The sequence below is a fragment of the Solwaraspora sp. WMMD792 genome (genome assembly GCF_029626105.1).
Classification (GTDB): domain Bacteria; phylum Actinomycetota; class Actinomycetes; order Mycobacteriales; family Micromonosporaceae; genus Micromonospora_E.
Genome location: NZ_JARUBH010000009.1, coordinates 6,614,566 through 6,671,675 on the forward strand (window position 1 = coordinate 6,614,566; position 57,110 = coordinate 6,671,675).

General features: G+C 72.5%; 51 protein-coding genes and 1 pseudogene (3 of these 52 cut by a window edge). 32 read left to right on the plus strand and 20 right to left on the minus strand.

Annotated features, from left to right (window positions below; genetic code table 11):
• On the plus strand, positions 1–7 hold the end of the coding sequence (gene thiO, locus O7629_RS30835; protein ID WP_278173719.1) for a glycine oxidase ThiO. It extends 1,157 nt beyond the left edge of the window; the window shows 7 of its 1,164 coding nt (coding positions 1,158–1,164); its start codon lies off the left edge, out of view; its stop codon occupies positions 5–7.
• On the plus strand, positions 1–198 hold the 3' portion of the coding sequence (thiS, locus tag O7629_RS30840; RefSeq protein WP_278173720.1) for a sulfur carrier protein ThiS. It extends 3 nt beyond the left edge of the window; the window shows 198 of its 201 coding nt (coding positions 4–201); its start codon lies off the left edge, out of view; the stop codon is at positions 196–198. The genes thiO and thiS overlap by 10 nt, the downstream gene beginning before the upstream one ends.
• A gap of 5 nt (positions 199–203) precedes the next feature.
• Positions 204–974 (plus strand): thiazole synthase, encoded by a 771-nt coding sequence (locus O7629_RS30845; protein WP_278173721.1) that lies wholly within the window; start codon positions 204–206, stop codon positions 972–974.
• Between the two features lie 8 nt (positions 975–982).
• Entirely contained in the window at positions 983–1,567 is a 585-nt protein-coding gene (locus O7629_RS30850) for a thiamine phosphate synthase (protein WP_278174746.1), read from the plus strand.
• On the plus strand, positions 1,567–2,451 hold the full coding sequence (thiD, locus tag O7629_RS30855; protein ID WP_278173722.1) for a bifunctional hydroxymethylpyrimidine kinase/phosphomethylpyrimidine kinase: 885 nt from the start codon (positions 1,567–1,569) through the stop codon (positions 2,449–2,451). Before O7629_RS30850 ends, thiD begins: the two co-directional genes overlap by 1 nt.
• A gap of 71 nt (positions 2,452–2,522) precedes the next feature.
• Positions 2,523–4,115: a phosphomethylpyrimidine synthase ThiC gene (gene thiC / locus O7629_RS30860; protein ID WP_278173723.1), complete on the plus strand. Its 1,593-nt coding sequence runs from the start codon at positions 2,523–2,525 to the stop codon at positions 4,113–4,115.
• Here the strand turns inward: thiC and O7629_RS30865 are convergent.
• The 3 genes from O7629_RS30865 to O7629_RS30875 form a co-directional block, all read right to left on the minus strand.
• Positions 4,097–5,791: a hypothetical protein gene (locus O7629_RS30865; protein WP_278173724.1), complete on the minus strand. Its 1,695-nt coding sequence runs from the start codon at positions 5,789–5,791 to the stop codon at positions 4,097–4,099. The two genes, thiC and O7629_RS30865, sit on opposite strands and share 19 nt — an antisense overlap.
• 69 nt (positions 5,792–5,860) lie before the next feature.
• Positions 5,861–6,802, minus strand: coding sequence for an LLM class F420-dependent oxidoreductase (locus O7629_RS30870; protein ID WP_278173726.1), 942 nt, complete (start codon positions 6,800–6,802; stop codon positions 5,861–5,863).
• A 2-nt stretch (positions 6,803–6,804) separates the two neighbouring features.
• The gene (locus tag O7629_RS30875; protein ID WP_278173727.1) at positions 6,805–7,590 is read right to left on the minus strand and encodes an ABC transporter ATP-binding protein; all 786 of its coding nucleotides are present in this window, start codon (positions 7,588–7,590) and stop codon (positions 6,805–6,807) included.
• A gap of 304 nt (positions 7,591–7,894) precedes the next feature.
• On the opposite strand from O7629_RS30875, the gene O7629_RS30880 reads away from it, so the two are divergent.
• Both O7629_RS30880 and O7629_RS30885 read left to right on the plus strand, forming a co-directional pair.
• Positions 7,895–8,929, plus strand: a complete 1,035-nt coding sequence (locus tag O7629_RS30880) for an ABC transporter substrate-binding protein (RefSeq protein ID WP_278173729.1) — start codon at positions 7,895–7,897, stop codon at positions 8,927–8,929.
• Between the two features lie 433 nt (positions 8,930–9,362).
• Positions 9,363–10,202 carry an ABC transporter permease gene (locus O7629_RS30885; protein ID WP_278173731.1) on the plus strand — a complete coding sequence of 280 codons (840 nt, stop codon included), beginning with the start codon at positions 9,363–9,365 and terminating at the stop codon, positions 10,200–10,202.
• Between the two features lie 88 nt (positions 10,203–10,290).
• Here the strand turns inward: O7629_RS30885 and O7629_RS30890 are convergent, their stop codons facing one another.
• A complete protein-coding gene (locus tag O7629_RS30890; RefSeq protein WP_278173732.1) occupies positions 10,291–11,490 on the minus strand; it encodes an ABC transporter substrate-binding protein in 1,200 nt (399 codons plus the stop codon).
• A 465-nt stretch (positions 11,491–11,955) separates the two neighbouring features.
• On the opposite strand from O7629_RS30890, the gene O7629_RS30895 reads away from it, so the two are divergent.
• From O7629_RS30895 to O7629_RS30910, 4 genes are all read left to right on the plus strand, one after another.
• Positions 11,956–15,213: a nitrate- and nitrite sensing domain-containing protein gene (locus O7629_RS30895; protein ID WP_278173733.1), complete on the plus strand. Its 3,258-nt coding sequence runs from the start codon at positions 11,956–11,958 to the stop codon at positions 15,211–15,213.
• Positions 15,210–15,623: a roadblock/LC7 domain-containing protein gene (locus tag O7629_RS30900; protein WP_278173735.1), complete on the plus strand. Its 414-nt coding sequence runs from the start codon at positions 15,210–15,212 to the stop codon at positions 15,621–15,623. The genes O7629_RS30895 and O7629_RS30900 overlap by 4 nt, the downstream gene beginning before the upstream one ends.
• Before the next feature lie 80 nt (positions 15,624–15,703).
• Entirely contained in the window at positions 15,704–16,075 is a 372-nt protein-coding gene (locus O7629_RS30905) for a DUF742 domain-containing protein (protein ID WP_123606102.1), read from the plus strand.
• A complete protein-coding gene (locus O7629_RS30910; RefSeq protein ID WP_123606101.1) occupies positions 16,056–16,679 on the plus strand; it encodes an ATP/GTP-binding protein in 624 nt (207 codons plus the stop codon). Before O7629_RS30905 ends, O7629_RS30910 begins: the two co-directional genes overlap by 20 nt.
• A 117-nt stretch (positions 16,680–16,796) precedes the next feature.
• Here the strand turns inward: O7629_RS30910 and O7629_RS30915 are convergent, their stop codons facing one another.
• Genes O7629_RS30915 through O7629_RS30935 form a run of 5 tightly spaced genes read right to left on the minus strand, consistent with a single transcriptional unit; the run spans position 16,797 to position 24,421 of the window.
• Positions 16,797–17,885 (minus strand): uroporphyrinogen-III synthase, encoded by a 1,089-nt coding sequence (locus tag O7629_RS30915; protein ID WP_278173737.1) that lies wholly within the window; start codon positions 17,883–17,885, stop codon positions 16,797–16,799.
• A complete protein-coding gene (gene nirD, locus O7629_RS30920) occupies positions 17,885–18,241 on the minus strand; it encodes a nitrite reductase small subunit NirD (RefSeq protein ID WP_278174747.1) in 357 nt (118 codons plus the stop codon). The genes O7629_RS30915 and nirD overlap by 1 nt, the downstream gene beginning before the upstream one ends.
• A 2-nt stretch (positions 18,242–18,243) precedes the next feature.
• Positions 18,244–20,823, minus strand: coding sequence for a nitrite reductase large subunit NirB (nirB, locus tag O7629_RS30925; protein WP_278173739.1), 2,580 nt, complete (start codon positions 20,821–20,823; stop codon positions 18,244–18,246).
• A complete protein-coding gene (locus O7629_RS30930; protein ID WP_278173740.1) occupies positions 20,820–22,277 on the minus strand; it encodes an FAD-dependent oxidoreductase in 1,458 nt (485 codons plus the stop codon). Before O7629_RS30930 ends, nirB begins: the two co-directional genes overlap by 4 nt.
• Positions 22,274–24,421 carry a molybdopterin oxidoreductase family protein gene (locus tag O7629_RS30935; protein ID WP_278173741.1) on the minus strand — a complete coding sequence of 716 codons (2,148 nt, stop codon included), beginning with the start codon at positions 24,419–24,421 and terminating at the stop codon, positions 22,274–22,276. The genes O7629_RS30930 and O7629_RS30935 overlap by 4 nt, the downstream gene beginning before the upstream one ends.
• Before the next feature lie 420 nt (positions 24,422–24,841).
• Between O7629_RS30935 and rplM the strand changes: the two genes are divergently transcribed.
• From rplM to glmM, 3 genes are all read left to right on the plus strand, one after another.
• The gene (gene rplM / locus O7629_RS30940; protein ID WP_123606095.1) at positions 24,842–25,285 is read left to right on the plus strand and encodes a 50S ribosomal protein L13; all 444 of its coding nucleotides are present in this window, start codon (positions 24,842–24,844) and stop codon (positions 25,283–25,285) included.
• A 20-nt stretch (positions 25,286–25,305) separates the two neighbouring features.
• On the plus strand, positions 25,306–25,788 hold the full coding sequence (rpsI, locus tag O7629_RS30945; RefSeq protein ID WP_278173744.1) for a 30S ribosomal protein S9: 483 nt from the start codon (positions 25,306–25,308) through the stop codon (positions 25,786–25,788).
• A 210-nt stretch (positions 25,789–25,998) separates the two neighbouring features.
• The gene (gene glmM, locus O7629_RS30950; protein WP_278173746.1) at positions 25,999–27,363 is read left to right on the plus strand and encodes a phosphoglucosamine mutase; all 1,365 of its coding nucleotides are present in this window, start codon (positions 25,999–26,001) and stop codon (positions 27,361–27,363) included.
• A gap of 45 nt (positions 27,364–27,408) precedes the next feature.
• Here glmM and O7629_RS30955 read toward each other — a convergent pair whose 3' ends face one another.
• Entirely contained in the window at positions 27,409–28,617 is a 1,209-nt protein-coding gene (locus tag O7629_RS30955) for a pyridoxal phosphate-dependent aminotransferase (protein ID WP_278173748.1), read from the minus strand.
• 150 nt (positions 28,618–28,767) lie between these two features.
• Here O7629_RS30955 and glmS point away from each other — a divergent pair, with 150 nt between their 5' ends.
• Entirely contained in the window at positions 28,768–30,708 is a 1,941-nt protein-coding gene (glmS, locus tag O7629_RS30960) for a glutamine--fructose-6-phosphate transaminase (isomerizing) (RefSeq protein ID WP_278173749.1), read from the plus strand.
• On the opposite strand, the gene O7629_RS30965 is transcribed toward glmS, so the two are convergent.
• Positions 30,695–32,299: an alpha/beta hydrolase gene (locus O7629_RS30965; protein WP_278173751.1), complete on the minus strand. Its 1,605-nt coding sequence runs from the start codon at positions 32,297–32,299 to the stop codon at positions 30,695–30,697. The two genes, glmS and O7629_RS30965, sit on opposite strands and share 14 nt — an antisense overlap.
• Positions 32,296–32,616: a hypothetical protein gene (locus tag O7629_RS30970; RefSeq protein WP_278173752.1), complete on the minus strand. Its 321-nt coding sequence runs from the start codon at positions 32,614–32,616 to the stop codon at positions 32,296–32,298. The genes O7629_RS30965 and O7629_RS30970 overlap by 4 nt, the downstream gene beginning before the upstream one ends.
• Before the next feature lie 185 nt (positions 32,617–32,801).
• Here O7629_RS30970 and O7629_RS30975 point away from each other — a divergent pair, with 185 nt between their 5' ends.
• From O7629_RS30975 to ung, 5 genes are all read left to right on the plus strand, one after another.
• Positions 32,802–34,352 carry an NAD(P)H-hydrate dehydratase gene (locus O7629_RS30975; protein WP_278173753.1) on the plus strand — a complete coding sequence of 517 codons (1,551 nt, stop codon included), beginning with the start codon at positions 32,802–32,804 and terminating at the stop codon, positions 34,350–34,352.
• 101 nt (positions 34,353–34,453) lie between these two features.
• A complete protein-coding gene (gene alr / locus O7629_RS30980; RefSeq protein WP_278173754.1) occupies positions 34,454–35,572 on the plus strand; it encodes an alanine racemase in 1,119 nt (372 codons plus the stop codon).
• Positions 35,569–36,657 (plus strand): alpha/beta hydrolase, encoded by a 1,089-nt coding sequence (locus tag O7629_RS30985; protein WP_278173756.1) that lies wholly within the window; start codon positions 35,569–35,571, stop codon positions 36,655–36,657. Before alr ends, O7629_RS30985 begins: the two co-directional genes overlap by 4 nt.
• Complete coding sequence (gene tsaE / locus O7629_RS30990; protein WP_278173758.1) at positions 36,654–37,160, plus strand: tRNA (adenosine(37)-N6)-threonylcarbamoyltransferase complex ATPase subunit type 1 TsaE; 507 nt, start codon at positions 36,654–36,656, stop codon at positions 37,158–37,160. The genes O7629_RS30985 and tsaE overlap by 4 nt, the downstream gene beginning before the upstream one ends.
• 93 nt (positions 37,161–37,253) lie before the next feature.
• Positions 37,254–37,958 carry a uracil-DNA glycosylase gene (gene ung / locus O7629_RS30995; protein ID WP_278173760.1) on the plus strand — a complete coding sequence of 235 codons (705 nt, stop codon included), beginning with the start codon at positions 37,254–37,256 and terminating at the stop codon, positions 37,956–37,958.
• Between the two features lie 4 nt (positions 37,959–37,962).
• Here the strand turns inward: ung and O7629_RS31000 are convergent, their stop codons facing one another.
• Complete coding sequence (locus O7629_RS31000; protein WP_278173761.1) at positions 37,963–38,685, minus strand: helix-turn-helix transcriptional regulator; 723 nt, start codon at positions 38,683–38,685, stop codon at positions 37,963–37,965.
• Between the two features lie 374 nt (positions 38,686–39,059).
• Here O7629_RS31000 and tsaB point away from each other — a divergent pair, with 374 nt between their 5' ends.
• From tsaB to O7629_RS31030, 6 genes are all read left to right on the plus strand, one after another.
• Positions 39,060–39,788: a tRNA (adenosine(37)-N6)-threonylcarbamoyltransferase complex dimerization subunit type 1 TsaB gene (tsaB, locus tag O7629_RS31005; RefSeq protein WP_278173763.1), complete on the plus strand. Its 729-nt coding sequence runs from the start codon at positions 39,060–39,062 to the stop codon at positions 39,786–39,788.
• Positions 39,789–39,805: 17 nt separating this feature from the next.
• Positions 39,806–40,258, plus strand: a complete 453-nt coding sequence (gene rimI, locus O7629_RS31010) for a ribosomal protein S18-alanine N-acetyltransferase (RefSeq protein ID WP_278174749.1) — start codon at positions 39,806–39,808, stop codon at positions 40,256–40,258.
• Positions 40,251–41,297 (plus strand): tRNA (adenosine(37)-N6)-threonylcarbamoyltransferase complex transferase subunit TsaD, encoded by a 1,047-nt coding sequence (tsaD, locus tag O7629_RS31015; protein WP_278173765.1) that lies wholly within the window; start codon positions 40,251–40,253, stop codon positions 41,295–41,297. Before rimI ends, tsaD begins: the two co-directional genes overlap by 8 nt.
• Positions 41,298–41,308: 11 nt before the next feature.
• Positions 41,309–41,563 carry a hypothetical protein gene (locus O7629_RS31020; protein ID WP_278174751.1) on the plus strand — a complete coding sequence of 85 codons (255 nt, stop codon included), beginning with the start codon at positions 41,309–41,311 and terminating at the stop codon, positions 41,561–41,563.
• Between the two features lie 77 nt (positions 41,564–41,640).
• Entirely contained in the window at positions 41,641–43,404 is a 1,764-nt protein-coding gene (locus O7629_RS31025) for an ABC transporter ATP-binding protein (RefSeq protein ID WP_278173766.1), read from the plus strand.
• Positions 43,401–45,179: an ABC transporter ATP-binding protein gene (locus O7629_RS31030; protein WP_278173768.1), complete on the plus strand. Its 1,779-nt coding sequence runs from the start codon at positions 43,401–43,403 to the stop codon at positions 45,177–45,179. The genes O7629_RS31025 and O7629_RS31030 overlap by 4 nt, the downstream gene beginning before the upstream one ends.
• A gap of 6 nt (positions 45,180–45,185) precedes the next feature.
• Here O7629_RS31030 and O7629_RS31035 read toward each other — a convergent pair whose 3' ends face one another.
• From O7629_RS31035 to O7629_RS31060, 6 genes are all read right to left on the minus strand, one after another.
• A complete protein-coding gene (locus tag O7629_RS31035; RefSeq protein WP_278173770.1) occupies positions 45,186–46,376 on the minus strand; it encodes an ROK family transcriptional regulator in 1,191 nt (396 codons plus the stop codon).
• Between the two features lie 19 nt (positions 46,377–46,395).
• On the minus strand, positions 46,396–47,652 hold the full coding sequence (locus O7629_RS31040) for an ABC transporter permease (RefSeq protein ID WP_278173772.1): 1,257 nt from the start codon (positions 47,650–47,652) through the stop codon (positions 46,396–46,398).
• Positions 47,649–48,455 carry an ATP-binding cassette domain-containing protein gene (locus O7629_RS31045; protein ID WP_278173773.1) on the minus strand — a complete coding sequence of 269 codons (807 nt, stop codon included), beginning with the start codon at positions 48,453–48,455 and terminating at the stop codon, positions 47,649–47,651. Before O7629_RS31045 ends, O7629_RS31040 begins: the two co-directional genes overlap by 4 nt.
• A 122-nt stretch (positions 48,456–48,577) precedes the next feature.
• Positions 48,578–49,669, minus strand: a complete 1,092-nt coding sequence (locus O7629_RS31050) for a substrate-binding domain-containing protein (protein ID WP_278173775.1) — start codon at positions 49,667–49,669, stop codon at positions 48,578–48,580.
• Between the two features lie 278 nt (positions 49,670–49,947).
• Positions 49,948–50,427, minus strand: coding sequence for a Cys-tRNA(Pro) deacylase (gene ybaK, locus O7629_RS31055; protein WP_278173777.1), 480 nt, complete (start codon positions 50,425–50,427; stop codon positions 49,948–49,950).
• Positions 50,428–50,490: 63 nt separating this feature from the next.
• A complete protein-coding gene (locus O7629_RS31060) occupies positions 50,491–51,711 on the minus strand; it encodes a class I SAM-dependent methyltransferase (RefSeq protein ID WP_278174753.1) in 1,221 nt (406 codons plus the stop codon).
• Positions 51,712–51,936: 225 nt separating this feature from the next.
• Here O7629_RS31060 and groES point away from each other — a divergent pair, with 225 nt between their 5' ends.
• The 3 genes from groES to O7629_RS31075 all read left to right on the plus strand — a co-directional run bounded on the left by groES (position 51,937) and on the right by O7629_RS31075 (position 55,822).
• The gene (groES, locus tag O7629_RS31065) at positions 51,937–52,251 is read left to right on the plus strand and encodes a co-chaperone GroES (protein ID WP_123606067.1); all 315 of its coding nucleotides are present in this window, start codon (positions 51,937–51,939) and stop codon (positions 52,249–52,251) included.
• A gap of 117 nt (positions 52,252–52,368) precedes the next feature.
• Positions 52,369–54,012, plus strand: coding sequence for a chaperonin GroEL (gene groL / locus O7629_RS31070; protein WP_278173779.1), 1,644 nt, complete (start codon positions 52,369–52,371; stop codon positions 54,010–54,012).
• A gap of 244 nt (positions 54,013–54,256) precedes the next feature.
• Positions 54,257–55,822 carry a molybdopterin-dependent oxidoreductase gene (locus O7629_RS31075; RefSeq protein WP_278174755.1) on the plus strand — a complete coding sequence of 522 codons (1,566 nt, stop codon included), beginning with the start codon at positions 54,257–54,259 and terminating at the stop codon, positions 55,820–55,822.
• A gap of 36 nt (positions 55,823–55,858) precedes the next feature.
• Here O7629_RS31075 and O7629_RS31080 read toward each other — a convergent pair whose 3' ends face one another.
• Complete coding sequence (locus O7629_RS31080) at positions 55,859–56,287, minus strand: WhiB family transcriptional regulator (RefSeq protein WP_278173781.1); 429 nt, start codon at positions 56,285–56,287, stop codon at positions 55,859–55,861.
• 280 nt (positions 56,288–56,567) lie between these two features.
• Here O7629_RS31080 and O7629_RS33675 point away from each other — a divergent pair.
• Both O7629_RS33675 and O7629_RS31085 read left to right on the plus strand, forming a co-directional pair.
• Positions 56,568–56,936, plus strand: a pseudogene (locus tag O7629_RS33675) (helix-turn-helix transcriptional regulator); the annotation flags it as partial.
• Positions 56,910–57,110, plus strand: partial view of a helix-turn-helix transcriptional regulator gene (locus tag O7629_RS31085; protein WP_347403742.1) — the 5' portion only. The gene runs 513 nt beyond the window's last position; the window shows 201 of its 714 coding nt (coding positions 1–201); its start codon is at positions 56,910–56,912; its stop codon lies beyond the right edge, outside the window. The pseudogene O7629_RS33675 and the gene O7629_RS31085, both read left to right, overlap by 27 nt.

Sequence of the window (57,110 nt, forward strand, 5' to 3'; positions counted from 1 at the left end):
GAGTTGATCGTCAACGGGGCACCGATGACCGCGCCGACCGGGACTTTGCTGGTCGACGTCGTCCGGGCGGTCACCGACCGGGCACGCGGCGTCGCTGTCGCCGTCAACGGTGAAGTGGTGCCGCGCAGCGGCTGGTCGGCCGAGCAGCTGTGCGACGGCGACCGGGTCGAGGTGCTGATCGCGGCGCAGGGCGGGTGAGTCGGATGCCGTTCACCGTTGCCGGGCACAGTTTCGACTCCCGGCTGATCCTCGGCACCGGCGGTGCCGCCAACCTGCACATCCTGGAGCAGGCGATCACGGCCAGTGGCACCGGGCTGGTCACCGTCGCGCTGCGCCGGGTGGACAGCGCCGCCACCATGCACGGCGGCCTGCTCGACCTGCTGGAGCGCTGCGGCGTACGGCTGCTGCCGAACACCGCCGGCTGCTACACCGCCACCGAGGCGGTCAAGGTGGCCCACCTGGCACGCGAGGCGTTCGACACCGACTGGGTGAAGCTGGAGGTCATCGGCGACGAACGCACCCTGCTGCCGGACGGCGCCGAGCTGCTGCGCGCCGCCGAGCAGCTGGTCGACGACGGTTTCACCGTGCTGCCGTACACCACCGACGATCCGGTGCTGGCCCGCCGGCTGGCCGACGCCGGCTGCGCGGCGGTGATGCCGGCCGGCGCGCCGATCGGCTCCGGGCTGGGCATCCTCAACCCGCACCACATTCGACTGATCCGTCAGTCGGTGGACATCCCGGTGGTGCTGGACGCCGGGGTCGGCACCGCCTCCGACGCCGCGCTCGCGATGGAACTCGGCTGCGACGCGGTGCTGCTGGCCAGCGCGGTCACCCGGGCCGCCGACCCGGTCGCGATGGCAACCGCCATGCGGTACGCCATCGAGGCGGGTCGGTTGGCCGGCCGGGCCGGGCGGATCCCGAAGCGTTTCCACGCCCTGGCATCCACTCCGGACGAAGGGCGGCCCGAACTGTGAACGGGATCATGCTGCTCACCGATCGCCGGCAGACGGCCCGGTCGCTGCCGGAGGTGGTCGCGGCGGCGGTGGCCGGCGGACTCCGGCAGGTGGTGCTGCGGGAACGCGACCTGCCCCGGGCCGAACGCGCCGCGTTGGCCGACCGGCTGCGCGGCATCCTCGCCCCGGTCGGCGGGACGTTGATCGTCGCCGGCCCCGACCCGTTGGGCGGCGACGCGGTGCACCTGAGCGCCGCCGGGCCGTACCCGCCACCGGCGTTGGGGCTGGTCGGCCGCTCCTGCCACGACGAGGCCGAGCTCAGCCGACTGACCACGGAGGACTACCTGACGGTGTCGCCGGTCTTCGCGACCGCGTCCAAGCCCGGGTACGGGCCGCCGCTGGGTCCGGCCGGGCTGGCCCGTCTGGTCCGAGTGGCCGCCGACCGGCCGGTGGTCGCCCTCGCCGGGGTGACCACGGCGGAGCAGGTCGCCACCTGCCGGGCGGCCGGTGCCGCCGGGGTGGCGGTGATGGGCGCGGTGATGCGCGCCGCCGACCCGGCGGCCATCGTGGCGGAGTTGGTCGCGGCTGCGTCACCGGCCGAGGTGAGCAGCTGATGGCCGGCGACCGAGGTGGGCAGCTGATGGCCGGCGAGCAGGCCACTCCGGTGGTGGCGATGACGATCGCCGGCTCCGATTCCGGCGGCGGCGCCGGCATCCAGGCGGACCTGAAGGTCTTCGCCGCGCTCGGCGTCTACGGCACCAGCGCGATCACCGCGGTGACCGCGCAGAACACCACCGGCGTCACCAGCGTCCATCAGCTGCCGGCAGCGCAGGTGCTCGCCCAGATCGAGGCGGTCCGCGCCGACCTGCCGGTGCGCGCGGTGAAGACCGGCATGCTCGGTACGGCCCGGATCGCCGGGGCGGTCGCCGCGCTGGCCCGAGCCGGGGAGCTGCCGAACCTGGTGGTCGATCCGGTGCTGGTCTCGACCAGCGGGCACCGGCTCGGCGTGGTCGGCGCGGTCGAGCGGCTGCTGCCGTACGCCCTGGTCGCGACACCGAACCGGGCGGAGGCCTCGGCGTTGGTCGGCTGGCCGGTGCGGACCGTCGACGAAATGGCGCGGGCCGCCGCCGAGCTGGCCGCCGGCGGACCGAGGTTCGTGGTGGTCACCGGTGGCGACCCGGACGGTACGTCGACCGACCCGGCCTCGGCCGACGTGGTCGCGACGGCGGACCCGGCGGTCGACGTCGTCGGCACCGCCGACGGCGGCTGGCGGCTGGCCGGCGGGCGGCTGGACACCGGCAACACGCACGGCACCGGGTGCAGTTTCGCGGCGGCGGTGGCCGCCCGGCTGGCGCTCGGCGACGACGTACCGGCTGCGTTGATCTACGCCAAGGAGTACGTCGCGCGGGCGCTCGACGGCGCCCGGAACTGGCGGTTGGGCTCCGGTCACGGACCAATAGACCACTTCGGATGGTCGAATCAGCTGGCGGCCACCTGACCGTAGGCAACCACCTGAGAGAGAGCCGGCAACCGCCGGACAGTCGGCAACTACCTGAAGGAGGCCCGCTGATGCAGGCTCGGCGCAAGGTGTACGTGCAAGGATCGCGACCGGACATCCAGGTGCCGTTCGCCGAGGTGACCCTCACCGGCGACAACCCGCCGGTGCGGCTCTACGACACGTCCGGCCCGGGGTCGGACCCGCAAATCGGGCTGGCCGCGCTGCGCGGGCGGTGGATCGCCGAGCGCGGCGACGTCGCCCCGGTGCGCGGTGCCGGCACCCCGCTGGCCGGGGCGGACGGGCGTCGGCCCACCCAGTTGGCGTACGCCCGGGCCGGGACCGTCACCCCGGAGATGGAGTTCGTCGCGCTGCGGGAAAACCTTCCGGCCGAGGTGGTACGGGAGGAGATCGCCGCCGGACGTGCGGTGCTGCCGGCCAACGTCAACCACCCGGAGTCCGAGCCGATGATCATTGGTGGTCGGTTCCTGGTGAAGGTGAACGCCAACATCGGTACCTCGGCGGTCTCGTCGTCGGTGGCCGAGGAGGTGGAGAAGCTGACCTGGGCCACCCGGTGGGGTGCGGACACGGTGATGGACCTGTCCACCGGCAAGCGGATCCACGAGACCCGCGAGGCGATCGTGCGCAACTCGGCGGTGCCGATCGGTACGGTGCCGATCTACCAGGCGTTGGAGAAGGTTGGTGGGGATCCGGTCAAGCTGAGCTGGGACGTGTTCCGGGAAACCGTGATCGAGCAGGCCGAGCAGGGCGTCGACTACATGACGGTGCATGCCGGGGTGCTGCTGCCGTACGTGCCGTTGGCGGTCGACCGGGTCACCGGGATCGTCTCCCGGGGCGGGTCGATCATGGCCGCCTGGTGCCTGGCGCACCATCAGGAGAATTTCCTCTACACCAACTTCGCCGAGCTGTGCGAGATCCTGGCCCGCTACGACGTGACCTTCTCGTTGGGTGACGGGCTGCGGCCGGGGTCGATCGCCGACGCCAACGACGCCGCGCAGTTCGCCGAGCTGCGGACGTTGGGCGAGCTGACCTCTGTGGCGTGGGAGCACGACGTGCAGGTGATGATCGAAGGCCCCGGCCACGTGCCGATGCACAAGATCAAGGAGAACGTGGACCTGCAGCAGGAGCTGTGCCACCAGGCGCCGTTCTACACGCTCGGCCCGCTGACCACCGACATCGCCCCGGCGTACGACCACATCACGTCGGCGATCGGGGCGGCGATGATCGGCATGTTCGGTACCGCGATGCTTTGCTACGTCACGCCGAAGGAGCACCTGGGGCTGCCGGATCGCGACGACGTCAAGGCCGGAGTGATCGCGTACAAGATCGCGGCGCACGCGGCCGACCTGGCCAAGGGACACCCGGGAGCGCAGGCCTGGGACGACGCGTTGTCCAAGGCGCGGTTCGAGTTCCGCTGGGAGGACCAGTTCAACCTGTCGCTGGACCCGGAGACCGCCCGGTCCTACCACGACGCGACGCTGCCGGCCGAGCCGGCGAAGTCGGCCCACTTCTGCTCGATGTGCGGCCCGAAGTTCTGCTCGATGAAAATCACGCAGGATCTGAAGGAGTACGCCCAGCAGGGCATGAAGGACAAGTCGGATGAATTCGTCGCATCCGGTGGCCGGGTCTACCTGCCGTTGGCCTGATCGTCGGCGCCGCTACGGCTCCGGCTGTCGGCACCGTTACGGTTCCGGTCCTCCGCACCGTTACGGTTCCGGCCGTCCGCGCGGCGGGGCTGCCGGCGCAACTCGCTGACCCAGTCCACGTGTTCGGCGTCCTCGTCGGTCAACGCCGGTGGAGGCGCCGGCCGCCGCTGGCGCATGAACCGTGGCCGGGGAATCCGGCCGGCCGCAGGTGCGGTGGGCGGTGCGGCGACCGGTTGCGGTGCGACCGGTGGTGGTGCGACCGGCTTTGGCGTCGGCCGGTCGACGCCATCGGTCACCGGAGTCGGTGTCGGTGTCGGCGGCCCGTCCGGCGCGATCGGGGTCGGGTCGACACGGGGGGTGACCGCCGCGGGTACCGGCGGCGGACGGTCGCCCGGATGCGACTGCGCGGCGACCGGCACCGGTGACGCTGCGGTCGGGCCTGATCGGACTGGGCCTGATCGGACTGGGCCTGATCGGACTGGGCCTGATCGGACCGGGCCTGATCGGACCGGGTCCGGTGAGGTCAGGCTCGGTGTGGGCGGGTCCGCTGCAGGCGGGTGTGACGCCAGCGGGTCGGGCGTGGGCCGGCCCGGCGTCGGCGGGTCCGGCACAGGCGGCGCTGCCGGACCGGGTGACACCCGCCCGACGAATGCCGAATCGGCGGGAATCTTTTCAGATAGGGCAATTTCCCCTACCGATTCTCGGCTCTCGGACGAGCTATCGGCGGGTCCGACGGTCGCTCCGACAGCGGGCGCGGGCGTCCCACTCGCGGGCACGGGTGCGGGCGTTCCGGTTGCGGTGCTGGCCCGTCGGCCGGGCCGGCGCACGGCAGCCACGGTGATCGAACCGACGACTCCGGCGGCCACCGCCAGCAGCGCCGCCCAGTAGGGGTCGTCCTGGTAAGGCCCGGCGCGGCCGGCCCCGGCGGCCAGGTACGCGGCGTCGAGGACCGCCGGTCCGGCCATTCCGGACACCGCGGTGGCCACCGTCGGCGCCGTCCGCCATCGGGCCAGCCCGCTCACCGCCGCACCGAGCACCAGCGCCAGCGCCGGCAGCAGCACGAACAGCTGCCAACCGGAGTCACCCGGGTCGAGCATGACCGGTTCGAGGACCCCGGGTCGGACCTCGGCGACGGGGTCACCCGCCCACAGATCCGGGGCAACTGACCCGACCGCCAGCAGCCAGAGCGCGCCGCTGAACACCAGCATGTTCCAGCGCATCGCCGGATGGGTCAACGCGGCCAGCGCCGCCGGCAGACCCACCACCGCCCCGATCCCGCCGATCAGGGCGGTAACCGTCACCGGATCGTCGACCCCGGTCGACGCCTGCGCCGGCAGCACCGACAACCCGACCACGGCGAGCGCCGCACCGATTGCGGCGACCAGCGCCAAGACGACCCGGCGGACCGCTGTACGGACCGCCGACACCCGCCGGGGCCGGGCCGGACGCTGCTCGGCGACCCGTTGCGCCACGCACGCGCCGACGACGGCAGCGACGATCGCGAACCAGGCGAGCCAGGACAGCTGGGTCGGCCAGAAGTCTGCGGTCGGCCCGACGAAGTCGCGACGCAGGCGTACCAGTTGGAGACCGTAACCGGCACCGAGCTGGACAGCGCCGACGAACGCCGCCACACCGAATGCCGTGGTGATCGCTCTGAGCCAGGTCCGCAAGGCCATGCCGGGAGGTTACGGCCGGCCGCCCGCACTGTCGACCTGGACCGGGGCGACCGCCGCCGGGCCGGTGGGTCAGCCCAGCTGGGGCAGCACCTCGGCGGCGACCAGCTCCAGGTGGTCCAGATCGGCGAGGTCGATGAACCGCAGGTGTACCCGGCTGGTACCGATCGCCGCGAACTCCCCTATCCGGTCCACCAGCTGGGCCGGCGAACCGATCACCGGGTCCTCCGGCGGCAGGGCGCTCTTCTCGTGCAGCGGCGCGGCGCGACGCTGCGCCTCGGCGTCGGTACGCCCGATCGCGATGACGATGCCGGCCGACATGGTCAGCGGCGGTCGGCCCTGCTCGGTGCGCCCGGACCGGTGACAGGCCTCGGTCACCCGCTCGTAAGCCGCCGCGGTCTCGGCGACCGACTTGAACGGCATGTTGAACTCGTCGGCGAACTGGGCAGCGAGCTCCGGGGTCCGCTTCGGCCCCCGTCCGCCGATGATGATCGGCGGGCCGGCCGGCTGCGCCGGCTTCGGTAGCGCCGGAGCGTCGACCAGCTGGTAGTGGTCGCCGTGGAAGCTGAACTTGTCACCGACCGGGGTACGCCACAGCCCGGTGATCACCTCGAGCTGCTCGGCCAACCGGTCGAAGCGTTCCCCGACGGACGGGAACGGCAGCCCGTACGCGGTGTGTTCCCGGGCGTACCAGCCGGCGCCGATGCCGAGGTCGACCCGGCCACCGCTCATCTGGTCGACCTGGGCGACCATCACGGCGAGCGGTCCGGGCAGCCGGAAGGTCGCCGAGGTGACCAGCGTGCCGAGCCGGATCCGGGAGGTCTCCCGGGCCAGCGCGGCCAGGGTCAGCCAGGCGTCGGTCGGCCCCGGCAGCGCCAGCTCCTCGCCCATCGACTGGTAGTGGTCGGCCCGCAGGTAACCCTCGAACCCGGACTCCTCAGCGAGCCGGGCCAGCCGGAGCTGGTCGTCGTAGCTGGCGCCGCGGTGCGGCTCGGTGAACACGCTGACCCGCATGGTCAGTACCCTCCGATCCCGGCCGTCGCCGGTGCGTCGCGTTCCATCAGCACCTCGTGCAGCTCCGCACTGCACCGGGCCACGTCCTCGGTGTGCGCGTTGCGCCCCAGGCTGCGGGGGCGGGGGATGTCGATCGGCACGATCTTGCGGATCCGCCCTGGTCGAGGGCTCAGCACCACGACCCGGTCGGCGAGCAGGACGGCTTCGTCGATCGAGTGGGTGACGAAGACGATGGTCGCCGCGCGCTCCATGTGGATCCGTTGCAGCTCGACGGAGAGTTCCTCCCGGGTCAGCGCGTCCAGCGCCGAGAACGGCTCGTCCATCAGCAGCACCTGTGGTTCGGCGAGCAACGAGCGGCACAGCGACACCCGCTGCTGCATGCCGCCGGACAGCTCGTGCGGCAGCCGCTTGTCGAAGCCGGCCAGCCCGACCATCTCCAGCAGTTCCATGGCCTTCGCCCGGTGCTGTCTGCGGCGCAACCCGAAGATCTCCGCCGGCAGCAGAACATTGTCCAGCACTGATCGCCAGGGCAGCAGGGCCGGACGTTGAAAGAGCATCGCGATGTCCCGGCGTGGTTTGACCACTTGCTGACCACCGACGGTGATCTCGCCGGCTGTCGTCGGAAGCAGCCCGGCGATGAGTCTGAGCAGGGTGGACTTGCCGCAACCGGATCGACCTACGACCGCGACGAACTCACCGGCAGTCACCGAAAGGTCGATGCCGCGCAGTGCCTCCACTGTGCCGGAGCGACCGGCGAACGTCCGTCCGACTCCGCTGAGCTGGATCATGGGGCCGGCAGCTCCCTCGTCCTGAGTCGATCAACAAGCGGGGGACAGAGTATCCGGATCGTGCCGGCCATGCACCACCCGCACGGTAAACACTTTTGATTGCGATCCAGGGTTCGCGATGCCCGGCTGTCGCATTGGTGAGGTTTCCCTCGTACTCTGTTGCCCGCGAAGTTTCCCAACGCGACCGCGGCACCGGTGCGGCCCCCACCGACCGGCTGCCGCGCCGGACCAACTACCCCCTCCGGTCGGCTCGACGACCTGCGGGTTTGTCGAGGGGCCGTCGGGTTGGAAAGGACACACGTTCATGACAAGGCTCACCCGTACGATCGCCGCCACGGCCCTCGCGGCGGCGCTCGCGGTCACTGCCGGCTGCAGCGCGGACGACGGTGACGAGGCGAATGCCGGTGGCACCGAGGAATTGAAGAAAGTGACGTACCTCACTTCCTTCGGTAACTTCGGTCGGGACTCCTACGCCTGGGTCGCCAAGGACAAGGGCTTCTTCGAGGAGGCCGGTTTCGACGTCGAGGTCAAGGCAGGAGCCGGCACCGGCGACAACATCAAGACCGTCGTCGCAGGACAGGCCCACTTCACGCCGATCGACATGACCGGCGGACTGCTGCAGTACGGCAACGGCGAGGCGAAGGACTTCGTCGTGGTCGCCGGCATCCAGCAGCGCACCATGGCCGCGATCATCGCGCTCGACGGCAGCGGCATCACCACCCCCAAGGACCTGGAGGGCAAGACGCTCGCCGACGCCCCCGGCTCGGTGGTGCGCAACCTGTTCCCGACCTACGCCTCGCTGGCCGGCATCGACGAGACCAAGGTCGAGTGGGTCAACGGCGCCCCGCAGACCCTGATGGGCACCCTGGCCTCCGGTTCGGTGGACGGCATCGGCCAGTTCGTGGTCGGTAAGCCCACCGTGGAGACCGTCGCGCAGGGCAAGACCGCCGTGGTGCTGCCGTACAGCGACATCATGACCGACCTGTACGGCAACGTGCTGATCACCTCGACGGCGATCGCCGAGGAGGACCCGGAGATGGTGAAGCGCTTCAGCGCGGCACTGCTCAAGGGCCTGGAGTACAGCATCACCAACCCGGAGGAGGCCGGCGAGATCCTGGCCAAGAACGTGGAGGAGGCCAACCCGGCCGCCGCCGCCGCCGAACTGGAGCTGATGGCCGCCTTCGTGAAGTCGACCAGCTCCGGTGTGCCGGTCGGTGCGCTGGACAGCCAGCGGATCGCCCGCAGCATCGCGATCCTGCAGGGCGCCGGGGCGATCCCGCCGGGCCTGGAGCCGGAGCAGGTCGTCAACTTCGACCTGGCCCCGAACGCCGAATCCTGACCGACCCGGGTGTGGGCGGGTGGGCCACCGGTGGGTGGCCCACCCGCCCACACCCGGCGGCTCGGCGAGCCTGAGGAGTGTCGTTGACATCTCCCCCTGCTGAAGCAAGGAGATTCGACCCTCACGGGTCGAGCTTTCTGCTTCGCCGACCACTGCCGACCCGAATCAACGGCGAGGGACGGAGTACCGCCCATCGGTCTTACACGGTCTCCACAGACGTCACTTCCCACCAGCCCGGCGGTAGGCCCGACCGGCCTGGCTGTCACCGGAAGGGCAAGGCCACGTTAGCACACCTGTTCGCACGCCGGATCTCTCGGTGTGTGAGTAGTGGACGTCGATCCGCCTCGGCGGCGAGTCGACTTTCCCTGCCGTGCTCCGCAGGTGTCCGTTTCCTCCCCGGCCGGAAGGCCGGAGTATCCACGGAAGGCATCTGATGACCGTACTCAAACCGGCGCAGGCGCCACCGGTACGCGCCGCGACCACCGCTCCGGTCCGCCGCCCCGCCGGCGGCCGGATCGCCGCCGTTGGACTACCGCTGCTCGGCGTGGCGGTGACGGTGACCGTGTGGTGGCTCGTGACCAGCGTGTTCGACCTGGTGCACTCGGTGGTGCTGCCACCCCCGCAGGACGTGTACGCGGCGTTCTCCCTGCGGGTGCCGCGACTGCTGGAACACACCCTGGCGACCACCACCTCGACCGTCGCCGGGTTCGCGATCTCCACCGTGGTCGGGGTGCTGATCGGACTGGCGCTGGCCGGCTCCCAGGTGGCCGAGCGGATGTTCTCCCCGCTGCTGGTGGCGCTCAACGCCGTACCGAAGATCGTGCTCGCCCCGCTGCTCGTGGTCACTCTCGGCTGGGGCCAGCAGTCGATCCTCACCATGGTCTTCCTGCTCTGCTTCTTCCCGATCGTGCTCTCCACTGTGACCGGCCTGACCTCGACCCCGGCCGATCTGGCCGAGCTGGCCCGGTCGCTGGACGCGTCCCGCTGGCAGACCTTCCGCAAGATCCGGTTTCCGGCGGCGTTGCCGCAGATCTTCGTCGGCCTGAAGGTCGCGATGCCGCTGGCGGCGATCGGCGCGGTCATCGGTGAGTTCCAGGCCGGTGAGGAAGGGCTGGGCTACATGACCCTGCAGTTCAGCGGGATGGGCGAGAACTCCGCCGCCTGGGCGGCGATCGTGTTGATCGGGCTGATGAGCATCCTGCTCTACTTCGCGCTGGTCGGCTTCGAACGGTTGCTGCTGCCGTGGGTGCGGGAGACGACGTCGGCCCGCTGACGTCGCCACCATGTCGCGCCCGCCCCGGACGTCGTGCGCCCGCCAGGAGATCCTGGCGGGCGCACGAGGCCGGGCCGTACCGGGGTCGTCAGCTGGCCAGCCGCCAGCGGCCACCCCGGGAGACCAGCATGGTCAGTGCCTGGGGCATCAGTCCGGAGTGGTTGTCCGGGGTCATCCGGATTGGCCCGGAGAGCCCGTCGAACTGGGTGGTCTCCAGCACCTCACGGATGGCCTCCCGGTTGATCGAGCCGTCGCCGGTCGACGTGGCCACCGCGTCGGCGATCAGCTGGACGGCGTCGGCCGCGAACGAGGAGAACCCGTAGTAGCTGCCGAACCTGGCCGTGTAGTCGCGGAACCACTGCTTGCGGGCTGCCTTCGCCGGGGTGTTGGCGATCACGTCGTCGATCACCATGGTCTGGGTGAAGACCAGGTTGACGCCCTTGGTGCCGTTGGCCGAACCACCGGACAGGAACAGGTCCCCGGCGGCGGCGGCGTCGAAGAACAGGGGCCCCGGGTAGTCGGCCTGCGCCGCGCTGTCCGCCGCCAGCGCCGCCTGCTCGGCCGAGGTCCAGACCAGCAGCGCGCCCGGATTCTCGCCGGTCAACGGCTGCGCCAGGGTGGCGACGGCCTGGCTCACGTCGGTGTCGGTGGTACGCACCTGTTCGGTGCCGACCAGGTTGATGTCGAGCTTGTCCAGTTCGGCGGTGATCACCCGCAGGCCGTCCCGGCCGTACTCGTCGTCGGTGTGCAACAGGCTGGCCCGCCCGATGTTGCGGCGGCGCAGCTCGTTGGCGACCGCGGCGGCGCTGTCCGCCGCGTTGGGGCCGAGCTTGAACAGATAGCGACGCTCGGTGACCGGGGTGGCGACCGCGGTGGCCGGGGCCAGCGAGATGGTCGGCACCCGTTTGTCGTTGATCGTCCGGGCGGCGCCGACCGCACAGTCACTGCAACTGCCCATGATGATCGCGGTCACCGCGGAGTCGCCGGTGAAGTCGCCGATGTTGCGCAGCGACTCGCTCGGGTCGGAACGATTGTCCCGGACGTCCAGCCGGATCGTCCGGTCGCCCAGCAGACCCGATTCGTTGATCTGCTCGACCTTCAGTTCGAGGGCTCGCTGGTAGCCCTTGCCGACGGTTGCGGCGGCACCGGACAGTTCCAGGTCGGCGGCGATGACGATCTCGCCGCCGTCCCCGCCGGCCGAGTCGCTGGCGAACTGGCAGCCGGTGAGCGAAGAGGCCAGCAATGTGGATGCGAGCGCCATGAGTAGGGCGGAACGGGTGGGCCTCAAGTCAGTCCTCCAGGTACGCGGCGGATGCGCACCCGGTCGGTGGGCGGCGGCGCGGCTGAGCACGTCCTCAGTAGAAGTCGCGCCGGCGGCATGCCGTACGGTGTGCGCGGAGCCTGCAAACTTGGGAAACCATGCCAATGGGCGGCGTTCTGGTCAAGCGCGCCGGTCGGGGCGTTTCCGGGACTGTCGTCCCACATGTTGGCAACGAGTACATGTTGCGAGCGTTGACTTTGGCGGGACAACTGACGGTGGAAGTTCTATCCGCGCTGATCAGGGCGGTGTGATGAAGATACTCTCCGGTAACACTAGGGTGATTACGGGTCGTCCGACCGATTCCTGCCCCACTGAGGCTTCCCAAGCGGGTCCGCTTCTGGTGAAATCGCGGCCGTGCCGCATGCGGCGCTCACCGCTGCAGCAGGCATCGGTCGGCAGTCCGCGTGTGGAGATAGCGACGGAGGCGATGTCGTGAGGACCGGACCGACGACCCTGCCCGACAACGGCCCGCGGAAGCGCCGCGCGCCATTGCGTTGGGTGCCGCGACTGAGGGATGCGCGGATCAGGTCCAAACTGGCCCTGATCCTGGTCGTTCCGCTGGCCGCGGTCGCCGCTCTGGCCACGGTACGGCTGGTCGACGTAGGACAGGGCGCAATCGACGCGCGAATGGTGCGCTCGATGGCCGAACTCTCCGTCGACGTCTCAGCCCTGGCTCAGGACGTCCACAAGGAGCGGATGGCGGCGGTGACCTTCCTGGCCGCCCGTGACGCCGACGCCGAGGCCTACAACATCCGGGTGCGCAGCACCGACGAGCGGATCGCTGCGTACGCCGCCGAACGCGACCGGGTCGGTAACGTGCCGGAGGCGGTCGAGCGGCAGCTGGTCGCCATCGACGACCACCTGGACACCTTGAACGCCACCCGCCAGGAGGTGCTCGACCGGCGGCAGATGCCAGTGCCGGAAGCGGTGCTGCGGTACGGCGTCATCCTGTCCGACCTGGCTTCCTACGGTGAGGTGCTCGGCCAGGTCTCCGGTGACGGCGAGGTGCCGGACAGTCTGCGTGCCGTCTCCGCCTTCGCCCGGGCCAAGCTGGCCACGGCCGAGGAGGAGGCGATCATCTTCGCCGCGCTGTCCACCGGCCGGCTGGACGAGGAGCAGTTCTCGTCGTACCTGGCCACGCTGACCAGCCAGCAGGAGGCGCTGCTGTCGTTCTCGCTGGCCGCGTCGCCGTGGGAGCAGGAGCTGGTCGACAGCAGCGTCACCGGTGACGCCGTCTTCCTGGCCGACCGGGTCGCCACCGAGATCACCCGTTCGGTGGGCCAGCGGGCTCCGATGAGCGCCGCACAGGCGGCCCGGGCCGTGGGCGCGGTCAACGACCTGATGCGGTGGGCCGAGATCCAGCTGGAGAACCGGCTGCTCGACCGGGCCACCGAGGTGAGCACCAACGTCACCCGGCAGGCGATCATCGAGTCGATCGCGGTGCTGATCGTCCTGGTGCTGGCGATCGCCCTCGCGGTGGTCCTGGCCCGCTCGTTGAACGACTCGCTGCGGCGGCTGCGGGAAGGCGCCATGTCGGTGGCCAGCCGGGACCTGCCGGAGGCGGTGGCCAAGCTCCGCGACGTCAACGACCTCAACGACCGGGGCCCGGAGGAGATCGTCCGCAACCTACGTGACCCGATCCGCCTGCCCAACCGCGACGAGGTCGGCCAGGTCGGCCAGGCGTTCAACGTGGTGCACCGGGAGGCGGTCCGGATCGCCGCCGAGCAGGCCGCGCTGCGGGCGAGCGTGTCGGCGATGTTCCTCTCCCTGGCCCGCCGAAGCCAGACGCTGGTCGACCGGATGATCGGCGAGCTCGACGCGATCGAGCGTGGCGAGGAGGACCCGAAGCGGCTCGCCCAGCTGTTCCAGCTCGACCACCTCGCCACCCGGATGCGCCGCAACGACGAGAACCTGCTGGTCCTGGCCGGTGCCGACTCGACGGCGCCACGCCGGGAGGACGCGCTGCTGGTCGACGCGCTGCGGGCCGCGCAGTCCGAGGTCGAGCTCTACAACCGGATCGAGTTCGGCACCGTCGACACCGACATCCTGATCTCCGCGCACGCGGTCAACGACGTGGTACGTCTCGTCGCCGAGCTGCTCGACAACGCCACCCGGTTCTCCCCGCCGACCACCACGGTCGTCGCCGACGCCCGGCGGCTGCGCGACTACGTACTGGTCCAGGTGGAGGACCGCGGCCTGGGGCTGTCCGAGGAGCAGTTGGACAATCTCAACCGGAGGCTCGCCGAGCCCTCCACGGTCGACGTCTCGGCGTTCCGACTGATGGGTCTCGCCGTGGTCAGCCGGCTGGCCGGCCGGTACGGCATCCGGGTCGAGCTGCGGCCCAACCCGGAGGGTGGCACTATCGCCCAGGCCACGCTGCCGAGCAGCATCCTGGTACTGCCGCAGCGCACCCGGGAGCCGGTGATGACGCGGGGACGCCCGGCCATGGCGGCCGAGCCGATCTCCGCCGCGCCCACGTCAGGCGGGACCTGGTCGCCGATCTCGAGTCCGCCGGCGGCGGCACCCGGCCGTACGGCGACCCTCACCGACCAGTGGCAGAACGCCCGGTCGTCACAGTGGAACGCGGTGGCCGGTGCACCTACCGCCGCCTTCCCGGTGACCACCGGCGGGCAGTCGACGCCGGTGTCCGCCGCCCCGATCTCCGCGTCGCCGATGTCCGGCTCGCCGATGTCCGGGCCGCCCATGTCGGCCCCCCCGATGTCCGGCGCTCCCATGTCCGGGGCACCGGCCGCCGGCCCGGCCGCGCCGACGTACAACCCGGGGCTGCCGGCGTACCGTCCGGCGGCATCCGCCGCCCCGCCTGCGGCGGCACCGCCGGTGGCCAACGTCGGTACGCCGACCGTGGCCTACCCGACGGTGCGACCGACCGGTACCAGCGGCTACCCGGACCAGTCGGTCATCCCGGCCACCATGCACCCGCTGGCCCCGGCGGTACGCACCGGCGGCCAGTTGCCGCACGGCCCGATGGCCGGCGGCTCCACCGGCGGCGGTGCGCCCGCAGCGCCCGCCAACCCCGCAGCGCCCGCCAACCCCGGTGCCCGGCCCGAGGACGCCGCCGAGATGCCCATCTTCCGGGAGATGGAGGCGGTCTGGTTCCGGTCACACGGCTCGGCCGAGACCACCGTCCTGCCGCTGCCGACCGCCGGTCGTCCGCCTGCTGCCGGTGCGCCCGCACCGGCGTACTCGCCGGCACCCGCTCCGACCAGGACACCGCTGCCGGCCCGCAACCCGGGACAGTCGACTCCACAGCCGGCGGCGTACTCTGCTCCGGTGCAGCCGAACGCCGCACCACCACCCCCGGCCGCGCCACCGGCGCCCGCACCGTCCACTCCGGCCGGCGCGGCAACGTCGGCGCTGGGTGCCATCCCCCGGCAACGGACCGGCGACTCCGGCAGTTGGCGTACCGCCGCTGACGAGGGCTGGGCCCGGGCCAGTAAGGCAGCGGAGCCGGCGACCGCCGGCACCACCCGCTCTGGTCTGCCAAAGCGCCAGCCCCAGGCACAGCTGGTGCCGGGTGGCGTGGAGGCCAAGCAGGGCCGCGAGCCGACCCGGCGGACCCCGGACGAGGTCCGCGGCCTGTTGTCGGCATATCACCGTGGCGTGCAACGCGGCCGGACCGTCGGCAGCGAGCAGTACCGCGCCAACTCAACCAAGGAGACCAGCGAATGAACAGGCCAGCAGCTATTCAGGACATGGGTTGGCTGCTCAGCAACTTTGCCGACAGCGTGGCGGGGATCGCCCACGTCGTGGCTGTCTCGGCAGACGGACTGCTGCTCGCCTCCTCGCGTGACCTGCCGGCGGACCGGGCCGACCAGTTGGCGGCGATCACCTCCGGCGTGGTCAGCCTCACCGACGGGGCGTCGCGGATGTTCAGCGCGGGTGGCGTGCTGCAGACGGTGATCGAGATGGACAGCGGGTACCTGTTCCTGATGTCCATCAGCGATGGATCGTCGATGGCGGTGCTCGCCGCCCGTAGTTGCGACGTCGGTCAGGTCGGGTACGAGATGGCATTGCTGGTCGAGCGGGTCGGTGCCGCGCTGGTCCCGGCGCCACGGGAGACCGTGGGCGGCCGACCCTGATCCGAGGCTGAAGTTCCGCAGCGACACAAGGGACCGTCACCGATGACGTGCCAGCAGACCCACGAGGAGGTGACCGCTCAATGGGCCAACCACGACAGGACCCGCGCGGAGCGCTGGTCCGCCCCTATGCGGTCACCCGCGGGCGTACCGAGCCACGGCAGCACATCGCACTGGAGGCGGTGCTGGTGGCCTCGGCGGCAGCGGTCACCGAGTCTCGTTTCGCCGGGCACGACAAGCATCGAATCGCCACGATCTGCGACAACCGTGCCCAGTCACTGGCGGAGATCGCCGCGTACACCCGGCTCCCGCTGGGCGTCGCACGGGTCCTCGTCGCCGACATGGTCGCCGACGGCCTGCTGGCGTTGCACAGCACCGCTCCGACTGAGACAGAGGGCTACGAGGAGCGGATGGAACTTCTTGAGAGGGTGCTAAGTGGACTTCGCAGGCTATGACCGTCCCGGCGTCCGCCGGGACAAGGGAATCACCTCGGCGAAGATCGTCATCGCCGGTGGATTCGGGGTGGGCAAGACCACCATGGTCGGCGCGGTCTCCGAGATCACGCCGCTGACCACCGAGGCGCTGATGACCTCGGCCGGTGTCGGCATCGACGATCCGTCAAAGGTCCCCGGCAAGGAGACCACCACGGTGGCGATGGACTTCGGCCGGATCACCATGGCCGACGACCTGATTCTCTATCTGTTCGGCACGCCCGGACAGACCCGGTTCTGGTTCATGTGGGACGAGATCATCCGCGGCGCGGTCGGTGCCGCGGTGCTGGTGGACACCCGCCGGATCACCGACGCCTTCGCCCCGCTCGACTACTTCGAGAACCGGCAGCTGCCGTACCTCGTGGCGTTGAACTGCTTCGACGGCGCGCCACAGTACGAGCCGGAGGAGGTGCGGGAGGCGCTGGCCATCGCGCCGCACGTGCCGCTGGTGATGTGCGACGCCCGCAGCCGGGACTCGACGAAGAGTGTGCTGGTCAATGTCGTCGAGCACGCCATGGCGACGCTGCGCGCCGAGCACGGCCGGGGGTATCCGACCCCGGTCGGCTGACCGTACGGCAACACAGCCGGCGGCGCGCAGCGCGCCGCCGGCTGGCGCGGGCTCAGCCGGCCGTGTGGGCTCAGCCGGCCCGGCCGGACCGGCTCAGCCCGCCGGGCGCGGCCTGCCTCAGTCGATCGGCAGCCGGTAGCCGCGTTTGACCACGGTCTGGATCACCCCGGGCGTACCCAGCCCGGCCCGGAGCCGGGCCACCGCCATCTCGACGGCGTGCTCGTCGGCGCCTCGGGGCAGGGTGCGCAGCAGCGCGGCCCGGGACAGCACCCGTCCCGGGGTCTGCGCCAGCGCGCGCAGCACCGCCATCGGTGCCGGTGCCAACGGGCGCAGCTCACCGTCGATCACCGCGGCGTGTCCGCGCAGGGTGAGCAGGTGTCCGCCGACCTTCAAGTTGACCGCCCGGCGGGGCAGTTCGTCGACGATGGTCCGGACCAGCGCCCCGAGTCGGGCGCGAGCCGGTGCGGTCACCGGCACTCCGTGCCGGCGCAGCGGCGCCGCGGTGACCGGCCCGACGCAGGCGGCCAGTACGTCGGTCCGCATCGCCTCGAGCACCGCGTCGGCGTTGGGCCCGGCGGCGCGCAGCAGCGCTCCGACCGCCGGCGCGGAGGTGAAGGTGACCGCGTCGACGAGCCGGCCGGCGACCAGGTCGACCAGCCGGTGCAGTGGTGCCGGGTCGGTCGGTGGCGCCCACCGGTACACCGGCACCTCGATCACGGTGGCGCCGGCCGCCTCGAGCGCCGCCGAACACTCCGGTTGCCGTTCCCCGTGCAGCTGCATCGCGATCACCTGGCCGGCCACGCCGCGGGCCCGTAGATAGTCGGTGACCTCGTCACAGCTCTCCGACGCGGGTGACCACTGGTCGTGCAGGCCGGCTGCCCGGATCGCGCCCCGGGCCTTGGGACCGCGGGCCACGATGTAGGCGCCGCCGAGCACCGCCCGCAGCGGCTCGGCCAAGCCCCACCCCTCCGCGGCCTCCAGCCAGCCACGCATGCCGATGCCGGTGTTGGCGATCAGCACGTCCGGCGGATTGTCCAGACAGGCCCGGGTCGACGCCCGTAGTTCGGTGTCGTCGGCCAGCGGCACGATCCGCAGCGCCGGGGCGAGCACCACCCGGGCACCCCGCCGTTCCAGCAGCGCGGCCAGCTCGTCGCGCCGCCGGTCGGCGGTGACCCCGATGGTGAATCCGGACAGCTCGTCGGACATCACTGGTCCTGCCGCCGACCGAGCACCTCGATCAGCCCGTCCCGACAGCGCACCCGGTAGGTCGGCACAGCGACGCCCGGCAGATCCAGACATTCGCCGGTACGCAGGTCGTAGACCTGCTTGTGCAGTGGTGACGCCACGGTCGGGATGTCCCCCCGGGTACCGACGATGCCCCGGGACATGACGTGGGCGCCGGCCACCGGGTCCTGGTTGCCGATCGCGTACAACGTCCCGTCGTAGGTCCGGAAGACCGCCACCTGCTCGCCGTCGACCAGTGCGGCCACGCCCCGCTCCGGCTCCACCCGGGAGTACGGGCACACCGGTGTCCACCGGGCGGTGACGTTGACTGTCTGCACACTCATCGGCGTACCTCCAGGGTTGTCGGGAGACCGAGCGCGACGGGCCGGCGCTCGCCCAGGGCCGGCACCGGCTGGCCCCGCTCGACCTCGAAGGTGATCGACGGGTCCGGGGTGTCGGGTGCGTTGACGAAGGAGGCGAAGCGGCGTAGCCGCTCCGGGTCGTCGATCGTGTCCCGCCACTCGTCCGAGTAGGACTCGACGTGCCGGGCCATCGCCTCGTCCAGCTCGGCCGCCAGCCCGAGCGAGTCGTCGACGATCACCGATCGCAGGTGGTCCAGGCCGCCGTCCATGGCCTCGATCCAGGCCGCGGTGCGTTGCAGCCGATCGGCGGTGCGGATGTAGAACATCAGGAACCGGTCGATGGTACGGACGAGCTCCTCGGTGGACAGGTCGCTGGCGAACAGGTCGGCGTGCCGGGGCCGGAAGCCGCCGTTGCCGCCGACGTAGAGGTTCCAGCCGACGTCGGTGGCGATGATGCCGAAGTCCTTGCTGCGAGCTTCGGCGCACTCCCGGGCGCAGCCGGATACCGCAGACTTGATCTTGTGCGGGGCGCGCAGCCCCCGGTAGCGCAGCTCCAGGGCGACCGCCAGGCCGACCGAGTCCTGCACCCCGTAGCGGCACCAGGTGGAGCCGACGCAGGACTTCACCGTCCGCAGCGCCTTGCCGTAGGCGTGACCGGACTCGAAGCCGGCGTCGACCAGCCGCCGCCAGATCTTCGGCAACTGCTCCACCCGGGCACCGAACAGGTCGATCCGCTGCCCACCGGTGATCTTCGTGTAGAGGTTGAAGTCCCGGGCCACCTCGCCGATCACGATCAGCTTCTCCGGGGTGATCTCCCCACCGGGTATCCGCGGCACCACCGAGTAGGTGCCGTCGCGCTGGATGTTGGCCAGGAAGTGGTCGTTGGTGTCCTGCAGGGTGGCCTGCTCGCCGTCGAGCACGTAGCCGTTGCCCAGCGAGGCGAGGATCGAGGCGACCACCGGCTTGCAGATGTCGCAGCCCCGGCCCCGACCGTGCTCGGCGACCAGCTGGGAGAAGGTCCGGATGCCGCGTACCCGGACGATGTCGAACAGCTCCTGGCGGCTGTGGTCGAAGTGTTCGCACAGCGCCGTCGACTGGGCCACCCCGGCGACGGACAGCAACTGCTTGAGCATCGGTACGCAGGACCCGCAGCTGGTGCCGGCCCGGGTGCACGCCTTGATCCCGGCGACGTCGGTGCAGCCTTCGCCGATCGCGCCGAGGATCTGATCCTTGGTGACCGCGTTGCAGGAGCAGACCTGGGCGCTGCCGGGCAGCGCGTCGATGCCGGCGCCGCCGGCGGCACCGTCGGAGCCGGCCGGGGCGAGCAGCGCCAGCGGCGGGCCCGGCAGCGGCCCGCCGACGCTGGCCCGCAACGTCGGGTACGCCGTCGCGTCGCCGACCAGCACCCCGCCGAGCAGGGTGCGCGCGTCGTCGGAGAGCACCAGCTTGGCGTAGACCCGGGTGGCCGGGTCGGTGAAGGTGACGTCCAGACAATCGGGGGTGGCGCCGTGCGCGTCGCCGAACGACGCCACGTCCACCCCGAGCAGTTTGAGCTTCGTGGAGGTGTCCGCGCCGGGGAAGGCGGCGGTGCCGCCGAGTAGCCGGTCGGCGACCACCTCGGCCATCGCGTAGCCGGGGGCGACCAGCCCGTAGCAGCGGCCCGGTTCGCCGTCGACGCTGACCGCGGCGCACTCGCCGACCGCCCAGATGTGCGGGTCGCTGGTCCGGCAGGTGGCGTCGACGGTCACCCCGCCGCGCTCGCCGACGGCCAGCCCGGCGGCGCGGGCCAGGTCGTCGCGGGGCCGGATGCCGGCGGCGACGACGACCAGGTCGGTCTCCAGTTCGGTGCCGTCGGTGAGGGCGACCCCGTGCGGGGTGCCGTCCGGCCCGGTGCGGATCGCCGACGTCGCGGTCCCCAGGTGCACGTCGACGCCGAGGTCCTCGACGTAGCGGCGCAGCATCGCCCCGCCGGCCTCGTCGATCTGGACCGGCATCAGCCGGGGCGCGAACTCCACCACGTGGGTACGCAGGCCGAGCAGCCGCAGCGCGTTGGCGGCCTCCAGGCCGAGCAGGCCGCCGCCGATCACCGTGCCGACCCGCCGGCCGGCGGCCGGATCGGTGGCGAAGTCGCGGATGGCGACCAGGTCGTCCAGCGTCCGGTAGACGAACACCCCGTCGCGCAGGTCGCCGCCGCTGGCGCCGTCGGTGGGGCGGTGTGCGCCGTCGATCGGCGGGACGAACGGGTACGAGCCGGTGGCCAGCACCAGCGCGTCGTAGCCGTACTCGCCGTGGTCGGTGACGACCACCCGGCGGTCCCGGTCGATCCGCCGGGCCGGCTCGGCCAGCCGCAGGTCCACCCCGTCGTCCGGGGTGTGCACGCTCAACTCGTCCGGCCCGACACCGTCGAAGAAGGCCGACAACCGGACCCGGTCGTACGCCGGCCGCGACTCCTCGGCGAGCACCGTGACCTGCCATTCGCCGCCGGTGTCGCGGGAGCGGACCGCTTCGACCAGGCGCTGCCCGACCATGCCGTTGCCGATGACGATCAACCGGTTCACGCTGGTACCTCCACGTCGGAATCCACAGATGAGAGCCAGTCGACGATGCCGGTGACCGCGTCGGTGCAACTGCCACAGCCGGTGGTGGCCCGGGTGGCGGCGACCACCTCGGCGACCGACCGGGCACCGGCGCGCCAGCAGCGCACCAGCGCCCCCTTGCTGACCGTGTTGCACTGGCAGACGGTCGCCGCGTCCGGCATCAGTGCCGGACTGGTCGCCGGCGCCGCGACGGTGCCGCCGACCGACCGGCCGAGCAGCAGCGCCCGCCGGTCGGCCGGCACCGGACCGCCCCGGTCGAACAGCTGGATGACGGTGCCGACGGCCGGGTTGTCGCCGAGCATGATCGCCCCGGTCAGCCGGTCGTCGCGGATCAGCAGCCGGGCGTACGTGCCGCGGGCCGGGTCGGCGAAGCTGAGCTCCTCGGTCTGCCCGTCGGCGCCCGGCCGGGTGTCGCCCATCGCGGCGAGGTCGATGCCGGCGGCCTTGAGCCGGGTCACCGTCGGCAGTGGCCGGTAGCGGGCACCCGGGTCGTCGCCGGCCAGCACCCGGGCCAGCACCTGGGCCTGTTCCCAGGCGGGGGCGACCAGCCCGGTAACGACGCCGTCGTGTTCGGCGCAGTCCCCGATCGCCCAGATGCGCGGGTCGCTGGTGGCCATCCGGTCGTCGACCATCACACCGCGCCCGACCCGTAGCCCGGCCCGCTGGGCCAGGTCGGTGTCCGGCCGGACACCGCAGGCCAGCACCAGCAGGTCGGCGTCCAGCTCCCGGCCGTCGCCGAGCCGCAGCCGTACCCCGTCGGTGGTGGCGGTGACCGACTCGGCGGCGGCGGCCAGCTCGGTGCCGACGCCGAGGCCGGCCAGGGTACGGGCGAGCACCGCGCTGGCGGTGGCGTCGAGTTGACGCTCCATCAGCTGACCGACCTTGTGTACCACCCGTACGTCCAGTCCGCGTGCGGCGAGCCCACGGGCGGCTTCCAGCCCGAGCAGGCCGCCGCCGAGCACCAGCGCGGTGCGGGCACCGGCTGCGGCGGCGAGGATCCGCCGGCAGTCGTCCAGGGTCCGGAACACCGCGACCCGGTCGGGCAACCCCGCCGGGCCGTCGGCACCGGTCAGGCCGGGCAGGTCGGGGACCACGGCCCGGCTGCCGGTGGCGAGCACCAGGTGGTCGTACTCGGTGGCGGTGCCGTCGGCGGTGCGCACCGTCCGGGTGGCCGGCTCGATCGCGGTCACCGCCAACCCGGACCGCACGTCGATGCCGTGCCCGGCGGCCTCGGTGAGCGTGACGTCCAGCTCGTCGGCCCGGCCGGCGAGCAGGTTCGACAGCATGATCCGGTTGTACGCCCGGTGCCGCTCCGCCCCGTACACGGTGATCTTGTAGTCGCCGCGCCGGGCGTGCAGCTCGGCGGCGAGCCGGGCACCGGCCATGCCGTGGCCGACGATGACGATACGGTTCACGCTCGCTCCACCCTGACCGCACAGATCTTGAACTCGGGCATCCGGGATGTCGGGTCCAACGCGTCGTTGGTGACCGAGTTGATCCGCCCCGCGCCACCCCAGTGGAACGGGGCGAACACGGTGTCCGGGCGGATCGACTCGGTCAGTCGGGCCGGGGCGCGCATCTCGCCGCGTCGGCTGGTCACCGTGACCGGGTCGCCGTCGGCGACGCCGAGCCGGGCGGCCAGGTCCGGGTGCAGCTCCACGAAGGCCTCCGGGGCGGCGCCGCGCAGCGGCGCGATCCGGCGGGTCTGCGCACCGGACTGGTACTGGGCCAGCACCCGGCCGGTGGTCAGGTAGAGCGGGTAGTCGGCGCAGACCTCCTCGGCGGCGGCCCGGTGCTCCACCGGCACGAACCGGGCCCGCCCGTCCGGGGTGGCGAACCGTTCGGTGAACATCCGTGGGGTGTCCGGCCGGTCCGGGTCCGGGCAGGGCCAGAAGACCCCGTCGGCGGCGTCGATCCGCTCCCAGGTGACCCCGGCGTAGTCGGCGACCCCGCCGGCCGAGGCCCGGCGTAGCTCGGTGAAGACCTCGGCGGGGTCGGCCGGGAACTGCCCGGCCGGGCAGCCGAGCCGCTGCGCCAGGTCGGCCAGGACGGCCAGGTCGGTGCGGGCGCCGGGCGGGGGCGGCCGCAGCGCGTGCCGGCGCAGCACCCGGCCCTCCAGGTTGGTCATGGTGCCGTCCTCTTCGGCCCACTGGGCGGTGGGCAGCACCACGTCGGCCATGGCCGCCGTTTCGGAGAGCACGAAGTCGGCGACGACCAGCAGGTCCAGATCGGCCAGCCGGCGCTGGACCCGGCCGGCGCGGGGGGCGGAGACCACCGGGTTGGAGCCGAAGACCAGCAACGCCTTCGGCCCGGCCGGGGTGCCGAGCGCGTCCAGCAGCTCGTACGCGGAAACCCCCGGCCCGGGCAGGTCGGCCGGGTCGACGCCCCACACCCCGGCCACGTGTGCCCGCGCCGCCGGGTCGTCGATGCGCCGGTAGCCGGGCAGCTGGTCGGCCTTCTGACCGTGCTCCCGGCCACCCTGACCGTTGCCCTGGCCGGTCAGGCAGCCGTATCCGGAGCCGGGTCGGCCGGGCAGTCCGAGGGCGAGCGCCAGGTTGACGTAGGCGCTGACCGTGTCGACGCCCTTGGCGTGCTGTTCGGCTCCGCGCGCGGTGAGGATGACGACCTTCGCGGGCGGGGCGTCGGTCGCGCGTCGGTCGCCGCCGGCCAGCGCCCGCGCCGCCGCCTCCAGATCGCCGATCGGTACGCCGGTGAGCCGTTCCACCCGGGCCGGCCAGTAGCCGGCGACGGTGGCCCGGACGGTGTCGAAGCCGGTGGTCCGCTCGGTGACGTAGGTCTGGTCCACCCAGCCCTCTCGCAGCGCGACGTGCAGCAGCGCGTTGGCCACCGCGAGGTCGGTGCCGGGGGTGGGCTGCAGGTGCAGGTCGGCCAGGCGGGCCGTGGCGGTGCGGCGGGGGTCGATCACGATCAACGTACCGCCGCGCTGTTTCATCTCGGTCAGGTAGCGGGCGAACGGCGGCATCGTCTCGGCCACGTTCGCGCCGACCAGCAGCAGGGTGTCGGCGGTGCCGACGTCGGCCATCGGGAACGGCAGACCACGGTCGACGCCGAAGGCCCGGATCCCGGCGGCGGCCGCCGAGGACATGCAGAACCGGCCGTTGTAGTCGATGTTGCGGGTACGCAGCGCGACCCGGGCGAACTTGCCCAGCGCGTACGCCTTCTCGTTGGTGAGCCCGCCGCCGCCGAACATCGCGACCGCGTCGCGGCCGTGTGCCTGCTGAATGCCGGTGACGTCGGCGACGATCCGGTCCAGCGCCTCGTCCCAGCTGGCCGGCCGCAGCTCGGCCCCCGGTCGGTCACGGACCAGCGGGGTGGTCAGCCGCTGCGGGTGGTCGAGCAGCTCGGCAGCGGTCCAGCCTTTCTGACAGAGCCCGCCCTGGTTGGTGGGAAACTGCCGGGGCAGCACCTGCACGCCGCCGTCGGCGCTCGCGCGCAGCCGCATGCCGCACTGCAGGGCGCAGTACGGGCAGTGGGTGGCCACGGTCCGGTCGACGGATCCGCCGGTCGGCCCGATGGTCACCTGCACGCTGCCTGGCATGTGCGAAGCGTGCCGGGGGGCGATTTCACCGCGACGTCCCGATTGTTTCCAGCCTGCTAAGAGCAGCTCACACGGACCGTTGTCAGGGGGTTAGCCAGCCCATCTGCTGGGACCTCCGGCGTACCGTGCCGACCAGCCGTTTTGACCGGCGTGCCGGGCAGCGGGTATCGTCGCCTGCTGTTGTGCGACAACCGAGGGGCGTCCCTCGCCAGACCCGTCACCGTCCCAGGTCACCATCCGTGGATGCAGCTCACCGTCTGCGGGAGGCCCCGTCCGATGGTGCCAGGTCAGCCGGGGTATGCTTGTCGTTCGCGCGCGCGTTCTCTGCCAGGTCGCCCGGTTCCGGGTCGCCCCGACGGCCCGCGCGTTACCTGACGACCGACGCGCGACCCCAGACCGACGACGAGACAAGGTAGACCTGTGCGTACGTACAGCCCGAAGCCGGGTGAGATCGAGCGTCAGTGGCATGTGATCGACGCCTCTGACGTCGTGCTGGGCCGCCTGGCCACCCACGCCGCCACGCTGCTGCGCGGCAAGCACAAGCCGACTTTCGCGCCGCATGTCGACACCGGTGACTTCGTCATCGTCGTCAACGCCGGCAAGGTGGCGTTGACTGGCAACAAGCGGCACACCAAGGTGGCCTACCGGCACTCCGGGTACCCCGGCGGGCTGAAGCAGGTCGGCTACGACGAGCTGCTGGCCAAGCGCCCCGAGCGGGCGATCGAGCTGGCCGTCAAGGGCATGCTGCCGCACAACAAGCTCGGTGCCAAGCTGATCCGCAAGCTCAAGGTCTACGCCGGCGCCGAGCACCCGCACGGCGCGCAGCAGCCGGTGCCGTTCGAGATCAAGCAGATCGCGCAGTGAGCGCGGGCGAAGGAACCAGCATGACCGACACCACCGAGGCCAGCCCGGTCGCCGTTGCCGAGACCGAGCCGGCCACCGCCGTGACGCCCGCGCCAGTGGTGCGCGCGCCGCGCGGCGAGCGCCCGATCCAGACCGTTGGGCGGCGTAAGGAAGCCATCGTCCGGGTGCGGATCGTCCCCGGCTCCGGCAAGATCACCTGCAACGGTCGCGAGCTCGAGGAGTACTTCCCGAGCAAGGTGCACCAGCAGCTGATCCGGGAGCCGCTGGTGACGGCCGAGAAGGCCGAGGCGTTCGACGTGATCGCCAACCTGCGCGGCGGCGGCATCACCGGCCAGGCGGGTGCGCTGCGGCTGGGCATCGCCCGGGCGCTGTGCGCCAACGACGGCGACGACCGTCCGGCGCTGAAGAAGGCGGGTTTCCTCACCCGCGACGACCGGGTCAAGGAAAGCAAGAAGTACGGCCTGAAGAAGGCCCGTAAGGCTCCGCAGTACTCGAAGCGCTAGTCCGACACGGCTGAACGGACGGCTGGGACACCTCCTTCGTGGGGTTTCTCGGCCGTCCGTGCTTTTTTGTCTAGTTGATGCGGATTCTTCCGTTCATCGGCAGTATCTTCATCGGTTGCCGGCCCGCTCGCCATCGCAGCGGGGCGGATCCCTACCCCCGACGGGGCGGCGGAGCGGCACCATTAGCGGGACCATCGGAGGATGACAGGTATGGCGCGGCTGTTCGGCACCGATGGCGTACGCGGGCGGGCCAACGCCGATCTCACCCCGGAGCTGGCGCTGGCGGTCGCGGTCGCCGCCGCGCACACCCTGGCCGAGCGGGATCCGAGCCGTCAGCCGCTGGCCGTGGTCGGCCGCGACCCGCGGGCCAGCGGCGAGATGCTGGAGGCCGCCGTGGTGGCCGGGCTGACCAGCGCCGGCGCGAACGTGTTGCGGGTCGGTGTGCTACCGACCCCCGGTGTCGCGTTTCTGGTCGGCGAGACCAAGGCCGACTTCGGGGTGATGCTCTCCGCGTCGCACAACCCGATGCCGGACAACGGCATCAAGCTGTTCGCCGCCGGTGGGCACAAACTGCCGGACGATCTCGAGATGAGGATCGAGGCCGCGATCGGCGCGGCGATCGAGGGCGACGGGTCCACCGGCCGCCGGCGGCCCACCGGGGCCGGGATCGGCCGGGTGAGTGACCTGCTGGACGGGGCCGAGCACTACGTCGGGCATCTGGTCGGCACGGTCGACCACCGGCTCGACGGGCTGCGGGTGGTGGTCGACTGCGCCAACGGGGCGGCGGCCGAGGTCGGCCCGGTCGCCTACCGGGAGGCCGGCGCGGAGGTCATCGCGATCAACGCCGAGCCGAACGGGCTCAACATCAACGACGGTTGCGGCTCGACCCACCTCGATGTGGTCCGGGCCGCCGTACTCGAACACGGTGCCGATCTTGGGCTGGCCCACGACGGCGACGCCGACCGGTGCCTGGCGGTGACCGCCGACGGCACCGAGGTGGACGGCGACGAGATCATGGCGATCCTGGCGCTGGCCATGCGCGACGCCGGCACGTTGACCGCCGACACCCTGGTGGCCACCGTGATGAGCAACCTCGGTCTGCGACTGGCCATGTCCCGGGAGGGCATCAAGCTGGTCGAGACCAAGGTCGGCGACCGGTACGTGCTGGAGGAGCTGCGGGCCAGCGGGCTGGCGCTGGGCGGTGAGCAGAGCGGGCACATCGTGATGCCCAGCTACGCCACCACCGGCGACGGGGTGCTCACCGGGCTGCAGCTGATGTCCCGGATGGCGGCCACCGGATCCTCGCTGGCCGGCCTGGCCGCCGCCATCACCAAGCTGCCCCAGGTGCTGATCAACGTGCCGGTCGGCGACCGGGTCGCCGGCGCCGGAGACCCGGCGGTACGGGCCGCCGCCGAGCAGGCCGAGGCCGAGCTGGGCGGCACCGGGCGGGTGCTGCTGCGCCCGTCCGGCACCGAGCCACTGGTCCGGGTGATGGTCGAGGCGGCGACGGTGGAGACCGCCCGCTCGGTCGCCGAGCGGATCGCCGCTGCCGTCCGCGCGGCCAGCCCGGCCTGAACCCGGTCCGGCCCGCCCGGCCTGAACCCGGTCCGGCCGGACCGGTCAGCCGGCCGGTCGCAGGCCGGCCAGCCGCCGGCTGGCTTCGGCGAGGACCTCGGGACGTTTGCAGAAGGCGAACCTGACCAGCAGTCGCCCGGCGTCCGGCTCGTCGTAGAACACCTGGGTCGGTACCGCGACCACGCCACAGCGCTCCGGTAGGGACAGGCAGAATTCGATCCCGTCGGTGCCGCCAAGCGCGCTGATGTCGGCCGTGGCGAAGTAGGTGCCCTCGGGCACCAACACCCGGAATCCGGCCTCGGACAGCCCGGCCACCAGCTGGTCGCGCTGCGCCTGCATGCTCTGCCGCAGCCCGGTGTAGTAGCTGTCCGGCAGGTCCAGCGCCACCGCGACGGCCGGCTGCAGCGGCCCACCGTTGACGTAGGTGAGGAACTGCTTGACCCGGGCGGTGGCGGAGACCAACGCGGCCGGCCCACTGACCCAGCCGATCTTCCAGCCCGTACAGGAGAAGGTCTTGCCGGCCGACGAGATGCGCAGCGTCCGGTCTCGCATCCCGGGCAGGGTGGCGAGCGGGACGTGCGGGGTGTCGGCGTCGGTGAAGACGAGGTGCTCGTAGACCTCGTCGGTGACCGCCCAGATGTCGTGCTCCTGGCAGATCGCGGCGATCGCGGTGAGCTCGGCGACGGTGAAGACCTTGCCGGTCGGGTTGTGCGGGGAGTTGAGCAGCACCAGGCGGGTCCTCGGCCCGACCGCGGCGCGCAGCGCGGCGGGGTCGAAGGCGTACCGGCCGTCCCCGTCGGGACGTAGGGTGACCGGCCGGCGGACCGCTCCGGCGAGCGCGATCGCGGCCGCGTACGAGTCGTAGTAGGGCTCGAAGCAGACGACTTCGTCGCCCGGCTCGCACAGCGCGAGGATGGCGGCGGTGATCGCCTCGGTCGCGCCGGCGGTGATCAGGACCTCGGTCTCCGGGTCGTAGTCGAGATCCCAGAAGCGCTGCTGGTTGCGGGCGACGGCGGTGCGCAGCGCCGGAATGCCAGGACCTGGTGGGTACTGGTTGTGGCCGTTGCGCAGCGCCTCGGTGGCGGCGGTCAGCATCACGGTGGGCCCGTCGGTGTCCGGGAAGCCCTGGCCGAGGTTGACCGCGCCGGTGCGGACGGCAAGAGCGGACATCTCGGCGAAAATCGTCGTGCCGAACGGGCGCATGCGGCGGACCAGGGGGTCGATGTCGGCGGGGGCGCCGGGGGAGGTGACCACCTCGCCACTTTATGCGGTCCATCGAAACAGATGACGGCACCCGTACTTTGCACCATAAGGCGGGTTTGGTCGGTTACTGCTCAGCGTGCTTGATTGATTGCTGGGGTTATGCGCACAGCCGATGAGCGATCGTGGGTTAGGCTACGACCCATGTGTGGAATCGTGGGGTACGTCGGCACGCGGCCGGCGCTGGGCATCGTGCTGGACGGGCTCCGGCGGCTCGAATACCGGGGCTACGACTCGGCCGGCGTGGCGATCGTCTGTGACGACGAACTGCGCACCGAGAAGCGGGCCGGCAAACTCGCCAACCTGGAGAAGGCGCTCGGCGACGAGCGGTTCGGCACCGGCACGGCCGGTGACACCACGACGGCCGACGGCACCGGCTGCCCGGCCCCGGTCGGCATCGGCGACGGCACCGCCGGCATCGGCCACACCCGGTGGGCCACCCACGGCGGACCGACCGACCGCAACGCCCACCCGCACGTGTCCCGGGACGGCCGGATCGCGGTGATCCACAACGGGATCATCGAGAACTTCGCCAAGCTGGTCGCCGAGCTCGAAGCCGACGGGGTCGAGTTCGTCAGCGACACCGACACCGAATGCGCCGCCCACCTGCTCGCCGCCGCGCTGGCCGACCTGCGGGCCGCCGGCGAGCCGGAGGGGCCGCGGCTGCTGGCCGCCGCGATGCGTCGGGTGTGTCAACGCCTCGAAGGCGCGTTCACCCTGCTCGCGGTGGACGCCAGCATCCCGGACGCGGTGGTCGGAGCGCGGCGCAACTCCCCGCTGGTGGTCGGTCGCGGCCCAAGCGAGCACTACCTGGCCAGCGACGTCTCCGCGTTCATCGAGCACACCCGCGACGCCGTCGAGCTCGGTCAGGACCAGGTCGTCCTGATCACCCCGGACAGCATCGAGATCACCGACTTCTCCGGCGCGCCGGCGCTCGGCCGCGACTTCCACATCGACTGGGACGCCTCCGCCGCCGAGAAGGGCGGCTACGACTACTTCATGCTCAAGGAGATCGCCGAGCAGCCGCAGGCGGTCGCCGACACGCTGCTCGGCCGGCTCACCGAGACCGGCGAGATCATGCTGGACGAGGTCCGCCTCACCGACCAGGACCTGCGCGACGCCGACAAGGTCTTCATCGTCGCCTGCGGTACGGCGTACCACTCCGGGATGGTCGCCAAGTACGCCATCGAACACTGGACCCGGATCCCGTGCGAAGTGGAGCTGGCCAGCGAGTTCCGCTACCGGGACCCGGTGCTGGACCGGTCCACCCTGGTGGTGGCGATCTCCCAGTCCGGCGAGACGATGGACACCCTGATGGCGCTGCGCCACGCCAAGGAGCAGAAGGCCCGGGTGCTGGCGATCTGCAACACCAACGGTTCCACCATTCCGCGCGAGTCCGACGCGGTGCTGTACACCCACAGCGGCCCGGAGATCGCGGTCGCCTCCACCAAGGCGTTCCTCACCCAGCTGGTGGCCTGCTACCTGATCGGCCTGCACCTGGCCCAGGTGCGCGGCATCAAGTACGCCGACGAGGTGGCCGCCGTGGTCAGCCAGCTGCAGGAGATGCCGGACAAGCTGCGGCAGGTGCTGGACTCGATGGAACCGGTCCGCCAGCTCGCCCGGGACCTCGCCACCGCCAACCAGGTGCTGTTCATCGGCCGGCACGTCGGCTACCCGGTCGCCCTCGAAGGCGCGCTCAAGCTCAAGGAGCTCGCCTACATGCACGCCGAGGGCTTCGCCGCCGGCGAGCTCAAGCACGGCCCGATCGCGCTGATCGACCAGGGCACCCCGGTGGTCTGCGTGGTGCCCTCACCGGCCGGCCGGGGCATGCTGCACGACAAGATCGTGTCGAACATCCAGGAGGTGCGGGCCCGGGGCGCCCGTACCGTGGTGATCGCCGAGGAGGGCGACACCGCCGTGGCGCCGTACGCCGACGATCTGATCTACGTACCGCGCACCCCGACGCTACTGGCCCCGCTGTTGACCACGGTGCCGCTGCAGGTGCTCGCCTGCGAGATCGCCGCCGCCCGGGGACACGACGTCGACCAGCCCCGGAACCTGGCGAAGTCGGTCACCGTGGAGTGACCGCCGCGCCCGTGCCGGGGCGGTCGCCAGCCGGGTGGTCGACGCCGAGCACGATCCGGGCCATCGAGTCCAGCGCCGGATTGTCCCCGGCCCAGTAGCCCAGATGCCCCGACGCGTCACCGGTGAAGACCCGGGCACCGAAGTCCTCGCCGCTCGGGTCCTCGCCGTGCCACAGCCGGTCGCCCGGCCACAGCTGCGGCCAGGTCGCCCGGCGGATGACATCGTTGTCGGCGGTGGTGGCCCACACCCGGTCGGCCGGCACCGCCAACTCGCCCACCCGATCCACCCCCACCCCGGGCGAACCGACGAAGATCAGGTTGTCGGCGGCCAGGCCGGGTGCCTGCGCCGCCGTACCCACCACCAGCGAGCCGTAGCTGTGCCCGAGCACCGTCAGCCCGCCCGGGTCGCCGTCGCGGTTGACGCCCAGACCTTCCTGGAACCGGCGCAGATCGGCGGCCCCGGCCCGCGCCGGGGCGGCGCTGGCCGCCTCGTCGACAAACGCCGGCGCCGCGTAGTCCAGCCACAACACGGCGGCGGTCGACTCCTGCGGAGCCAACTGCTGGCAACGTCGCAGCACCTGCTCGGTGCGGACCAGTTCGCCGCCGACCCGGTCGAGACCGCTGCCCATCCCCGGCACGTGGGTCAGCACCCGTCGGGCCTGATCGGGATCGCCCAGCGCGAGGATCACCCGGCCGGTCGAGGCGGGAGCCGACGGATCACCCGGCCGGCCGGCACCGCCGTCCAGCGCCAGCAGGTAGGCCCGCGGGCCGGTCGGGGACGCGAGCCGGTCGTCGACCGTGGCCAACCCGGCGATCAGCCCATCCAGCCGGCGCAGCCGCGGCACCGCCGTCGGGTCCGTGCTGTCCAGCAGCGCTGCCCGTTCGGCCAGCAACGCCGTCCGCTGCCGACCCAGCAGCAGCCGGTTCGCCTGGTCCCGAACGGCCGCCGGCAGACCGTCCCACCGACCGACCCGGGCCGGCTCGTGCCGGATCAACCAGCGCCGCTGCGCGTCGTCCAGCCCGGCCCACCAGGCCCGCACCGTCGCCGGCGCGGCCGACGGCGGCGGCCGCGTCGCCGGCGGGCGGGCCGGCCAGCCCTGGCTTGCGGCGGTGGCGGCCGCGTCGAGCCGGCGGGCCGCGTCGACGTCCGCCTCGGTGGCCAGGGCAAGGGCGTCGGCGACGCCGGCGGCCACCCGGCGGGCACCGGCCAGGGTCGGCGCGTCCGGGCGGGTCACCGCCGGGTCCACGCTGACTCGACCGTCCCGGTCGATCGACAGACCGAGCACCCCCGCCGTGGCGACCCAGTCGGCGAGCACCGCCTTGGCCCGGGCCAGCTGCTCGGCGTACCGGCTGAGGATCTGGTCGACGACGCACAGCGCCGGGCCGACGGCGTCCAACCGGTCACCCAGGCCGGCCAACCGGGTGTCGGCGGCGGTCGCCGCCGGGCCGGACCAGCCGGCGCGCAGCGCCCCGGCCGCCCCGGCCACCTCGGCGGCCCGCCGCTCGACCGCTGGTTGCCGCCGCCGCCAGCCGTACGCGGCCCGCTGCCAGGCCGCCGGGTCGGCCCGCCACAGCTGCCGGTACGTGATCACCCGGCCAGCCGGTGGACCGCCCGCCAGTCGGCGGCGTCGTACTCGTCGGCGGCCCTGGCCAGCGCCTGCCCGGTGGCGGCCGCGTCCGCGCCGGCCCGGCTCACCTGCCGGTGCACCGCGGCCTCCACCGCGACCAGCAGGTCGGCCGCTGCCCAGCCCGGCGCGGCGACGGTCAGCTCCGGCTGGCCGGCGAGCCCGTGGGCCAGCCGGTGGGCCAGCCCGGTCAACCGGTCGGCGGCGTCGTGCAGCACGGCCGGCCGCACCCGCAGCGGCCCGCCGCCGGCCGGGCCCACGTCGTTGCCTGGCAGTTCACCCATGTCGCCTCCGTTCGCCCATGTCGCCTCCGTCGGCATGCGTCGATGGGCAGACGCTATCCGGAACCGACAGCGTGGCGGGGGACCCTGTGGACAATCGGCGCAGCGGTTACCGTCCCGCCGGTCCCCACCGCCGGTAGGGTGACCGTGGGTGGTGAGCGACGAAGCGGCGCGGTGGAGGTACGCGAATGATCCAGGTGTGGCGGGTGTCCGACGTCCGCAGCGCCGAGCAGGCGCTGATGGCGACCGTTCCACCGGGGACATTGATGCACCGGGCCGCCGCCGGCCTGGCCCGCAGGTGCGCCACCCTGCTCGCCGAGCGCGGCGGGGTCTACGGTGCCGAGGTGCTGCTGCTGGTCGGCTCGGGCGACAACGGCGGTGACACGCTGTACGCCGGAGCCCGGCTGGCCCGCCGGGGTGCCCGGGTCACCGCCTGGCTGCTGCGACCGGACCGGGCCCACAGCGGCGGGCTCGCCGCGCTACGGGCCGCTGGCGGCCGGGCGGCCGACGGTCGGACCGCCGACGGTGCCGGCCGGCACGCGGACCTGATCCTGGACGGGATCGTCGGTATCGGCGGCACCGGCGGGCTGCGGGAGCCGGCCGCCGGTGCGCTCGCCCGGGCCGGCGAGCTCACTTCGGCACGTGGCGGTCGGCCGGTGCTGGTCGCGGTGGACGTGCCCAGCGGCGTGGCGGTCGACACCGGCGGGGTGCCCGACGGCGCCGCGGTGCCGTCGACCGGAGCTGGCCTCGCCGGGTCCGGAGCTACCGGGGCCGGAGCCGCCGCGGCCGGGACGGACACCGTACGAGCCGACGTCACCGTCACCTTCGGATGCCTGAAGCCGGCCCTGATGGTCGGCCCGGCCGCCGTCCGCGCTGGCCACGTGGAGCTGGTCGACATCGGCCTGCGACCGTGGTTGCGCGGCACACCCGCGTTCGAGGTGCCCGGTCGCGACGACGTGTCAGCCTGGTGGCCGACGCTGGCCCCGGCCGCCGAGAAGTACACCCGGGGAGTCGTCGGGGTGGCGACCGGATCGGCGACCTATCCGGGCGCGGCGGTGCTCTCCGTCGGCGGGGCGGTCGCCGGCCCGACCGGCCTGGTCCGGTACGCCGGCAGCGCCGCCACCCAGGTGCTGGACCGGTACCCCTCGGTGATCGCCACCGGTCGGGTCGCCGACGCCGGCCGGGTGCAGGCCTGGGTGTGCGGCTCCGGGCTGGGCGGCGGGGAACACGCCGTGACCGAGCTGCGGTCGGTGCTGGCCGCGCCGGTGCCGGTGGTGCTGGACGCCGACGCGTTGACCATGCTGGTCGACGGCAGCTGGGCGGAGCAGCTGCGCGGCCGGCAGGCACCCACCGTGATCACCCCGCACGACCGGGAGTTCGCCCGGCTCGCCGGCCAGCCACCCGGCGACGACCGGGTCGGGGCCGCGCTGCGGCTGGCCGCCTGGATGCGGGCGACCGTCCTGCTCAAAGGCGACCGTACGGTGGTCGCCGCCCCGGACGGACGGGCGTACGTGAACGCCACCGGCACCCCGGCGCTGGCCACCGGCGGCACCGGCGACGTGCTGGCCGGCCTGCTCGGCTCGCTGCTCGCCGCCGGGCTGGACCCGCAGCGGGCGGCGTTGGCCGCCGCGTACGTGCACGGCCTGGCCGGCCGGGCCGCCGCCCGCAGCGGTCCGGTCACCGCGGTCGAGGTGGCCGCCGCGCTGCGCCCGGTGGTGGCCGACCTGACCGGTGGGTGACGGTGCCCTTCCGGTGGGTGACGATGATCTGACCCGGTCGGGTGCCGATCTGACCAGCCGGGAACCTGCCCGATCAGGTGACCGGTCAGTAGGCTGGCCTCATGTGGCAGGCAGAGGTGCGGGTCGACCTGGACGCGATCCGGGAGAACGTGGCCCGGCTGCGGGCCGGCACCAGCGCCGAGCTGATGGCGGTGGTGAAGGGCGACGGGTACGGCCACGGCATGGTGCCGGCGGCCCGGGCCGCCCTCGACGCCGGAGCGGACTGGCTGGGCGTCTGCACCCTCGGTGAGGCGCTGGAGCTGCGCGGTGCCGGACTGACCGGGCCGGTGCTGGCCTGGCTGCTCAGCCCCGGACTGCCCCTGCACGACGCGGTCGCCGCCGACGTCGACCTCGGCGTCGGCAGCCGCGCCCTGCTGTCCGAGGCCGTCGCCGCTGCCCGACTCGCCGGCCGGCCGGCCCGGTTGCATCTCAAGATCGACACCGGGTTGTCCCGGGGTGGGGCCACCGGCGACGACTGGCCAGAGCTGGTCGAGGCGGCCGCCAAGGCACAGTCCGACGGCACCGTCGAGGTGGTCGGGGTGTGGAGCCACTTCGTCTTCGCCGACGCGCCCGGGCACGCCACCATCGACCGGCAGCTGGCGGCGTACCACGACGGGCTCGCGGTGGCCGGCCGGTACGGGCTGCGACCCCGCTACCGGCACCTGGCCAACTCGGCGGCCACCCTGACCCGGCCGGACACCCACTTCGACCTGGTCCGGCCCGGTATCGCCTGCTACGGGCTGTCCCCGGTGCCGGGCGAGACCTTCGGTCTGCGACCGGCGATGACCGTCCGTGCCCGGGTGATGCTGGTCAAACGGGTCCCCGCTGGGCAGGGCGTCTCCTACGGGCACACCTACCACACCGAACGGGAGAGCACCCTGGCCGTGGTGCCGCTCGGCTACGCCGACGGTGTGCCCCGGCACGCGTCCAACACCGGGCCGGTGCGCCTCGGCGGCCGGACGCGCCGGATCGCCGGCCGGGTGTGCATGGACCAGATCGTGCTCGACTGCGGCGACGACGAGATCAACGCTGGGGAGGTGGCCACATTGTTCGGTGACGGACGCGACGGCGGCCCGACCGCCGACGACTGGGCCGACGCGGTCGGCACCATCAACTACGAGATCGTCACCCGGTTCGGTAGTCCCCGGGTGCCCCGGATCTACCAGGACAGCCGGCCATGAGCGGGCAGCGGGCCGGTGCGCAGAAGGTGGCCCGGACCGCCGGCATCGTCGGCGCGGCCATCGGCGTCGCGGCTGCCGGGGTGACCGCGACGGTCACCGTCGAACGCGCCCTGGTGCGCCGACTCAAGCGGGAGGTGGCGGACCGGTACGCCGACGAACCCTTCGGCGAGCTGCCCTACGACGAGACCCGGGTGGTCACCGCTGCCGACGGCACCGACGTCTACGTGGAGATCGTCGAGCCGGACGACGCGGCACCGCTGCGGCCGACCATCGTCTTCGTGCACGGCTACTGCCTGGACATGGGGACCTTCCACTTCCAGCGCCGGGAGCTGACCCGGCGGGGAGAGTACCGGTTGGTCTGCTACGACCAGCCCGGCCACGGCCGCTCCGGCCGGCTGGAGTCCGGCGACTACGAGATCGACGCGCTCGGTGAGACGCTGCGGGCGGTCATCGAGCAGGCCGCCGGCGACGGCCCGTTGATCCTGGTCGGACACTCGATGGGCGGCATGACCATCATGGCCCTGGCGCAACGGCATCCGGAGCTGTTCCGCGACCGGGTGGTCGGCACCGTACTGATGGCGACCTCGGGCAGTCTGGTCGACGAGGCCCGGCTCGGTCTGCCGGCGATCCTCAGCCGGGCCGGCTCGCCGCTGCTGATGCTGGTCAACAACGCCACCCGGCTGACCGGTCCAGTGATCGACCGGCTGCGGGTGGCCACCGCCGATCTCGCCTGGCTGCTGACCCGCCAGTACGGCTTCGGCACCGCCCGGCCCAGCCCGGCGCTGGTCAGCTACGTGGAGCGGATGAACTCGCGGACCTCGGCGGAGACCGTCACCCGATACGTGCGGACCCTGCTGACCCACTCCCGGTACCCGGCGCTCGCGGTCCTGGAGAGCAGCCCCACCCTGGTCATCGTCGGCGACAAGGACATGATCACCCCGGTGACCCACTCGGAGGAGATCCTGCGTCGGCTGCCCGACGCCGACTACGTGAGGATCCCCGACGGTGGGCACGTGGTGATGCTGGAACACGCCGACCGGGTCAACGCGGCGCTGTTCGCGTTCCTTGCGAAAATCACCCGATGACCGTCCGGATCCCGCTACCCGAACTGGCCGACACCCACGACCTCGGCCGCCGTCTCGGCCGGCTGCTGCGCCAGGGCGACCTGGTGGTGCTGACCGGTCCGCTCGGTGCCGGCAAGACCGCGCTGGTGCAGGGGATCGGCGACGGCCTCGGGGTACGCGGCGACGTCACCTCGCCGACCTTCGTCATCGCCCGGGTGCACCAGCCGGATCCGGCCCGGGGCGGCACGCTCACCCTGGTGCACGCCGATGCGTACCGGCTCGGCGACGCGCCCGACCCGCGGGCCGAGATCGACGACCTCGACCTGGACGCCGACATGGACCGGGCGGTCACCGTCGTCGAGTGGGGCGAGGGGATGGTCGAGCAGCTCGCCGAGGCGCACCTGCTGGTCCGCATGCACCGGGCCGAGGACGACTCCCGGACCGCCGAGGTGACCGGGCTGGGCCCCGGCTGGTCGGGCCGGCTCGCCGCGCTGGACCAGCCGGCCGGCCATGCTGGACGGTGATGTCGTAGGCCACCCGTAGAGTGCCGGACGGCGCGCAGCTCTCCATGAGGACGGGCGGCGGCCACCACCGAGGCGTGACGAAAGGCTCCCGAGATGCTCGACCTGCTGGCCATGTTGCCTCCTGCCTGGGCCACCGCGCTCACCCCGCACCTGGACCCGGCCGGCACCGCCGCGCTCGGCCGGTACGTCGCCGACGAGTACGCCGACCAGACGGTGTACCCGCCGGTGGAGGACCTGTTCACCGCGTACCGGCTGTGCCCGCCGGAGCAGTGCCGGGTGCTGATCCTCGGCCAGGACCCGTACCACCGGGCCGGGCAGGCCCACGGGCTGAGCTTCAGCGTCCGCGACGGGGTATCGGTGCCGCCGTCGCTGCGCAACGTCTTCAAGGAGTTGGGCACCGATGTCGGTGTGCCGATGCCGCGCAGCGGTGACCTGACCGGCTGGGCGGCCCAGGGGGTGCTGCTGCTCAACGCGGTGCTCACCGTGCGGCAGGGCCGGCCCGGCTCACACGCCGGCAAGGGCTGGGAGGAGTTCACCGACGCCACGATCGCCGCGCTCGACGCCCGTGACCAGCGGGTCGTCTTCCTGCTGTGGGGCGGCTACGCCCGCAAGAAGCGCGGGCTGATCACCAACCCGGGGCACGTCGTGCTGGAGGCCGGCCACCCCAGCCCGATGAACCCGCGGGGCTTTCTCGGCAGCCGGCCGTTCAGCGCCACCGACAAGGCGCTTGCCGACGCCGGCCTGCCCGGCATCGACTGGAGCCGGACCGGTGGTGCCGATCAGCCGGTGGCCGGCTGACCGGTCAACCGCCGCGCCCCGGTACCGGCTGACCGCTGCGGCCCGCCCGGTGCCGGTCCAGTAGCCGGGCGACGCCCGGATCGGCGATCGCCAGCTCGGCCAGCGGCACCACCGGGTAGTGCCGCTCGCCGTGCCGTACGTCGATCGACTCGGGGAGTTTGTCGCACATCCGGGCGTGGATCTCACCGGCTATCGTCTGCCACCGGAGTGGATACGGCTCGCGTGGATCGACCGGAATGTGCCGGTACTCCTGCCAGCGGTCCATCCACCGGCTCGCGTACCGGCCGGTCAGCCATTCGGTGATGGCGTCCGCCTCGGACCAGAGCAGGGCCACGTGCACCCCGGGTGCCGGCACCGGCGCGCCCTGCAGCAGTGCGGCGGTCGGACCGTCGAAGACGTAGCTGATTCCGTCGACGTGGCGGCGGAACCGCTCGACGTCGGTGTCCAGGAGCCGGTCATCGATCCCGCGGTCGGCGAGTTGCGCTATCTGCCGGTCCACGTCCTCGTCGAGGTCCTCGACTCCGACCACGAGTTGCCGGCCCAGCGCCGCGAACAACCGCTCGACCAGTGGCAGCGCCGCGCCCCGGTGACCGGACTCGACCCTGGCCACGGTGGTTTGCGCGATTCCGGTGGCCGTGGCCAGATCCCGCTGGGTCAGCCGGCGGAGTTCGCGTTCCTGCCGCAGCAGCCGGCCGACCTCCCCGCCGAGCCGGGTCGACGATTCCATTCGCTGATGCTCCCTGTCCGGTACCGATGATGTCCATCCTCGACGGATGTCCGGTTCCCGACCGGCGGCGCGTGACCGGCTGGTTGGACTCCCCGGGCGGCCGGACTCGGACCGGACTCGGACCGGACTCGGACCGGACCGGGCCAGGTCCGGCGCGGGGGACATGGTCTCTCTCCAGGCTTGATGCACGTGTGGCATCAAGATGCACGTGTGGCATCAGGTCCGGAGAGTATGAGTGGCGGGCGATACGCGCGACACGCGGGTCGCGGGGGTCGCGGGGGTCGCGGGGGTCGCGGGGGGTGTGGGGCGACCCGACCACGGGCGCGCCGAGGGCAGCCAGGAGCCGGCCGCGGTGTCCGGTTAGGGTGCATACCGTGCTGGTACTGGTGCTGGATTCGTCGACTCCCGCGGTGACCGCCGCGCTGGCCGAGATCACCGACGACGTACGTCTGCTGGCCAGCCGACGTACGGTCGACGCGCGGGCGCACGGCGAGCTGCTCTCCCCGCAGATCGCCGCCTGCCTGACCGAGTCCGGCGCGGCGGCGGCGGACCTGACCGCAGTGGTGGCCGGGCTCGGCCCCGGGCCGTTCACCGGACTGCGGGTCGGTCTGGTCACCGCCGCCAGCGTGGCGCACGCCCTCGACATCCCGACGTACGGCGTCAACTCCCTCGACGCGCTCGGCCACGCCGCCGGCACCGACCTCGCCGGCACCGACCTCGCCAGCGACGACCTCGCCGGCAGCGACGCCGCGACCGGCCGGGTGCTGGCCGCCACCGACGCGCGGCGCCGGGAGATCTACTGGGCGGTGTACGCCGCCGACGGTCGGCGGCTCACCGACCCGGCAGTCGGGGCGCCGGCCGCCGTCGCCGAGGCCCTGGCAGGTCTCGGCGTCACCACGGCAGTCGGCGACGGCGCCCTGCGGTACGCCGAACTGCTCGGCGTACCGGTGCGACCCGAGCCCCGCTACCCGGACGCGCTGCCGCTGGCGCGGTTGGCGGCCGACCGGGTCCGCACCGCCGCGCCCACCGAGCCGTTGACCCCTTGCTACCTGCGCCGGCCCGACGCCGTCGCGGCGGCCGGACGCAAACCGGTGCTCCAGTGACCCAGGTCGGTGGGCAACTGCGGACCGTCCGGTTCCGCTGGTGGCACATCGAACAGGCGGTACCGATCGAAGCCGACCTGTTCGGTGCCGAACAGTGGTCGGCCGAGATGTTCTGGAACGAGCTGGCCAACGGGCACCACTACCTGGCCGCCGTCGACGGCACCGACCGGCTGGCCGGGTACGCCGGGCTGGCACTGGCCGGCGACCCGGCGACACCCGACGAGGCCTGGGTGCAGAACGTCGCGGTACGCCGGGACCACCAACGGCGCGGCGTGGGCCGGACCCTGCTGGTCGGGCTGCTCGACGAAGCCACCCGGCGCGGGGCCGGCCGGACCTTCCTGGAAGTCGCGGTGGACAACGCACCCGCGCAGCGGCTGTACGCGGCGTACGGTTTCGAACCGGTCGGCGTACGCCGTGGCTACTACCAACCCAGCAACACCGACGCTCTGGTGATGATGCGAGATGGCTGACGAACCTCTGGTCCTCGGGATCGAGACCTCCTGCGACGAGACCGGGGTCGGCATCGTCCGCGGGCACACACTGCTCGCCGACGCGCTGGCCTCCAGCGTGGCCGAACACGCCCGGTTCGGCGGCGTGGTGCCGGAGGTGGCCAGCCGGGCCCACCTGGAGGCGATCGTGCCGACGATGCGCCGGGCCCTCGACGACGCCGGCGTAACCCTGGCCGACATCGACGCGATCGCGGTGACCGCCGGCCCCGGTCTGGCCGGTGCCCTGCTGGTCGGTGTCGCGGCGGCCAAGGGCTACGCGATCGCCACCGACAAGCCGGTGTACGGCGTCAACCACCTCGCCGCCCACGTGGCCGTCGACACCCTGGAACACGGTCCGCTGCCGGAGCCGGCGATCGCCCTGCTGGTCTCCGGCGGGCACTCGTCGCTGCTGCTGGTCGACGACCTGACCGCCGGGGTCACCCCGCTCGGCGCCACCATCGACGACGCCGCCGGCGAGGCGTTCGACAAGGTGGCCCGGCTGCTCGGCCTGCCGTTCCCCGGCGGGCCGCCGATCGACCGGTCGGCCCGCGACGGTGACGCCGCGGCGATCGCGTTCCCCCGTGGACTCACCGCGCCGAAGGACCTCGCCGCGCACCGGTTCGACTTCTCCTTCTCCGGGCTGAAGACCGCGGTGGCCCGCTGGGTCGAGGCCCGGGAACGGGCCGGTGAGCCGGTGCCGGTGGCGGACGTCGCCGCGTCGTTCCAGGAGGCAGTCTGTGACGTGCTGACCGCCAAGGCGGTCGACGCCTGCCGGGACCGAGGCGTCGAGACCCTGGTCATCGGTGGTGGGGTGGCGGCCAACTCGCGGCTGCGGGCGATGGCCGAGCAACGCTGCGCGCGGTACGGGATCCGGGTCCGGGTGCCCCGGCCGAAACTCTGCACCGACAACGGCGCGATGGTCGCGGCGCTCGGTTCGCATCTGGTCGCCGCCGGGGTACCGGCCAGCCGGCTGGACCTGCCGGCCGACTCCGCGCTGCCGTTGACCACGGTGAGCGTGTAATGTCCGGCGACGTGATCGTGCGGATGTGGGAGGCCAAGGCCGAGCCGTCCCGCCTGACCGAGTTGCTCACCTGGGTCTGCGACACCGCGCTTCCGGAGATCGAACACAGCCCGCTGCACGTGGCCAGTGAGGTCTTCTCGTCGACCGATGACCGGCTGGTGGTCATCTCGAAGTGGCGCAGCAGCCCGCTGTCGTTGCCGGAACCACCGCTGCGGCTGGTCACCCGTCCACCGCACAGCTGGGACTTCACCCAGGTCGACCGCTGAAGCCGCCGCCGACCGACCGGCGGAAATGGGAAAATCGGTGGATCGGCCACGCAAAGTAGCCGTACCGTCGCGATGTCATGTGGTCCCTGCCCGTCGCCGATCCCGGCGTAGCCGATCACCGGTCAGCCCTGCGTCTGCTGCGCTGGCTGGCCGGACGCGCCGGGGCGTCCGTGGCCTGGGGATCGGTGCTCAGCGTGGTCTGGATGGGCAGCCAGGCGTTGATGCCGGCGGTTCTCGGGCGCGCCGTCGACGTCGGCCTCACCGCCCGCGATCCGCAGGCGCTGCTCGGCTGGTCGGCGGTGCTACTGGGGCTGGGGCTGGTCCAGGCGACGGCCAGCATCAGCCAGCACTGGTTCGGGGTGTTCAACTGGCTGTCCACCGCGTACCGCACGGTCCAGCTCACCGTACGGCAGGCCAACCGGCTCGGCGCCACCCTGCCGAAACGGCTGGCCACCGGCGAGGTGGTGAGCATCGGGACCGCCGACATGAGCAGTCTCGGCGGCGCGGTGGAGGTCGTCGCCCGGGCGGTCGGTGCGGTGGTGGCGATCGTCGTGGTCGCCGCGATCCTGCTCGGCACCTCCGTTCCGCTCGGGCTGGTGATCGTGATCGGGGTGCCGGTGCTGATGGCGGCCGTCGGGCTCGGCCTGCGGCCGCTGCACCGCCGTCAGCAGACCTACCGGGACCAGCAGGCCACCCTGGCGACCCTGGCCGGCGACATCGTGACCGGCCTGCGGATCCTGCGCGGCGTCGGCGGTGAACCGGCCTTCGCCGACCGCTACCGGGACCAGTCGCAGGAGCTGCGGCGGCGCGGCGACCGACTGGCCCGGGTCGAGTCCGTCCTGGAGGCCGGCCAGCTGCTGCTGCCCGGGATGTTCCTGGTGCTGGTGACCTGGCTCGGGGCGCGGCTCACGCTCTCCGGCGAGCTGACCGTCGGGCAGTTGGTCGCCGCCTACGCGTACACCGCGTTCCTGACCGGTCCGATCCGGACGCTGACCGAGTTCCTGCACACCATGACCCGTGGCCACGTCGCCGCCCGCCGGGTCGCGGGCCTGCTCGCCATCACCGGCGAGTTCACCGACCCGGCCCGGCCGCGCCGACTGCCGGACCGCGACGGCGAACTGGTCGATCCGACGTCCGGCCTGCGGGTGGCCCCGTACCAGTTGACCGCCGTCGCGGCCACCGCGCCGGAGGACGTCGCCGGGCTCGCCGACCGGCTGGGGCGCTACCGCGACGCCGAGGTCGCCCTGGCCGGCGTACCGCTGCGGGAGCTGGACCTGGCCACGGTCCGGCAGCGGATCCTGGTGACCGACAACGACGACCGGCTGTTCACCGGCCGGCTGCGCGACGAACTCGACGGCACCGGGCGGGCCAGCGACGACGCGATCCGGGCGGCGCTGGTCGCGGCCAGCGCCACCGACATCGTCGACGCGCTGCCGGACGGTCTCGACGCCGAGGTCGCCGAACGTGGCCGGGAGTTCTCCGGCGGCCAGCAGCAGCGGCTCCGGCTGGCCCGGGCGCTGCTCGCCGACCCGCCGGTCCTGGTGCTGGTCGAGCCGACCAGCGCCGTGGATGCGCACACGGAGGTGCGGATCGCCGCCCGACTGCCGGCCGCCCGGACCGGCCGGACCACCGTCGTCTGCACCACCAGCCCGCTGCTGCTGGAACACGCCGACCGGGTGGTGTTCGTCGACGCCGGCCGGGTGGTGGCCGACGGCAGTCACGCCGATCTGCTGCGCACCGAACCCGGGTACGCCGCCCTCGTGACCCGCGCCGAGCCGGCGGCGTCGACTGAGGTGGCGGCGTCGACTGAGCCGGCGGCGTTGAGTGAGGTGGCGTCGTGACGGCGTTGCCGGTCGCCGGCCGGGCCGAGGTCCGCCGGTACGCCCGTGTCCTGGTCCGCCGGCACCCACGGATGCTGGCCGGTGCCCTCGCGCTGCACGTGGGTGCCGCGGTCGCCGGGCTCGCCGCGCCCCGGCTGCTCGGCGGCCTGGTCGAGACGCTCACCACCGGGACGGCGGCGATCGCCGCCGTCGACCGGACCGCCCTGGCGATCGCCGGGTTCCTGGTCTTACAGGCGGTGCTGGCCCGCTACGCGCACGTGGCGTCCGCCCGGCTCGGCGAGCGGGTGCTGGCCGCGTTGCGCGAAGAGTTCATCGGCCGGGTGCTGTCCATCCCGCTGTCGACGGTGGAGAAGGCCGGCACCGGTGACCTGCTCACCCGGACCTCGCACGACGTCGCCGTGCTGTCCAGGTCGGTACGGTTCGCGGTGCCCGAGACGCTGATCGCGATCAGCACCGCGACCTTCATCTTCGGGGCGTTGCTGCTGGTCGGCCCGGTGCTGGCGGTGCCCTGCCTGATCGTGGTGCCGCTGCTGTGGGCGGGCACCCGCTGGTATCTGCGCCGGGCACCGGACGGCTACCTGGCCGAGAGCGCCGCGTACTCGCGGATCACCGACGGGCTCAGCGAAACCGTCGATGGTGCCCGGACCGTCGAGGCGCTGCGCCGGCAGGAGCACCGGCGGCGGCGTACCGACGCCGACATCGCCCGGCAGTACGCGGCCGAGCGTTACACGCTGTGGCTGCGTACCGTCTGGTTCCCGCTGATCGAGATCAGCTACGTGGTGCCGGTCGCGGCGACCCTGGCCATCGGCGGCTGGTGCTACCTGCGCGGTTGGGTGACGCTCGGCCAGGTCACCGCGGCAGTGCTCTACGTGCAGATGCTGGCCGCCCCGCTGGACCGGCTGCTGAACTGGCTGGACGAACTGCAGCTCGGTGCCGCGTCGCTGGCCCGGCTGCTCGGCGTCGCCCAGCCGGACCGGCCCGCGATCGCGGTGCCCCGCGCGCCGGCACCTGACGGCGTGCGCGCCGCCGACCCGGTCGCGGCGGTCGACGTCCACTTCAGCTACGTCGACGGGCGGGAGGTGCTGCGCGGGGTCACCCTGGTGCCGCAGCCGGGGGAGCGGATCGCCATCGTCGGGCCGTCCGGCGCAGGCAAGTCCACCCTGGGCCGGCTGCTGGCCGGGGTGCTGCGGCCGACCGCCGGTTCGGTCACCGCCGGCGGCGTGCCGCTGACCGACCTCGCCCCGGACCAGCTGCGCGGCCGGGTCGCCCTGGTCACCCAGGAGCATCACGTCTTCATCGGTACGGTGCGCGACAACGTCGCGCTGGTCCGGCCGGACGCCACCGAGGCCGAGGTACGCGACGCGTTAGCCGCCGTCGACGCACTGGACTGGGTGTCCGCCCTGCCGGACGGGGTGGCCACGGTGGTCGGTGCCGGCGGCTATCCGGTCGGTCCGGACCAGGCCCAGCAGCTCGCCCTGGCCCGGCTGGTGCTGGCCGATCCGCAGACCCTGGTGCTGGACGAGGCGACGTCGCTGATCGACCCGCGTACCGCCCGGCGCACGGAGCGGTCGCTCGCTGCGGTGCTGCGCGGACGTACGGTGATCGCGATCGCGCACCGGCTGTACTCGGCACACGATGCCGACCGGATCGCCGTGGTCGAGGACGGGCTGATCACCGAGTTCGGTTCGCACGACGAGCTGGTCGCCGCCGACGGCCCGTACGCCGTACTGTGGCGTACCTGGCAGGGCCTCGGGTCGGCGCAGGCGGTCGGCTGACCGGGGTCAGCCGGCCACCGCGTCGAGCGGGTCGGCGAGCAGTTGCTCGAAGGCGAGCTCGGCGGCGCCGATCAGCGGCGCGTCGTCGCCGAGTTTCGGGGTACGCAGCCGGACGTGTTCCCGGCAGGCCGGTAACCCGTTGGAGTTGAGCCGACTGCGCACGTGCGCGGCCGCCGCCAGGTAGACGTCCCGCAGCGTACCGCCGAAGATCACCGTCTCCGGGTTGAAGATGTTGACCAGGTTGGCCACGCCGAAACCGAGCCAGTTGCCGACCTGGCGGACCGCGGCCTGGGCCTGGCTGTCGCCCCGGTCGGCCGCGTCCACCACGGCGAGCACCGCTTCCCGGCCGACGACGGCCCCGCTGCGGCCGGCCGCCTGGATCAGCGCGTGTTCGCCGATCTCGGTCTCCCAGCAGCCCCGGGATCCGCACAGGCAGGGCCGGCCCCCGGGGTGCACCACCATGTGGCCGACCTCGCCGCCGTACCCGCCGTGGCCGGTGACCCGGCGGCCACCGGCGATGATGCCGGCGCCGACGCCGACGTCGCCGTACAGGTAGATGACGTGGTCGCAGCCGACCGCCGCGCCCCGGGTGTGTTCGGCCAGCGCGCACACGTCGGAGACGTTGCCGACCAGGACGCCCCGGTCGTCGCCGAGCGCCTCGGCCAGGGCCGCGCCCAGCGGCTCGTCGACCCAGCCCATGGTCGGCCCGAGCCGGACCATGCCGTCGTCGCGGCGGACCATGCCGCAGACCGCGACGCCGCTGCCGACGCAGACCGCGCCGGCCGGCACCGCCTGGTGCAGCTCCTTGACGAAGCCGGTGAGCGGGCCGACCGCCTCGGCGGCCAGCGTCCCGCGCGGCCGCTCGGCGGTGCGGATGTCGAGGATCCGGCCGCCGAGCCCGACCCGGGCGACCCGTAACCGGTCGACCTCGATGCTGAGCGCGTACGCGTACACCCGCTCGGACGCGGGCCGGACGACCAGCGACGGTCGTCCGGCCCGGCCGGTTTCCCGGGCGCCGCCCTCGCTGACCAGGCCGGCTGCGGCCAGGTCGGCGGTGAGCGCACCGATGGTGCTGCGGTTGAGCCCCAGCGTGGTGGTCAGTTCGGCGCGTGAGGTGGCACCGTGCACGTGCACGTGCCGCAGTAACGCGCCGAGGTTGTGCCGGCGGATCTCCTCCTGGCTGGGTCCTGCCCGCATCGGATCGTCGTCTCCGCAGTCATCGTGACCCGGCGGCGGCGCGACGACGGGACAGCGCGTCGACGCTGGCGGCCAGCAGCAGCACCAGCCCGGTGAAGACGAACTTCACCCCGGAGCTGACGTTCATCAGCCCCATGCCGTTCTCGATGACCGCGACCACGGCGCCGCCGAGGACCGCGTCGAGGACCCGGCCCTTGCCGCCGAACAGGCTGGTGCCGCCGATCACCGCCGCGCCGACGGCGAACAGCAGCACGTTGCTGCCGCCGGTGTTGGCATCCACCGAGTTGGCCCGGCTGGCGGCCACGATGCCGCCGACGGCGGCCATCGAGGAGCAGATCATGAAGGCGGAGATCCGGATCCGGTCGACGTTGATGCCGGCCCGGCGGGCGGCTTCCCGGTTGCCGCCGACGGCGTAGATGTGCCGGCCGTACGCGGTGCGCCGCAGCACGAAGGTCCAGAAGATCAGCAGTACCACGATGACCGGCACCACGATCGGCACCCCGCGCAGCGAGGTGATCAGCGGGTTGATGCTGCGCTCCTGGTTGAGGATGTAGACGGCGGCACCCGCGATCGCGACCAGCACGCCGATGCGGGTCAGCACAACCACCATCGGGTCGGTGACCAGGCCCTTGGCGGACCGGGTGCGGTAGCGCAGCAGTTGGATCAGCGCGAACCCGGCCACCCCGACGCCGAAGATCGCCCAACCGACGACCGGCGGGACGTTGCGGTTGACGATCGCGATCAGCACGTCGTCGCGCAGCGAGACGTTCTTGCCACCCTCGATCAGCAGCAGCACGGTGCCCTGGAAGGCGAGGAACGCGGCCAGGGTGACCACGAACGACGGGATGCCGACCTTGGCGACCAGGAATCCGAGGATGGTGCCGATCAGGGTGCCGGTGGCGACCGCCGCCAGCACCGCCACGTACCAGGGCAGTCCCATCTCGGTGGAGACGACCGCCAGGATCGCGGCGCAGACGCCGCTGGCGAAGCCGGCGGAGAGGTCGATCTCACCGAGCAGCAGGACGAAGATCAGTCCCATCGCGATCAGGGTGACCGCTCCGCCCTGGATGAACAGGTTGGCGAAGTTACCGGCGGTGAAGAAGTTGGGCCGCACGATCGAGAAGACCGTGCAGAGCACGATGAGGCCGAGGATGGCGGGCAGTGCGCCGAGGTCGCCGCCGCGCACCCGGGAGAAGTAGTTGCGCAGGTGTTCGCCGACGCCGGGCGAGTCGGCCCGGGCGGCGGGCCGCTGGACTGTCGAGGTGGCGGTGCTCATCGGTCGGCTCCCGGTCCGGTGGTGGCGGTGTACTCGGTGCCGTTGTCGGCCGGCAGGCCGAGGTCACCGCTGCGGCCGGCGGTGATCAGCTCCACGATCTGCGCGTGGGTGATCTCCGTGCTGCGGACCTGGGCGACCATCTGGCCGAGGTACAGCGCGGCGATCCGGTCCGACACCGCGAAGACGTCGTTCATGTTGTGCGAGATCAGTACGACGGCGAGGCCGTTGTCGGCGAGCCGGCGGACCAGTTCGAGCACCTGGGCGGTCTGGGCGACGCCGAGCGCCGCGGTGGGTTCGTCGAGGATGACGACCTTGCTGTTCCAGAGCACCGCCTTGGCGATGGCGACGGTCTGGCGCTGGCCGCCGGAGAGGCTGGCGACGAGTTGCCGCAGCGACTTGACGGTCCGGACGGAGAGCCCGGCGAGGGTGTCCGCGGCCATCTGCTCCATCGTGGTCTCGTCCAGCACGATCCCGGTGCGCTTCTCCCGCCCGAGGAACATGTTCTGCACGATGTCGAGGTTGTCGCAGAGCGCGAGGTCCTGGTAGACGACCTCGATGCCGTGTGACGCGGCGTCGCGCGGGTTGTGGATATGCACCCGGCGGCCGTTGACGATGACCTCGCCGCGGTCGATCGGGTGGATGCCGCTGATGCATTTGACCAGGGTGGACTTGCCGGCACCGTTGTCACCGACGAGCGCGGTCACCTCGCCGGGGTAGACGGCGAAGTCGACGTTGCGCAGCACCTGGACGGGGCCGAAGTTCTTGTCGATCCCGCGCAGTTGCAGCAGGGGGGTCGCGGACACGGGTGGTCTCCTTCGTGAGGGTGTCCGGCCGGTGCCGGTTCCGCCGCCGCGGGTGTCACCCGGCGATGGTGCTGCCGGGTGACACCCGCGGCGGGGCTACCGGTCGGTCGCCGGTACGCCGGTCAGCTGATGCCGGCCTCGGCGCAGAGCTCGGCGAACTCGTCGGTGCAGAGCTCCTCGGCGGTGACGTAGCCGTCGTTGACCACGTCGGCGACGTTCTCCTTGTAGATGGCCTGCGGGGTGAGCAGCACCGACGGCACCTCCCGGTTGGTCTCCGGGTCGGTGACGGTCTGCGCGACCTCCTTGCGCTCCCCGTTGGCCAGCGCGACCGCCAGGTCGGCGGCGGCCTGCGCCTCGGCTTTGATCGCCTTGTAGACGGTCATGCACTGGTCGCCGGCGAGGATGTTCTGCAGACCCTGCGGGGTGGCGTCCTGCCCGGTGACCGGCACCTGGCCGTTGAGCTGGTTGCGCTTGAGCACCGAGATCGCCGCGTTGCCGAGGGTGTCGTTGGCGGCCAGCACACCGTCGATCTCGCCGCCGGTCTGGGTCAGCATCTGCTCGAAGATGGTGGCGGCCTGGGCGCCGTCCCAGTCCGGCACCCACTGGTCCGGGCCCTTGACGTACTCGCCGGACTCGTACAGCGGGTCGAGCACGCCGTCGTAGCCGTTCTTGAACAGGGTGGCGTTGTTGTCGGTCTCGGAGCCGTTGAGGGTGGCGATGGTCGGCTTCTCCACGCCGGCGTCGGTCAGGCACTTGACCAGACCCTCGCCCTGCAGTTGGCCGACGGCCTCGTTGTCGAAGCTGACGTAGTACTCGGCGGAGCCGCCGAGGGTGAGCCGGTCGTAGTCGATGGTGGCGACGCCCTGCTGCTGGGCCTTGTCCAGCACGGCCTTGCCGGTGCCGGAGTCCAGGTTGACGATCATCAGGACGGTGGCCCCGTCGGTGATCATCTGGTCGGCGAGGGTCTGGAACTGGGCCTTGTCGCCCTGGGCGTTCTGGATGGTGGCGTCGACGCCGGCGGCGTCGAACGCCTCCTGCAGGAAGCGCCGGTCGGCGGTCTCCCAGCGGTCGGAGGAGGCGCTGTCCGGCAGGATCACGCCGATCTTCGGGGTGGGCGTGTCACCGCTGTCGGTGCCGGTGTCGCTGCCACAGGCGGTCAGGCCGCCGGCGAGCAGGACGCCGGCGGCGGCGGTGCTGAGGATCCCTCTGCGCATCGCTCGGGTCCTTTCGAAGGGTGATGTTTCGCGTACAAGGATGTGTGCTGGTGCGTGTCGTGCGGACTCAGGTGTGGCTTCGCGCGGCGCTGATGGGCTCCGGAGACCCGGCCGGCGACGGCAACGGCCTGGGGCTGGGCTGGGCCGTCGCAGTTTTGTTGTGTCCGGCAACGTATTAGGACTGTGGCGCCGAGCACAAGACCGCTGACGTCACCAGTTTTGTTGCCCGCGATAACAATTCAGCAACGTGGCGGACATCTGCCCGTCGGTTGACCGGATCAGTGGGTGGCGATCGGGGCAAAACGGGCATCGGCCACCGCTGCCAGGTCGTCCGGAGCGATACTCAATTGCAACCCGCGACGACCGGCCGAGACGTACACCTCGGCGTACCGCTGCGCCGAGGCGTCCAGCACCGTCGGCAGGCGTTTACGCTGCCCGATCGGGCTGATCCCGCCCCGGACGTACCCGGTGGTCCGCTCGGCGAGCACCCGGTCGGCGAGCACCGCGCGCTTGCCGCCGAGCGCCACCGCCAGAGCCTTCAGGTCCAGCTCCCCGGTGACCGGCACGACGCCGACGGCGAGTGCCCCGTCGACCTGCGCCACCAGCGTCTTGAACACCTGCTCGGGGGCGACGCCGAGGGTGGCCGCGACCGCCGCGCCGTAGTCCGGGGTGTCCGGCGAGACCCGGTACGGGTGCAGTTGGAAGGTGATCCGCCGCTTGGTCAGCAGCGTCGTCGCCGGGGTCGCGGTACCTGCCATGCCGCGCGACGTTACCGGCCCCGCGCGCTCATCGGGCGGGCGCGCTCGCCCGGCCTGGCACGCTCACCGGTCCGGCGCCGGCACCGGGTGGGCGAGCAGCGCCGTCGGGGCGCCGGCCACCCGGGTCAGCACCAGGCTCGCCGCCACGCCGGCCCCGGAGGCGGTACGCAGCCGCAGCTCGCGGCGCAACTGGGCGGGGTCGAGCGGGGAGCCGCGTTTGAGGATCTCCAACCGCGTGACACCGCGTTCGCGCAGCAGCGCCCGCAGCCGCTTCAGCGAGAACGGCAGCACGTCGGTGATCTCCAGACACCTTCCGTACGGCGTGTCGGTCGGTGCGTCCGCGTAGACGTAGGCGATCGACTCGTCGGCGAGGGTGCCGTCGACGGTCGCGGCGAACGCGGCGACCAGGTGCGAGCGGACCACCGCCCCGTCCGGGTCGTACAGGAAACGCCGGACCGGGCCGACGTCCACCGGCTCACCACCGTCGCCGGTCAGGTCCGTGGCCGGCCGTCCGGCACGCAGCAGGGTGGCCCGGCGCGGCGTGTCGGCCAGCGGGCCGCACCAGAACGCCGCCTCGACCACCTCCCGGTCGACGCTGACCCACTCGGCCTCGGCTTCCGGCGGGATCAGCGCGTGGTCGATGCCCGGCGCCACCTTCAGCACGGTCCGGGGCACCCGGGCGACCAGCGACCGGACGAAGTCCCACGGCGGAGAGTAGCTGTCCGGGTCGAAGGTGCGCCGACCGTTGCCGGACCGGCGGGCCGGGTCGCAGAAGATTGCGTCGTAGCCGGAGACGTCGACTCCGGTGGCGTCGGCGCAGACCACGTCGACCAGGTGGGCCAGCCCGGTCGCCTCGACGTTGGCGGCGGCGATCGCGGCGGTGCCCGGGTCGGCCTCCACCGCGTACACCCGGATGCCGGCCCGGGCGGCGGCGAGGGAGTCCGCGCCGAGACCGCAACCCAGGTCGGCGAGGTGGCGCACCCCGGCGGCGCGCAACCGGGCGGCGCGCCGGTCGGCGACCACCGACCGGGTGGCCTGCTCCAGGCCGGCGCGGGTGAAGAACATCCGGGCGGCGGCCGGGCCGAACTTGCCGGTCGCGCGGGCGCGCAGCGCGGCCTGGGTGAGCGCGGCGGTCGCCAGCGGTGCCGGCACCCCGGCGGTACGCAGCGCGGTCGCCGCCGCGAGCGGATCCGCCCCGCCCGGCGCGGCCAGCACCTCGGCCGCGGCGACCAGCGCGGCCGCGCCCTCCGGGGCGCGCAGGGCGGCCAGTTCGTCCGGGTGCACCGCGACATTGTCCATGCTCGGCCATCGGGCTAGCACTCCGCACAGGCGACTGCTAATCTGCGGTTAGCACTCTCGGGTCGAGGGTGCCAGCCCGCCGGCTCCCGCCGGTGAGCGAAACGCCAGGCGGTCCGGCACCCGCGACGACGGATCCGCCCGGTGGACATGAGGCAGATTGACGCCGGTTACCCACGTGGCCGGCACCAAAACCAGATACCCCAGGAGGGTATGCCCGTGACTACCGCGACCAAGGTTGCGATCAAGCCGCTCGAGGACCGGATCCTGGTCCAGGCGAACGAGGCTGAGACCACCACGGCGTCGGGCATCGTGATCCCCGACACCGCCAAGGAGAAGCCGCAGGAGGGCACCGTCCTCGCTGTCGGCCCCGGCCGCGTCGACGACAAGGGCAACCGGATCCCGGTTGACGTCAACGTCGGCGACACGGTCATCTACTCGAAGTACGGCGGCACCGAGGTCAAGTACGCCGGCGAGGAGTACCTGGTGCTCTCCGCCCGCGACGTCCTCGCGGTCATCGAGAAGTGACCTACTGCCAGTGCTGAACGCCCCGAAGCCCCAGCCCGGGGCTTCGGGGCGTCGCCCGTTGGCCGGTGACCGGCAGCCGCCGGCCGGCCGACGGCTAGTGCCTGTGAAGGGAATGTCATGGCGAAGATCCTGAGTTTCTCGGACGACGCCCGGCACCTCTTGGAGCACGGCGTCAACACGCTCGCGGACACGGTCAAGGTCACCCTCGGCCCGCGCGGGCGCAACGTCGTGCTGGACAAGAAGTTCGGCGCTCCGACGATCACCAACGATGGCGTGACCATCGCCAAGGAGATCGAGCTCACCAACCCGTACGAGAACCTCGGTGCGCAGCTGGTCAAGGAGGTGGCGACGAAGACCAACGACGTCGCCGGCGACGGGACCACCACCGCCACCGTGCTCGCCCAGGCGATGGTCCGTGAAGGTCTGCGCAACGTCGCCGCCGGGGCCAACCCGGCCGGCCTCAAGCGCGGCATCGACGCGGCCGCGCAGAAGGTCTCCGAATCGCTGCTGGCCAAGGCGGCGGACGTCGCCGACAAGGGCTCGATCGCGCAGGTCGCGACGATCTCGGCCCAGGACGCCACGATCGGCGAACTGATCGCCGAGGCGATGGAGCGGGTCGGCCGCGACGGCGTGATCACCGTCGAGGAAGGCTCCACGCTGGCCACCGAGCTGGAGGTCACCGAGGGCCTGCAGTTCGACAAGGGCTTCATCTCCCCGCACTTCGTCACCGACGCCGAAGCGCAGGAGGCGGTCCTCGAGGACGCGTACATCCTGATCACCACCCAGAAGATCTCCTCGATCGAGGAGCTGCTGCCGCTGCTGGAGAAGATCGTCCAGGACAGCAAGCCGCTGCTGATCGTCGCCGAGGACGTCGACGGGCAGGCGCTGTCCACCCTGGTGGTCAACGCCGTACGCAAGACCGTGAAGATCTGCGCGGTCAAGGCCCCCGGCTTCGGTGACCGGCGCAAGGCGATGCTGCAGGACATGGCGATCCTGACCGGCGCCGAGCTGATCGCCCCTGAGCTGGGCTACAAGCTCGACGCGGTCGGGCTGGAGTCGCTGGGCCGGGCCCGGCGGATCGTGGTCGACAAGGACACCACCACGGTGGTCGACGGTGCCGGCAACGACTCCGAGGTCGCCGACCGGGTCACCCAGATCCGCAAGGAGATCGACGCGTCCGACTCGGACTGGGACCGGGAAAAGCTCGCCGAGCGGCTGGCCAAGCTTTCCGGCGGCATCGCGGTGATCAAGGCCGGCGCTGCCACCGAGGTCGAGATGAAGGAGCGCAAGCACCGCATCGAGGACGCCATCGCCGCGACCAAGGCCGCGGTCGAGGAGGGCACCATCCCCGGTGGCGGCGCGGCGCTGAGCCAGATCGCCGCCGTGCTCGACGACGACCTCGGCTTCGACGGCGACGAGAAGGTCGGCGTGTCGGTGGTCCGCAAGGCGCTGCACGAGCCGCTGCGGTGGATCGCCCAGAACGCCGGCTACGACGGGTACGTCGTGGTCGGCAAGGTGCTCGAAGGCGACTGGGGCCACGGTCTCAACGCCGCCACCGGTGAGTACGTCGATCTGGCTGGGGCCGGCATCATCGACCCGGTGAAGGTGACCCGCAACGCGGTCAGCAACGCCGCGTCGATCGCCGGGCTGCTGCTCACCACCGAGAGCCTCGTGGTGGAGAAGCCGGAGAAGGCCGAGCCGGCTGCCGGCGGTCACGGTCACGACCACGGGCACGGCCACCAGCACGGTCCCGGTTTCTGACCGGAAGTTCCACCTGCTCCACCTGCTCCACCCTGGATCCGCGTGATCAGTACGGCCGAGGGCGCACTCCGCCCGAGGTTTCTGATCACGCGGATTCTGCGTATCGTCGGCGGTACCTACGCGCCGTCGACCCGTACGGTGCCGGACAGATGGGCTGGACGCGATGAGGCCGGAGCCGACGGTGCCGGACGCGACAGGGCCGGAGCCGACCGGGCCAGCTGCGCAGACCGAACCACCGGGCCACCTGCCCAGGCCGCTCGCGGCGCTCGCCGGGGTGGCCGCGGCCGCGCTCGCCCTGGGCCTGGCCGAGCTGATCGCCGTCGCCACCGGCGCCCGCTCGGCACCGCTGGTCGCGGTCGGCGGGGTGGTCGTCGACACCGTCCCCGAGCCGCTGAAACAGTTCGCCATCGACGTGTTCGGCGTACACGACAAGACCGCGCTGCTGATCGGCACCGGCGTACTGCTCGCCGGGTTCGCGGCCGTGATCGGGGTGCTGGCCGCCCGCCGGCTCGCCGTCGGCTTCGCCGGCATCGCGGTCTTCGGCGTGATCGGCGCGGCGGCCGCGCTCACCCGGCCCGGCGCCGGGCCGGCCGCCGTCCTGCCGGCGGTGATCGGCGCGTCCGCCGCCGCACTGCTGCTCTGGGCGCTGCTCGCCGGCCCGCTGCGGCCGGCCGCAGCCGCGTCGTCCTCCGCCGCGGCGCCCGCTGAACCGGCGCCGGTACCGGTGCGGCCCGGTGCCGGCACCGCCGACCGGCGCCGGTTCCTGTCCAGCGTCGGCGTGTCGGTCGGCGCCGCCCTGATCACCGGTGCCGGTGGTCGCTGGCTGGCGCAACGCCGGGGGGTGGCGACCGCCCGGTCCGCCGTGACGCTGCCCGCCCCGGTCGACGCCGCGCCGCCGCTGCCTTCCGGTGTGGACCCGGCGGCGCCGGGGCTGAGCCGGTACGTCACCACCAACCGTGACTTCTACCGGATCGACACCGCGCTGGTCGTGCCCCAGGTCGACCCGGACGAATGGCAACTGCGGATCCACGGCCGGGTGACCAACCCGATCACCCTGAGCTACGCCGACCTGCTCGGGATGGAGCTGGTGGAGCGGTACGTCACGCTGGCCTGTGTCTCGAACGAGGTGGGCGGGAATCTCATCGGCAACGCCCGCTGGCTCGGCGTACCGGTGCGGGACCTGCTGGTCGAGGCGGGCCCGCTGCCCGGAGCCGACCAGGTCGTCGGCCGGTCCGTCGACGGCTGGACCTGCGGCACCCCGACCGAGGCGCTGCTGGACGGGCGGGACGCGCTGCTCGCGGTCGGGATGAACGGTCAACCGCTGCCGGTCGAGCACGGTTTCCCGGTCCGCATGGTGGTGCCCGGCCTCTACGGCTACGTCTCCGCCTGCAAGTGGGTCACCGAGTTGGAGTTGACCAGCTTCGCCGACTTCGACGCGTACTGGGTGCCGCGCGGCTGGGCGGCGCAGGGCCCGATCAAGACCCAGTCCCGGATCGACACCCCCCGGGTCCGCGCCGAACTGTCCGCCGGCACCGTTGCGGTGGCCGGGGTGGCGTGGGCCCCGCACCGGGGCATCAGCGGCGTCGAGGTACGGGTGGACGACGGCCCTTGGCAGCCGGCCGAGCTGGCCCCGGCGGTCTCCGCGGACACCTGGGTGCAGTGGGTCTGGCAGTGGCCGGCGACCTCGGGTGAGCACCTGCTGCAGGTCCGGGCAACCGACGGGACCGGCGCCACCCAGCCCGAACTACGCCAGCCGGTCGCCCCGGACGGGGCGACCGGCTGGCATTCCGTCCGCGTCACAGTCCAGTAGGGACAATCGAACCGGCGGCCGTGGCCGTGGGCGTGGTCATGCGGCGGTGGCCGAGTCCGCCGGCTGCGGCCTGACGGCGGCCGATTCCGGCCGGCGCTGGGCCGGCACGGTCGACTTGTGCGGCCGGCCCAGCCGGGCCTCCAGCCGTTGCACATCGACCCGGCCGCCACGGCGGTCGGCGAGATCCTCCCAGCCGAGGGCGAGCAGCCGGAGCCGTTCCGACTCGCTGAAGCCGCCCCACACCCCGTACGGCTCGCGCACCGACAGGGCGTGCGCGGCGCACTCCGCGCGGACCGGGCAGGTCCGGCAGACCGCCTTGGCTCCCGACTCCCGGCGGTTGCGTGACGACCCCCGCTCACCGTCGGGGTGGAAGAACTGGGCGCTGTCCCGGCCACGGCAGGCACCGAGGATCTGCCACTCCCACAGGTCGACGATCGGTCCGGGCAGTCGGCGTACATCCGACATCTGCACCCCTCCTTCCGCGCGGCTCCCGCGGACACTTCGTGGTAGGACCGGCCGGCCGGCCGCGCAAGCGCTCCGGTCCTTCGTATCACCGGGGTACCCGGGAGTCCCACTGCTCAATCACCCGTGCCGGAACGGGTGGGATCACCCGGGTCGGAACCTGCGCGCGATAGCCGGTCGGCGACGTGGCCACCGGTCCTGAACTTTCATCTTTTTTCGTGGCAAAGCGCATGAGCGAGCGTGCCTCGCATGATCTGCTGCTGGCGGGAGAGGGGAGTCACAAGTGCGCAAGGTGCTCGTGTGTGTGCGAACGGTAGTTGCAGCTCAGAACATCACCGCCGCCGCCGCCCGGCTCGGTCTCTCCGCCGCAGTACGAACAGCGGTCTCTGAACCGGAGGTGATGCTGCGGCTCGCCGAACGCCCAGCGGAGATCGTACTCGCCGACACCGCCCTGGCCCGTCCGGACAGCGCCAGCTTCACCCGCCGGGTACTGGCCCGCTCGCCGGGCAGCGTGATCGTGCTGTTCGGCGGGGAGGACCCGCAGGTGGCGTCGGCCGCGCTGGCAGCCGGCGCCCGCGGACTGCTGCGCGGCACCGACGACCTGGTCACCGCCGTTGCGAAGACCCTGCTGCTGCTCGCCGCGCCGGGCCGCCGTACGCCGGCACTGCTGACCGAGCAGTCAGCAGCCGCACCGGCCCCGGCGGTGACCGCCACTATTGGTGCCGCTGGCGCGGCGACTCATCACCCCGGGGCCGCCGTCGCTGGTACCGACTCCGCCGGACGATCGGTCACCGGCGGCGCCGAGCAGACGGCTGCGGCCGCTGCC

What these genes read in the sequence shown, in the direction of transcription:
- O7629_RS31040 (WP_278173772.1), bottom strand. Translation starts at nt 47,652, where the DNA reads ATGAGCACCGCCACCTCGACAGTCCAGCGGCCCGCCGCCCGGGCCGAC.
- tsaD (WP_278173765.1), top strand. Translation starts at nt 40,251, where the DNA reads ATGGCTGACGAACCTCTGGTCCTCGGGATCGAGACCTCCTGCGACGAG.
- O7629_RS30905 (WP_123606102.1), top strand. Translation starts at nt 15,704, where the DNA reads ATGGGCCAACCACGACAGGACCCGCGCGGAGCGCTGGTCCGCCCCTAT.
- O7629_RS30875 (WP_278173727.1), bottom strand. Translation starts at nt 7,590, where the DNA reads ATGATCCAGCTCAGCGGAGTCGGACGGACGTTCGCCGGTCGCTCCGGC.
- groL (WP_278173779.1), top strand. Translation starts at nt 52,369, where the DNA reads ATGGCGAAGATCCTGAGTTTCTCGGACGACGCCCGGCACCTCTTGGAG.
- O7629_RS31050 (WP_278173775.1), bottom strand. Translation starts at nt 49,669, where the DNA reads ATGCGCAGAGGGATCCTCAGCACCGCCGCCGCCGGCGTCCTGCTCGCC.
- ung (WP_278173760.1), top strand. Translation starts at nt 37,254, where the DNA reads ATGCTCGACCTGCTGGCCATGTTGCCTCCTGCCTGGGCCACCGCGCTC.
- ybaK (WP_278173777.1), bottom strand. Translation starts at nt 50,427, where the DNA reads ATGGCAGGTACCGCGACCCCGGCGACGACGCTGCTGACCAAGCGGCGG.
- glmM (WP_278173746.1), top strand. Translation starts at nt 25,999, where the DNA reads ATGGCGCGGCTGTTCGGCACCGATGGCGTACGCGGGCGGGCCAACGCC.
- rpsI (WP_278173744.1), top strand. Translation starts at nt 25,306, where the DNA reads ATGACCGACACCACCGAGGCCAGCCCGGTCGCCGTTGCCGAGACCGAG.
- O7629_RS30935 (WP_278173741.1), bottom strand. Translation starts at nt 24,421, where the DNA reads ATGCCAGGCAGCGTGCAGGTGACCATCGGGCCGACCGGCGGATCCGTC.
- O7629_RS30975 (WP_278173753.1), top strand. Translation starts at nt 32,802, where the DNA reads ATGATCCAGGTGTGGCGGGTGTCCGACGTCCGCAGCGCCGAGCAGGCG.
- O7629_RS31035 (WP_278173770.1), bottom strand. Translation starts at nt 46,376, where the DNA reads ATGCGGGCAGGACCCAGCCAGGAGGAGATCCGCCGGCACAACCTCGGC.
- O7629_RS30900 (WP_278173735.1), top strand. Translation starts at nt 15,210, where the DNA reads ATGAACAGGCCAGCAGCTATTCAGGACATGGGTTGGCTGCTCAGCAAC.
- alr (WP_278173754.1), top strand. Translation starts at nt 34,454, where the DNA reads ATGTGGCAGGCAGAGGTGCGGGTCGACCTGGACGCGATCCGGGAGAAC.
- O7629_RS31025 (WP_278173766.1), top strand. Translation starts at nt 41,641, where the DNA reads ATGTGGTCCCTGCCCGTCGCCGATCCCGGCGTAGCCGATCACCGGTCA.
- O7629_RS30885 (WP_278173731.1), top strand. Translation starts at nt 9,363, where the DNA reads ATGACCGTACTCAAACCGGCGCAGGCGCCACCGGTACGCGCCGCGACC.
- O7629_RS30870 (WP_278173726.1), bottom strand. Translation starts at nt 6,802, where the DNA reads ATGCGGGTCAGCGTGTTCACCGAGCCGCACCGCGGCGCCAGCTACGAC.
- tsaE (WP_278173758.1), top strand. Translation starts at nt 36,654, where the DNA reads ATGACCGTCCGGATCCCGCTACCCGAACTGGCCGACACCCACGACCTC.
- O7629_RS30845 (WP_278173721.1), top strand. Translation starts at nt 204, where the DNA reads ATGCCGTTCACCGTTGCCGGGCACAGTTTCGACTCCCGGCTGATCCTC.
- O7629_RS30985 (WP_278173756.1), top strand. Translation starts at nt 35,569, where the DNA reads ATGAGCGGGCAGCGGGCCGGTGCGCAGAAGGTGGCCCGGACCGCCGGC.
- O7629_RS30865 (WP_278173724.1), bottom strand. Translation starts at nt 5,791, where the DNA reads ATGGCCTTGCGGACCTGGCTCAGAGCGATCACCACGGCATTCGGTGTG.
- O7629_RS30880 (WP_278173729.1), top strand. Translation starts at nt 7,895, where the DNA reads ATGACAAGGCTCACCCGTACGATCGCCGCCACGGCCCTCGCGGCGGCG.
- O7629_RS30850 (WP_278174746.1), top strand. Translation starts at nt 983, where the DNA reads ATGCTGCTCACCGATCGCCGGCAGACGGCCCGGTCGCTGCCGGAGGTG.
- glmS (WP_278173749.1), top strand. Translation starts at nt 28,768, where the DNA reads ATGTGTGGAATCGTGGGGTACGTCGGCACGCGGCCGGCGCTGGGCATC.
- groES (WP_123606067.1), top strand. Translation starts at nt 51,937, where the DNA reads ATGCCCGTGACTACCGCGACCAAGGTTGCGATCAAGCCGCTCGAGGAC.
- thiD (WP_278173722.1), top strand. Translation starts at nt 1,567, where the DNA reads ATGGCCGGCGACCGAGGTGGGCAGCTGATGGCCGGCGAGCAGGCCACT.
- O7629_RS30915 (WP_278173737.1), bottom strand. Translation starts at nt 17,885, where the DNA reads ATGTCCGACGAGCTGTCCGGATTCACCATCGGGGTCACCGCCGACCGG.
- O7629_RS30970 (WP_278173752.1), bottom strand. Translation starts at nt 32,616, where the DNA reads ATGGGTGAACTGCCAGGCAACGACGTGGGCCCGGCCGGCGGCGGGCCG.
- O7629_RS31000 (WP_278173761.1), bottom strand. Translation starts at nt 38,685, where the DNA reads ATGGAATCGTCGACCCGGCTCGGCGGGGAGGTCGGCCGGCTGCTGCGG.
- O7629_RS31080 (WP_278173781.1), bottom strand. Translation starts at nt 56,287, where the DNA reads ATGTCGGATGTACGCCGACTGCCCGGACCGATCGTCGACCTGTGGGAG.
- thiC (WP_278173723.1), top strand. Translation starts at nt 2,523, where the DNA reads ATGCAGGCTCGGCGCAAGGTGTACGTGCAAGGATCGCGACCGGACATC.